The following is a 56519-nucleotide window of genomic DNA, read 5'->3' as shown; positions in this document are numbered from 1 at the left end:
GCAACGGAGGTTGCCCGGGCAGCATCCAACGCCGGGCTGGACGTTGCGGGCGTGTTCACTTTTCCCGGCCACAGCTACGCTCCGGGCATGCCGGCCGAGGCGGCGGCGCAGGAGCAGGAGGCACTGCAGCTCTCGGCGGAGGCCCTGGCGGCAAGCGGGTTCACGGCAAGGGTGCGTAGCGGAGGATCCACACCTACTGCGCTGCTCACCGGAAATTCCGCCGCCACGGAGGTCCGTCCGGGCGTCTACGTTTTCGGCGACGCCCAGCAGCTTGAGCTGGGACGCTGCGCCCCGGAGGATATTGCGCTCACGGTGGCAGCCACCGTGGTGAGCCACCATGCGGTGGAACCCGGCATGACGCCCCGCTTTATCGTCGACGCCGGCAGCAAGATCCTCGGCAGTGACAAGCCCGCCTGGGCCACCGGTTACGGGCGGCTGCTCGATCATCCGGAGGCGAGGATCACGGCCCTTTCGGAGCACCACGCCACCGTGGAGTGGCACAGCCCGGAAGGACCGCCGGCGCTGGGCGGACGGCTGCGCGTCATCCCCAACCACGTGTGCCTGGCCATGAACCTGGTGGACGATGTGGCCGTCGTCAGCAACGGAAGCCTGGTGGAGCGCTGGCGCGTGGCGGCCCGCGGCAGGAACACCTAACCCGCCAGCCGGCAGGGAAGTCTTTTTTCGCCAACTGTTGAAAAAAGATTGGTGCGGCATTAGCCTGAGTGGACTGTGTTCCACGACACAGTCCCGGGGGAAGTCAGATGGCCGTCCGTCGTCGTCAGGATCATCCATGCCAGCACATAGCCCGTCGCGGTCCGCCGGGCAGCAGCTCACGTCCCGCACCGCCACATCCTTTGACCACTGGAAGCACCTGGTGGCCGAGTCCTTCGTGCCCCTGGCCGCCAGCACCGCGGACGTGGACGGTTTCCGCGGACAGATGCGCTCCCGCGTGCTGGACCGCATGTCCATCGTGGAAGTCACTGCCACGTCGCACGAGGTGCACCGCACGCCGGCGCTGATTGCCCGGGCCGGCGAGCGCTACTTCAAGCTCAACCTCCAGCTGGAGGGCACCGGCCTGCTGATCCAGGACAACCGCGAGGCAGTCCTCCAGCGGGGCGACCTTGCCATCTACGACACCAACCGCCCCTACACCCTCACCTTTGAAGAGCAGGCGCGGATGATGGTGGTGATGTTCCCCTGCGACGCCCTGTCCCTGCCGCCGGACTACGTGGGGCAGCTCGCCGCCGTCCGCATGGACGCCACCGGCCTCAGCGGCATCGTGGGGCAATTCATCCGCCAGCTCTCGGAGAACCTGGAGGTCCTGAACGGTCCCAGCGGCTCCCGCCTGGCAACCAACGCCCTGGACCTGGTCTCCACCATGCTGCACGCCGAGATGGACATGACCCCGGACCGGATGAAACCGCAAGCGCTCCTGGCTGTATCCATCCGGGAATACATCGAGGCCAACTTATCGGATCCTACGCTGTCACCGGCCAGCATTGCCGCGGCGCACTTTATCTCCACAAGGCACCTGCACAACGTCTTCCACGAATCCGGCATCACAGTGGCCAACTGGATCCGAAGCCAGCGGCTGGAGGGCGCGCGCCGTGACCTGCGGGACCCGCTGCACGCGGGACAGCCGGTGGGCGCCATCGCCGCCCGGTGGGGAATCCTTGATGCCGCGCACTTCAGCCGGACCTTCCGGGATGCGTTCGGCGTCTCCCCCAGCGACTGGCGGCGCGGCGGCTAGGCTACACCGCGTCCGCTAGATCAGGCCCTGCGCCAGCATGGCCTCGGCCACTTTGACGAACCCGCCAATGTTGGCGCCCAGGACATAGTTGCCCGGCTCGCCGTACTCGTCGGCGGTGGCAGCGCACCGGTGGTGGATTCCCACCATGATGTCCGTCAGCCGCTCCTCCGTGTGCTCAAAGGACCATGAGTCCCGGCTGGCGTTCTGCTGCATCTCCAGCGCCGAGGTGGCCACACCGCCGGCGTTGGCGGCCTTGCCGGGGCCAAAGAGCACCCCTGCCTCCTGGAAGACTGCCACGGCGTCCCGGGTGGACGGCATGTTGGCCCCTTCACCCACCGCGAGGAGGCCGCCCCGCACCAGCCTCGCGGCAGCGCCGCCGTCGAGCTCGTTTTGCGTGGCGCAGGGCAGTGCCACGGTGGCATCGACGTCCCACACTGAACCGGCGTCAACATAGGAGACGCCGGGGCGGCGGACGGCGTAGTCCTTGAGCCGGCCGCGTTCCACTTCCTTGACCTCGCGCAGGAGCCCGACGTCGATCCCCGCCTCGTCCACGATGTAGCCGGAGGAGTCGGAGCAGGCCACCACAGTGGCGCCCAGGGACTGCGCCTTGGCGATGGCGTTGATGGCCACGTTGCCCGAGCCGGACACCACCACGCGCTGGCCGTCGAACGAGGTGCCGCGGGTCTTCAGCATTTCCTGCGTGAAGATCACGGTGCCGAAGCCCGTGGCCTCCGGGCGGACCAGCGAGCCGCCCCAGGAGATCCCCTTGCCGGTCAGCACGCCGGATTCATACCGGTTGGTAATGCGCTTGTACTGGCCAAAGAGGTAACCGATTTCGCGCCCGCCCACGCCGATGTCGCCTGCCGGTACGTCCGTGTACTCGCCAATGTGCCGGTACAGCTCGGTCATGAAGGACTGGCAGAACCGCATCACCTCGGCGTCACTGCGGCCGCGCGGGTCAAAGTCGGACCCGCCCTTGCCTCCGCCGATCGGCATCCCGGTGAGGGCATTCTTGAAGATCTGCTCGAAACCCAGGAACTTTACGATGCCCAGGTAGACGGACGGGTGGAACCGCAGCCCGCCCTTGTAGGGACCCAGCGCCGAGTTGAACTCCACCCGGAAGCCCCGGTTGATTTGCACCCGCCCCGCGTCATCGGTCCACGGCACGCGGAAGATGATCTGGCGCTCGGGTTCGCAGAGGCGCTCCAGGATGGCGGCGTCGAGGAATTCAGGGTGCCGGTCATGGACCGGGCCGAGGCTTTCAAAGACCTCCACCACCGCTTGGTGGAATTCCGCCTCGCCGGGATTCCGCGCCAGGACGGTGTCCCGAATGGCCTCCAGCCGTGCATCCATGAACTGCTTCCTTGCCTGTTCTCCCGGCGCGCCGGCGGTTTCGGCACTACAAAAGTTGATACTTCAACTTATACGATTATGACAGGCGGCCTGTAGCCAGCGGCGCGGATTCAGCCTAATATCCGGATTGTGACATTCCAATTCCGCCTTGTGAAAACATGCCCGACTTATGCGAACCGCCGGACGGCCTTCTGATGGCCGACATCTGCCTGCTGCTCTCCGGGGCAGCACTCCTGATCAACGGCCTGGGAACACTGGGGTTCCTTCCCCGCCGGGACGCCGGGGCCTTCAGCCTCCTGGTGGGCTGCACCCAACTGGCGCTCGGCATCGCCTGCCTGGCGGTAGGCGGCACTGCGCCGCTGACCGTCGCGGGGATGTTCCTGTTCGGCACCACCTACGCCTACGTGGGCCTGGATGTCCTGCTGGGCCTTGGATCCAAGGGCGTCGGTTGGTTCTGCGGCATGGTGGCCGCCGTCGGACTGGTCCTCGCCGCAGCCTGGCTGGGCACCGACTCGCTGCTGGCTGTCCTGTGGCTGTGCTGGTCCATACTGTGGGGCCTGCTTTTTGCCTCCGCGGCCCTGGGCCTCACGCGCCTGGATCCGCTGGCCGGCTGGAGCCTGGTGTTGTCCAGCCAGGTCACGGCAACGGTTCCGGCCCTCCTGGGCCTGACCGGGCTGTGGCCTGCCGGGGGCGGCGTGGCGGGCGCTGCGGCGGTGCTGCTCGCGGGGGTCTTCGTGCTGGCACACAGGCTGGCCCGCCGGGGAGCTCTTGCTCCCCCGCGGGCCAGTGAAAAGCTGGCTCCCGGCCCTGCCGGGCAGGCGCCCTAGAGGCGGCTGCTTCCCAGGTTCTCGGCTGCCTGCCGGCGCTGCACCTGCCCCTCGACCAGCACGCCCGCCACGTAGACGGCGGGGACGGCCACCAGCAGGGCCACCGCGGTTTCGGTGCTGCCGCCGATCAGCGCGGTGAAGTTGCTGACCACCAGGAACAGAATCCACGCCAGCAGGAGGGCGGCGAGCGCCGGAGCCACCAGGGTCTGCCACGGCTGGCCTGTGATGCGCTCCCGGCGGAAGAACCCGACGACGGCCACCGAGCAGAGGATGTACAGCACCAGCAGTGCCGCAACTGCCAGCCCGCTGAACCAGGAGAAGAGGCTCAGCACGGGGTCGAGGCCCAGGAGGGCGAAGGGGGCCACGAGCACGACGGCGGCGCCGGTCTGGATCCACGCTGCCACGGCCGGGGCGCGGTGCCGGTTGGTCCTGGCCACGGCTGCAGGCATGGAGCCATTCAGGGCCAGGGAGTGGAGGTACCGGTTGATGCCGTTGTGGAAGGCGATGATGCCGGCCAGCAGCGACGTGACCAGCAGGACGCCGGTCACCACACCGGCCCACGGGCCGAAGAGTTCCACCATGGGCCCCAGGACGAAGACGGTGGCGTCCCCTGATTCCAGTGCCGCCCCGGCAGCATCCATCACCTGGGAGGGGCCGTAGTAGCTGACCAGCATCCAGGAGATGAAGGAAAAGAAGACGGCGATGACGCCCACGGAAAGATAGGTGGCACGGGCAACGGTGCGGTGCGGATCCTTGGCTTCCGCCGAATAGATCGCCGTGGATTCGAAACCGAACATGGACGCCACGGCAAACATGATGGCCACGCCGGGAGCTCCGGCGCCGATTGCCGCCGGCGAGAAGGACGCCGCAAGCTCAAGGCCCTCCGGTCCCCCGCCGCGGAACAGCACGGTGAAGCCGAACAGCAGCAGCACCGCGACCTCCAGGCCCACCAGCAGGGCCAGGAGCCGGGCACCGAGTTCGATGTTCAGCGACCCGAGGACCTGGACGCCCGCCATGGTGGCCAGGGCCAGCAGCCACCACGGCACCTCAAGTCCCATGGAGGCCAGCAGCCCGGAGAACACGGCCCCGTAGAGCCCGTACATCGCGGCCTGGACGGTGTTGTAGGCCAGCAGCGCCAGCCAGGCGGCGCCGGCCCCGGTCCGCCTGCCGAACGCGGCGGTGATGTAGGCATAGAAGGCGCCGTTGGCCTGGATCCTGCGGCTCATGGCCACGAAGCCCACCGCGAAGATGACGATCACGATGCCCACGATGAGGTAGGCGCCCGGGGCACCGGCACCGTTGCCGAGCGCTGCGGCGAGCGGCGAGGCGCCCACGATGCCGGTCAGGGGCGCCTGCGCCGAAAGGACGAAGAAAAGGATGCCCAGCACGCCGATGCTGCCGGCTCGGAGGGCAGTGGAATGCTCCTTGGCCGGAGCGTCAGTGGTCCGGGACTCGGAATTGGAAATACTCATTGGATCCTCTTAGCGGTCATGAGTTGGGGGAATGGCTGTGGAGTTCAGCTTCGCAAAGGACGTCCGGAGCGCTTTGTCCTGCAGCGATCAGTTGTTGTCGGTCAGCGCAGCGCCGCGCGGAGCGGCCAGCAGGAAAGCGGCCCGGAGCGCCGCCTCCATGCCGCTTTCGATGGCGCCGTCAATGAAGCCGCCCCACCCGTTGGCGATGTCCGAGCCGGCGAAAAGCACATTGCCGTGCGGTGCCTGCAGCGCAGCCAGGGAGGTGGCGAGGAAGCCGGTGCGGTGCATGGGCCAGGTTTCGCCCGCGAGCGGGTCAGCCACCCAGTCGTGCGTCGCGACGTCGACGACCTCGAGTCCGGGGACCAGGCGTTCCAACTGCGCCTGGACGGACGCCGGGTGGCCGGCGTCGATCCTGGCGGCGTCCGGACCGAAGCCGACGGCGATTGTGTCGCCGTCGAGCGCGTACTCCACCTGGAAGAAATTCAGCGGACAGTCTGCGTTCCCCAGTGCCACAAAGGGCGGGTGTTCACCCCGCAGCCGAATCCAGACCTTGACGCCCTTCGAGACCTGGCCACGGGCTGCGCCGTCCGCCTTGGCGGCCGGCAGCGGCGGCTCGAATGCCACCGCGTGCAGGGCGTGCAGGGGGACGGTGACGACGGCGGCTTTGGCACTGATGGTGCGGCCGTCAGCACTGCGGACGGTGACGCAAGTGCCGCCGTCGGTGATGCCCGCCACCTGGAAGCCGTAGTGGATGGACGCGCCGGAGTCCTGCAGGATCGCTTCTGCGAGGGCAGCAGTGCCGCCGTCGATCTTGTAGGTGGCACAGGCCTCGAAGTTGACGGCCCAGTCACCGTTGGTGAGCGCAACCCAGCGCAGGGCCTGGGTGAGTGCGGCGTCCTCCAGCGGACCGTTGAAGTTCAAAGTCCAGAAGGATTCCAGGATGTCCCGGGCGGCCCCGGGCGGGAACTGCTCCCGGATCCGGTCCAGGACGGATACGTCGTCGATCTCTTTGAACGAGTCCTGCCCCAAGGGCTGGAAGGGTTGGGGGAAGTAGGTCCGGGCGTCCTTGACGAAGTGGCTGTTGTGGCGGCCAATCAACTCCAGCAAGGTGGCGGGTGAACCTTCGTGGCGGCCGCCGTCGGCCCACCAATAGGCTCGCTGGGGCTCAGGACTGGGCATTGTGCCGATCCCGTAGCGCTTCAATTCGGCCCAGACGTACGGCTGCGTCCAGTGGACCCAGGTGCCGCCGATCTCCAGGTCGCCGCCAAGGCGGCTGTCCAGCCACGTCCTGCCGCCAATGCGGTCCCGGGCTTCCACGATGTGCACGGCGAAGCCTCGCCGGGTGAGCTCCCGCGCCGCCGTGAGTCCTGCGAAGCCGGCACCCACCACAATGACGTCCACGTTTGCGTGCTCCATGGCCGTTCCTACGAGTAGACGAAGAATTCGACGGTGGGCGCCAGCACTGACCAGCGGGTCCTGGCGCCCTTGTTGAAGGAGGCTGAACTTCCGGCCGTGAGGTCGTAGGCCTCGCCGCCTTCCACCTCGATCCGCAGGTGCCCCTCAATGATGTGGATGGTTTCGTCGGCCTCCATCGCGAGGTCGAAGGGTTCCGGCGCTTCGACCGGATTGACGTGCCAGTACCCGCAGGCGAGGGCGGGGCGGTCCCCCTCGCCAAAACGGCGCACCCACTGGACCTGGCCCAGTTCGAAGGGCTCGCTCTTGGCGGGATCCAGGGTGGATGAGGTGGTGAAGGCAGGTGACAGTGACATGGGTGCTCCGGAAATGATGGGGCGGGCTCGCCGCCGGAAGAGTGGAAAAGGCGGTGCGCATGTGACTGGCATCACCGCTGGAGCAATCTAAGCAATTGCTTAGTTTTAAGTCAATAGCCCCGCTGGGCTACGGAAGAGCTCGCTAGAATCGACGGCATGGCCTCTTCACCCTCCCGCGCTGCCGCTTCCTCCAAATACGGCACCGGACGCGAGGCCCTGCTCCGCGCAGCGGTGCACGTGGTGGCGCACAAGGGCCTCCGGGGCATGACGTACCGGGCGGTGGCCGAGGAGGCAGGGGTCAACAACAGCCTGGTGGCCCACCACTTCGGATCCCGGGACGCGCTGATCGCGGCGGCCCTGGGCTGGGCTTCTGAGCAGTCCATTGCCGCCTCCCGTTTGCAGGAGGCTGCGCAGCAGGAGGACACCCTCACCGAGGCCCTGATGGCGCTGCTGCTCGCGGAGCCCGAACTGCAGGTTTTCCAGTACGAGATGATCCTGGAGGCGCGGCGGCGCCCTGAGCTGGCGGGGCCGGTATCCGAGCTCTATGAGAGCTACGTCAGCGCCCTGGCGGAAGGGCTGGAAGCGTTCGGGGTGGGTGGACCGGTGCGGGTGGTGGCCAGGGCGCTTTTCGCCGCCCTGGATGGCCTTGTCCTCCAGTTCCTGGCCGGCGTGGACCGGGAAGAGATCGCAGCCGCCCTGGAGGAAGTGCACCAGGTGATCATCCTCCGCCGGGACGGGCCGGCAGGGAGCGCCGGTTCTTAACGCAAATGCCCCTGTCGGACGCCAGTTGGCGTCCGACAGGGGCATTGAGCAGTTGTTGCGGCCGGGACCGTCCGGCTAGCGGAGCACCACGGTCCTGTTCCCCTGCAGGATGACCCGTCCTTCGCAGTGCCAGCGGACAGCGTTGGACAAGGCCTTGCATTCGGTGTCGCGGCCGGCGGCCACCAGGTCCTCCGGACCGTAGGTGTGGTCCACGTCCACCACCTGCTGGGAGATGATGGGTCCCTCGTCCAGCTCGGCGTTGACGTAGTGGGCGGTGGCGCCCACGGTCTTGACCCCGCGCGCGTAGGCCTGGTGGTACGGCTTGGCGCCCTTGAAGCTGGGCAGGAACGAGTGGTGGATGTTGATGGCCCTGCCATCCAGCTTGCGGGTCAGGTCGTCGCTGAGGACCTGCATGTAGCGGGCCAGCACCACCAGCTCGACGTCCAGTCCGTCCACCAGCTCCATCAGCCGGGCTTCGGCCTCGGGCTTGGTGTCAGCCGTGACCGGGATGTGGTGGAACGGGATGCCATGCCACTCCACCAGTGCCTGGTGGTCCCGGTGGTTGGACACCACGGCCACCACGTCCACCGGCAGCTCGCCGATCCGTGCCCGGAACAGCAGGTCGTTCAGGCAGTGGCCGAACTTGGACACCATGATCAGCACCCTGCGCTTGGAGCCTTGGCGTTCCAACTGCCACCGCATGCCAAACTTTTCGGCCACGGGGGCAAACGAGTCCCGCAGGACCTGCAGCGTGGAGTCGTCCCCCTCGGAGACGAAATGCACGCGCATGAAGAAGTGGCCCTCGGACCGCTCCCCGAACTGGTTGTTGTCGATGATGTCGCAGCCGTGTTCCAGCAGGAAGCCGGAGACGGCGTGGACGATGCCCGGCCCTTCGGGGCAGTCCAGGGTGAGGACATGCTCCACATTCGTGGGCGTCTTCGGGGCGGGGACGGAGGTTTCAGTAGCAGTCATGGCTCAGCACTCGATCACATTCACGGCAAGGCCTCCGCGGGAGGTCTCCTTGTACTTGGTTTTCATGTCAGCTCCTGTGTCACGCATTGTCTTGATGGCCTTGTCCAGCGAGACCTTGTGGCTGCCGTCCCCGTGCAGGGCCAGCCGGGCCGCGTTAATGGCCTTGACGCTGGCGATGGCGTTCCGCTCGATGCACGGGATCTGCACCAGGCCGCCCACGGGATCGCAGGTCAGGCCCAGGTTGTGCTCAATCCCCACCTCGGCGGCGTTTTCCACCTGGGCGGGCGTTCCGCCCAGCACCTCGCAAAGGCCGGCGGCGGCCATGGAGCAGGCCGAACCCACCTCGCCCTGGCAGCCTACCTCGGCGCCCGAAATGGAGGCGTTCGTCTTGAAGAGGATTCCGACGGCGGCCGCCGCCAGCAGGAAGCGGACCACGCCGTCGTCGTCGGCTCCCGGAACAAACTTCACGTAGTAGTGCAGCACGGCCGGCACGATCCCGGCGGCACCGTTGGTGGGGGCCGTAACGATCCGTCCGCCGGCGGCGTTCTCCTCGTTCACGGCGAGGGCGAACAGGTTCACCCACTCCATGGCGAGCAGCGGGTCTGCCGGGGCCTGGACGGGCGACGGCGTTGCTGCCGCGGCTTCCGCGCTGGCCGCGGAGGCCGTCAGGGTGCGGAACAGGGCGGGCGCGCGGCGGGGCACTTTCAGCCCGCCGGGCAGGATGCCCTCGGCGTTGCAGCCGTTCTGCACGCATTCGCGCATCACGGCCCACAGCCCCAGGAGCTTTTCCCGGAGCTCGGCCTCGGTCCGCCAGGTCAGCTCATTCGCGAGCATCACGTCGGAGATGGACATGTTTTCGCGGCTGCAGATCTCCAGCAGCTGGTCCGCGGTGCTGAACTGGTAGGGCAGGACGGTGTCATCCGCCACCACCTTGTCCGCGCCCTCTGCGTCGCCGTCGACTACGAAGCCGCCCCCAATTGAATAGAAGCTCCGCTCGCTAAGCACGGACCCGTTGTGGTCAAGGGCCCGGAATGTCATGCCGTTGGGGTGCGCCGGAAGGGACTTGCGCCGGTGCAGCACAACGTCCTCGTCCCAGTTGAAGTCCACCCGGTGGGTGCCGGCAACGTGGAGTTCAGCGTCCAGGGCGGCCGCCGCCACCTGGTCATCGGCCGTGAAGGTGTTCACGGTTTCCGGTTCCAGGCCCTGCAGCCCCAGGACAACGGCCTTGTCGGAGCCGTGCCCCCGCCCGGTGGCACCGAGCGAACCGAACAGTTCCGACTGGACGCGGACGGTGGAGCTGAGCTGCCCGTCAGCTTTCAATCCGTCGGCGAACTGCTTGGCCGCCCGCATCGGGCCCACCGTGTGTGACGACGAGGGCCCGATGCCAACGGAAAACAGGTCAAGGACGCTGAGCGCCATTAGGGGACCTCGGGCGACGCATACTCCCGCATGGCGTCCAGGAGCCACCGGCCCAGGAATTCGGCGAAGGACGCCCGGGGGAAGATCCGGAAGGAGTCCTCACCCGTCTTCCACAGGATCGTGGGGATGTTCGCGATCTCGGTGGAGTAGGCGGTCCCGGCCTTGAACTCCCGGGGGTGCAGGTCCAGCGAGCAGCCCTTCTCGAGGACGGCCCGTGCCCGGGGGCCGCTCAACTCGAAAGTGGTCCGGTTGGCGGAGAGGTCCACCACCTGGCCCTGGCCGTCGGCCAGGGCGTCCTGCAGGGCCTGGATCAGGTCGCCGCCCAGGGACTCGTGCGCCTCGGTGGGGGCAACCACCAGGAACTCGCCCGGTCCCAGCCAGAGGACCGAGATATCACCGTTGGCCACGACGCCGCCGCACTCGGCGGGCAGGCCGCCGGTGACCGAAGCGAGCCGCTGCCCGGCTTCGGAGCCGGCGTCAGCCCGGAGTCCCACCAGGGTGAGGAAGGGCCGCTCGGACAGTTCCACCGTGCCCGCCAGCGAGCCGGCCGCGAAGGCCTCACGCAGCTGCGCTGCCGGGCTGATGCGGACGGAGAGGTTCTTTTCCGCGGAGCTCTGGGCGGGGGATGCTGCTGTTTCAGCCATCTTTACGGGTCCCTTCGGAGTCAAAAAGCACTGTTTCTGCCACAACCACGTCCACCAGCTGGTCGCCGGCGGCGGCCACCAGGGTTTCGCCGATGCGGTTGCGGCCGTTCTTGATCAGGGCCAGGCCGAACGACCGGCCCAGTGCTGCGCTGTGGTAGCTGGAGGTGACGAAGCCCTCCATCGGCACGGGCCCGTAGGCCGGGTTGGTGGAGCGGCCCTTTTCCACCAACTGGGTGCCTTCGGGCAGCCGCAGCGTGCCGTCCACCGGCAGGACGCTGACCAGGTGCTTGCGGTCTTCGCGCTGCTGGTCCACCCGGGAGTAGGAGCGCTTGCCGATGAAGTCCTTGGCCTTGGAGACGATCCATTCCATGCCCGCGTCCTGCGGGGTGACGGTGCCGTCGGTGTCCTGCCCCACGATGGGGTAGCCCTTTTCGGCGCGCAGCACGTGCATGGTCTCGGTGCCGTACGGGGTGATGTTGAACTCGGCACCCGCAGCGGCCACCGCTTCCCAGGTGTTGAGCCCGTACCAGGTGGGAACGTTGATTTCGTAGGCCAGTTCACCGGAGAAAGAGATCCGGCAGACCCGGGCACGGACGCCGGAAGCGAGCGTGGTTTCCCGGAACGTCATGAACGGGAAAGCCTCGGTTTCCAGGCCACCGTTGGCAGCGAGTTCCGGTGCCAGCTTCGCGATCACGGCGCGGGACTTCGGCCCGACGACGGCGATGGTGCTCCACTGTTCGGTCACCGAGGTGCAGTGCACGTCCAGTTCCGGCCATTCGGTCTGCAGCCACTCCTCCAGCCAGTCCAGCACCTTGGCGGCACCGCCGGTGGTGGTGGTCATGAAGTAGCGGTCCTCGTCGAGGCGGAGCGTGACGCCGTCGTCGAAAATCATGCCGTCCGGCGTGCACATGACGCCGTACCGTGCCGAACCCGGGGCCAGCTTCTTGAACGCGTTGGTGTAGACGCGGTTCAGGAACTCGCCCGCGTCCTTGCCGCGGATCTCGATCTTGCCCAGGGTGGTGGCGTCCATGAAGCCCACGGACTCACGGACTGCGGCGCATTCGCGCAGCACGGCTGCGTCCATGTCCTCGCCGGCCTGCGGGTAGTACCAGGGCCGCTTCCACTGTCCCACGTCCTCGAACAGGGCGCCCTTGGCCACGTGCCACGGGTGGATGGACGTGATGCGGGCGGGATCGAAGAGTTCGCCGCGCTGGCGGCCGGCCAGTGCCGCGAAGGCCACCGGGGTGAACGGTGCGCGGTACGTGGTGGTGCCGATGTCGCCGATGCCGCGGGATGCTTCGCCGGCCGTGCGGAGTGCCGCGGCGATGACACCAATGGCGTTGACGCCGGAGGTCTTGCCTTGGTCGTTGGCGGTGCTGATCGAGGTGTAGCGCTTCACGTGTTCAACGGAGCGCATGCCGGCTCCGGTGGAGCGCAGGACGTCGGCCACGGACTGGTCGCGCTGGAAGTCCACGAAGTGGTGGTGCCAGTCGTCCGGGGTACCGTTCTCCCCCGGCACCAGCCACAGCTGGCGGGTGGGGGCGGCGGCCTTTGGCTCACCCAGCGGGGACGGCTCGACGGCGGAGCTGAAGCCGGCGGCGATGGCTGCGGACGCACCGGCGGAAATGCCTTCGGCGAGGCAGTCCTGGGTGGCGAAGGAGCCGCGGCCGGAGCCGATGGTCTGCTGGTTGGGGACCACGGTGCTGGGCACGAACGCGGCGAGGTCCTCGTCCCAGCGCAGCTTGCCCTGGCGCTGGGAGTGCAGGTGCACCAGCGGGCTCCAGCCGCCGGACACGGCCAGCAGGTCGCAGGCCAGCTGCTCGACGCCCGAGGTGAGTTCGCCGTCGTCGTTGAGGCTGCGGATGGTGACGCCGTTCAGGCGGCCGTCCGCGTCTGCCGAGGTGTTGGCAACGGCGCTGCCGATCAGCACCCGGGTACCTGCCTCGACGGCAGCGGCTGCCACCGGCGAAATCTGCGCCCGGGCGTCCACGACGGCGGCTACCTTGACGCCGGCAGCCTGGAGGTCGGCGGCCAGGGCGTAGGCGCTGTCATTGGTGGTGCTGATGACCACGCGCTGGCCGGCAGCCACCGCGAAGCGGTTCAGGTAGCTGCGGACGGCCGAGGCGAGCATGATGCCCGGGCGGTCGTTGTTCTCGAACACCAGCGGACGCTCGTGGGCGCCGGGGGCCAGCACAACCTGCTGGGCACGGATGTGCCAAATCCGCTGGCGGGACACGCCGGGAGCGGCGGGGCTGGAGAGGTGGTCGGTGCGGTTCTGCACGGCAATGACGTAGTTGGCGTCGTAGGCGCCGAACGCGGTGGTGCGGTTCAGGACGGTGGATTCGGCGCCGGAGACCAGTTCGGCCTCCACATCGGCAACCCATTCCAGTGCTGGTTTGCCCTCGATAGTCTCGGCAAGCTCCGGCGAAGTGGAGCCGGAGAGCAGCGAGCCGCCCAGCTCGGGCTGGTCGTCCAGCAGCATGACGCGGGCGCCGGTGCGGACGGCTTCGCGGGCGGCAGCCAAGCCGGCGGGGCCGCCGCCGATAACCAGGACGTCGGTGTGGACGTACTTCTTGTCGTACTCGGCGCGGTCCTCGTCCGGATCCAGCCGGCCCAGTCCGTTGAGCAGTTCGACCTTCAGGCCGTCCACCAGGGACACGGTGGTGGCGGGCAGCATGGACTCGGCCACGTGGCCCGGGAAGCGGGGAGCGATCTTGACCAGGGCGTTGGGTTCCTCCACGCCGGCGGCCAGGATGCCGCGGGGGCGGTCCTCGTAGAGCGAGCTGCCGACGGCGACGCGGCCGTTGGCGAGCAGTGCGGAGGCGAGCGTGTCCCCGGGGTGGCCGGTGTATTCCTCACCGTCGACGGTGAAACGCCAGGAGATGGTGCGGTCGATGCGGCCGCCGGTTGCGAGGCGGGTGTTCTGGGAAGTCACTGGGCTGCTCCTTCCGGGGCTGCAGGGGTGGCGGGGGAAATGCTTGTGCCGGAGATGTCGGGTGCGGCGGTCCCGGTGGTGGTGCTGTCGGCGGCGGTGCTGGCAGTACCGGATTCCGGGGTCTGCTTTCCGGCCAGGTCCGGCCGGGGCGTGCCCATGGGGTAGATGGCCTTGATGTCATAGCTCACGGTGTCGCGGAGCATGTTGAACCATTGGCGGCACCCGGTGCTGTGGACCCACCGCTCGGCGAAGGTGCCTTTGGTGTTTGCGCGGTAGAAGAGGTACCGGGACCACTCCACGTCGTTCAGTTCGTTCGGGTTTTCGGGGTAGGCCACGTGGGCCTGGCCGCCGTAGTGGAATTCGGTTTCATCCCGGGGGCCGCAGTTGGGGCATGAGATCAGCAGCATGTGCGTTGTCTTTCTGTGGTGGCGGCGGCTAGTGGGCCACGGCGGCGGCGCCGTGTTCGTCGATGAGGGCGCCGGTTTCGAAGCGCTCCAGCGAGAACGGTGCGTTCAGCTTGTGCGGGGCGCCGGTGGCGATGGTGTGGGCGAAGGTCATTCCGGCGGCCGGAGTTCCCTTGAACCCGCCGGTACCCCAGCCGCAGTTCACGAACATGTTCTCCACCGGGGTGGTGCCCACGATCGGCGACGCGTCCAGGGTGGTGTCCACGATGCCGCCCCAGGTCCGGAGCACGTGGGCCCGGGCGAAGATGGGGAAGAGCTCGACGGCGGCGGCCATCTGCTCCTCGATCACGTGGAAGGAGCCGCGCTGGCCGTAGCCGTTGTAGGAGTCGATACCGGCACCCATCACGAGTTCGCCCTTATGCGCCTGGGAGACGTAGACGTGTACGTGGTTGGACATGACCACCGTGGGGTGGACCGGCTCGTGGAGCTCGGACACCAGGGCCTGCAATGGGTGTGACTGGATGGGCAGCTCGAAGCCGGCCATCTCGGCCAGGACGGAGCTGTGGCCCGCGGCGCAGAGGCCAACCTTTTCGGTGTTGATGGTGCCGCGGTTGGTCTTGACGCCCACCACGCGGTCGCCATCCTTCAGGAAGCCGGTGACTTCACAGTTCTGGATGATGTCCACGCCCATCTCGTCGCACTTGCGGGCGAAGGCCCAGGCAACGTGGTCGTGCTTGGCGATGCCGGCGCGCGGCTGGTAGGTAGCGCCCATGACCGGGTAGCGGATGTTGTCGCTGACGTTCAGGATGGGGCACAGTTCCTTGACCTGCTGCGGGTCCAGCCATTCCGCGTCCACGCCGTTGAGCTTGTTGGCGCCAACCCGGCGCATGCTCTCGCGGACGTCACCCAGGGTATGGGCCAGGTTCATCACGCCGCGCTGGCTGAAGAGGAAGTCGTATTCGAGCTCCTCCGGCAGGATCTCCCAGAGCTTGAGCGCCTGCTCGTAGATGGCTGCGCTCTCGTCCCAGAGGTAGTTGGAACGGATGATGGTGGTGTTCCGGGCCATATTGCCACCGGCAAGCCAGCCCTTTTCCAGGACGGCAATGTTGGTCATGCCGTGGTTCTTGGCCAGGAAGTATGCGGTGGCCAGGCCGTGTCCGCCGCCGCCCACAACCACTGCGTCATAGGAGGATTTGGGCTCGGGGTTCCGCCAGAGGAAGTCCGGGTGCTCCGGAAGCTGGTGCGTGCTCACTGGGCGGCTCCAATCAGGTCTGCCTCGGCGGCGGCCAGGGCGGCGTCGTCGTTGAGGTGCGGGTAGAGGGGGAACTTGTCGGCAAGGGCGGTGACGCGGCCGCGGAGTTCGGCGGCGGTGTCCTCGGCGAGGGTGCCCGTGCCGGCTGCGGCAATCAGGGCCGTGGCGATGATGTCCGCAACTTCGGTGAACTCGGCGGCGCCGAAGCCGCGAGCAGCCAGGGCCGGCGTGCCGATGCGCAGTCCGGAGGAAACCATCGGCGGGCGGGGGTCGAACGGGACGGCGTTGCGGTTGACGGTGATGCCGATCCGGTGCAGCGCGTCCTCGCCCTGCTGGCCGTCGAGTTCGGAGTTGCGCAGGTCCACGAGGACCAGGTGGACATCGGTACCGCCGTTGACCACGGAGATGCCGGCGGCCCCGACGTCGGACTGCAGCAGGCGCTCGGCGATCAGTTTGGCACCGTGCAGGACGCGCTCCTGGCGTTCCTTGAATTCAGGGGCGGCGGCCAGCTTGAAGGCCACGGCCTTGGCGGCGATGACGTGCTCCAGGGGTCCGCCCTGCTGGCCTGGGAATACGGCGCTGTTGATCTTCTTGGCGTACTCCTCCTTGGCCATGATGACACCGCCGCGCGGTCCGCCCAGGGTCTTGTGGGTGGTGGTGGTGACGACGTCCGCGAAGGGGACGGGGTTGGGGTGCAGTCCTGCAGCCACCAAACCGGCGAAGTGGGCCATGTCCACCATCAGGTAGGCACCAACGAGGTCGGCGATGCGGCGGAACTCGGCGAAGTCCAGCTGGCGGGAGTAGGCGGACCAGCCGGCCACGATCAGCTTGGGCTTGTGTTCCAGGGCCAGTCGCTCCACTTCGGCCATGTCCACGCGGAGGTCGGATTCGCGGACGTGGTACGGGACCACGTTGTAGAGCTTGCCGGAGAAGTTGATCTTCATGCCGTGGGTCAGGTGGCCGCCGTGGGCCAGGGAGAGACCCAGGATGGTGTCGCCCGGGTTCAGCAGGGCGAACATGGCGGCGGCGTTGGCCTGCGCGCCGGAGTGGGGCTGCACATTGGCGAATTCCGCACCGAAAAGGGCCTTGACTCGGTCGATGGCGAGCTGCTCGATGACGTCCACGTGCTCGCAGCCACCGTAGTAGCGCTTCCCGGGGTAGCCCTCGGCGTACTTGTTGGTCAGGACCGACCCCTGGGCCTCCATGACGGCGGACGGAGCAAAGTTCTCCGAGGCGATCATCTCGAGGGTGGACTGCTGCCGCTCCAGCTCCTTTGCTACGGCGGCAGCTACATCGGCGTCGACCTGGGCCAGTGAGGCGTTCAGTACGTTCTGCATGGTTCTCCTTGAAAAGCCCTTGGGTTACTGATCCACAACTGATCTGTAACTGATATATTAGAACTAACGCAATAGTATGTTGCAGGTCACTAAGCAGTCAACAGCAACTTTTTGGAGAGCGCCTGATGAGCCTGATGCTGGAGAACCACCTGGAGATCGAAGGGGATCTCTCGCTGGCCGAGCGCGCCTACCGGCATCTCCGGGACCGGCTGATCATGTTGGACATCCGGCCGGGGGACGCCATCAACGACGGCAAGCTGGCCGCCGAGATGGGAATCGGACGGACTCCCGTCCGGGAAGCCCTCAAGCGGCTTGAGAGCGACCACCTGGTGATCTCCTATCCGCGGCGCGGAACCTTCGCCACCATTGTCGATATCACCGAACTCGCCGACGTTTCGGAACTCCGGGAATCGCTGGAGCCCCTGGCCGCGCGGCGCGCCGCCAAGCTGGCCACGCCTGCCCTTCGTGCGGAACTGCGCGATACCGCGGCGTCGATTGCGAAGATGGCCACCGCGGAGGATCCGTACGACCTCATGCGGTACGACATCACGGTGCACCGGCTGATCTACCGCGCGGCCGGAAACGCCCATCTTGAAGACGTCCTGATCCGCTACGACAATCTCGCCACCCGGATCTGGTGCATGGTTTTGGACAAGGTGCCGTCCGTGGCCGAGCACGTCTCCGAGCACGTGGAACTGTTGGAGGTAATTGCCGACGGCGATGCGGAGCGGGCGGGCAAGCTCGCCCTGGAGCACGTCACCAGCTTCGAGCAGGCAATCCGCAGCGTGCTCTAGGCGCAGCCGGGCTTACGAGCCCAGGGGCTGGAGCCGCTTCCGCAGGAGGCAGAATTCGTTGCCCTCCGGATCCTGCAGGACATGCCACGGCTCGCCGCCGGCCTGCCCCACGTCGGCCGGCCGGGCGCCGAGTGCGAGCAGCCGCTCCAGTTCGGCGGCCTGGTCCCGGTCCACAGGATTGACATCGATGTGGAGCGGCAGCCTTCCGGTCCGCGGATTGCTGCTGGGGCTCAGGATGATGGTGGGCTGCAGCCCCCCGAACCCGGCGGCGGGACCGATTTCGATTGCCCCGTCCTCACGGTCGAGCTCCACGTAGCCCAGGACGCCGCACCAGAACCGGGCGAGCCTCTCTGGGTCGTCGCAGTTGAGGACCAGTTCGCTGATGCGGCATGACATGGTGCCCAGTGTATTGGGTGTGACGTGGAATACTTCCGTAGAGGCAAGCCGGAACCGCCGGCGGACGCAGGAAGGGCAACGCGCTATGCAGGAGACCGTCAGGGTGGATGAAACGCCGCTGGAGCATGTGCTGGCAGCTCTGTCCCGTGAACGGGGCAACGGGCTGCTGCCGGACCCGGCCTTCGACCGCCGCCTGGACCGGACCCTGCCCCTGCTGGCGGATCTCTTCGGCTCCCTGTACAGCTCGCGGCCGGACTGGCAGGATCAGCTGGCAGCCCTCATTGTCCAGGCGGCAAGGTCCTGGCAGGAGCGCCCGGCCGGGCAGAAGGACCTGGACGCCGGGCGCGAAGACGACAGCGGCTGGTTCCAGTCCAACACCATGCTGGGCGGCGTCTGCTACGTGGACCGGTACGCGGAAAGCCTGGAGGGGGTCCGCGCCCGGATCCCGTACTTCAAGGAGCTGGGCCTGACCTACCTCCACCTCATGCCGCTGTTCCTGGCTCCGGAGCCGCACTCCGATGGCGGCTACGCGGTGTCCAGCTACCGGGAGGTCAACCCGAAGCTCGGAACCATGGAGCAGCTGCGGTCCCTGGCGTCAGACCTGCGGAGCAACGGGATCAGCCTGGTGGTTGACTTCATCTTCAACCACACCTCGGACGAGCACGAGTGGGCCCGCAAGGCAGCCGCCGGCGACCCCGAATACAGCGACTACTACTGGATCTTCCCGGACCGGACCATGCCGGACGCCTTCGAACAGAACGTGCGTGAAATCTTCCCGGAAAACCACCCTGGGTCCTTCATCCAGATGGCGGACGGCCGGTGGGTCTGGGCCACCTTCCACACCTACCAGTGGGACCTGAACTACTCCAACCCGGACGTTTTCCGCGCCATGGCCGGGGAAATGCTGTTCCTGGCGAACCAGGGCGTGGACATCCTCCGGATGGATGCCGTGGCCTTCATCTGGAAGCAGCTGGGAACCTCCTGCGAGAGCCGGCCCGAGGCGCACACCCTGCTGCGCGCCTTCAACGCGGTGTGCCGTCTGGCGGCGCCGTCGCTGCTCTTCAAATCCGAGGCCATCGTGCATCCAGACGAGGTGGCGCTCTACATCGACCCCGCCGAGTGCCAGATCTCCTACAACCCGCTGCAGATGGCGCTGATCTGGGAGTCCCTGGCCACGCGGGACACCTCGCTGCTGGCCCAGGCCCTGAAGCGGCGGCACAACATCCCGGCCGGAACGTCATGGGTCAACTACGTCCGCAGCCATGACGACATCGGCTGGACCTTCGCGGACGAGGATGCGGCGGAACTGGGCATCAACGGCTTCGACCACCGCCGCTTCCTGAACTCCTTCTACGTCAACCGGTTTCCTGGCAGCTTCGCCCGCGGCGTGCCCTTCCAGGACAACCCGCGCACCGGCGACTGCCGGATCTCGGGCACGACCGCGTCACTGTGCGGCATGGAGGTCAACCCCGCCGAGGCGGTGGAACGGATCCTCCTGGCCCACTCGATTGCCTTCAGCACCGGCGGCATCCCGCTGCTGTACCTGGGCGACGAGGTGGCGCAGCTCAATGACTACGACTATGCGCAGGAGCCGGGCCACGGTGGGGACAGCCGCTGGGTGCACCGGCCGCACTACCCCGCGGAACAATACGCCCGCCGAAACGACCCCTCCACTCCGGAAGGCGCCGTGCACGCCGGGCTGAAGCGGATGATCGAAGTCCGCGGAGCTGCCCCTGAGCTGGCCGGAACCACGCTGCTCGATTTCGAAACCCACAACCGAAGTGTCCTGGGGTACCAGCGGCCGGCAAGCGCGGCCGACGGCGGCCAGACGCGGATCCTTGCCCTCGCCAACTTCGGCGACTCTTCCCGGCAGCTGCCACCGGAGACCTTCGGCGGATTCCTGCCGGCCGCCGTCGACCTTCTCTCGGAAGCCACGCTCGACCTGGGCGAAGGCGTCACGCTGCTCCCCCGCCAGTATCTCTGGCTGCGCGTCACTCCCGCCTAGCACCGGCGCCCGTTTTCCCAACCGGGGGCGGGCCGTGAAACCATACGGATCATGCCCCAGAAGATCGCGTACCAGGGTGAGCCCGGCGCCAACTCCAATATTGCCTGCCAGCAGATGTTCCCGGACATGGAAAGCGTGCCGTGCGCCAGCTTTGAGGACGCCTTCGAGCTGGTGGCCAGCGGCGAGGCCGACCTGGCTATGATCCCCATCGAGAACTCCATCGCCGGCCGGGTGGCGGACATCCACATCCTGCTGCCGCAGTCCAACCTGCAGATCGTGGGCGAATACTTCCTGCCCATCCACTTCGACCTGCTGGGCATTCCGGGCAGCACCATCGAGGGGGCCACCGAGGTTCACAGCCACATCCACGCCCTTGGCCAGTGCCGGCGCCTGATCCGCGAGGCCAACCTGCGCCCGGTCATCGCCGGCGACACCGCAGGATCCGCCCGCGAGGTGGCCGAGTGGAATGATCCCCGCAAGCTGTCCCTGGCTCCCCCGCTGGCCGCGCAGATCTACGGCCTGGAGGTCCTTGCGTCCCGGGTGGAGGACGATCCCTCCAACACCACACGCTTCGTGGTCCTGGCACGGGAAAAGGAACTGCCGGCCCGGGACGAGCTTCCCGGACCGGCAGTCACCAGCTTTGTGTTCCGCGTGCGCAACGTCCCGTCTGCCCTGTATAAGGCTCTGGGCGGTTTCGCCACCAACGGCGTGAACATGACCCGGCTGGAGAGCTACATGGTGGGCAACGAATTCGCCGCCACCATGTTCATGGCCGACGTCGAAGGCCACCCCGAGGACCTGCCGCTGAAGCTGGCCCTCGAGGAACTGGACTTCTTCACCACCGAGGTGCGGATCCTGGGCGTCTACGCAGCCGCCGACTACCGCGCGGCGGCCGCCACGGCCTGACTCGGCTGCTGCCCCGGCTTCAGGAACTGCGCGAAGAACGCGCCCAGTTCGGCGGTGGCTGTCAGCGGCAGGACGTTGGCCACGTACTGGTCCGGGCGGACCACCACCACGGCACCGTTGCGGTCCAAGCCGCGGAGGTCGAAGATGTCCGCGTTCGGGTCCGTGCCGTACACCTTCTCGTAGTCGGTCAGCTTGAACGGGCCCACCTGCGGCTTGAACACCGCGGGAACCTGGTTGATATCGACGGCGGTGTGCCCCTGCTGGTAGATGACCTTCAGGTCGAACCAGGCATCCGGGTCCGCCCCTGCAGGGGTGGCAGCCAGCGGTGATTCCGGTGAATTGGCGAACCATGCGGCCAGCATGTCGGTGGCGGAACCGGTCCCTGGCTGCGCCGCATCGGCAAACACGTAGATCCGCCAGCGCCCGTCCGCGGTGGCGTGGTGGCCCAGGTGGATCGGGTTGGTGTCCGCCACCCGCACCACGGGGGCGGACTTGAAGCGTTTGCCCACGGGGAAGCCGGTGGCCAGGTCCTGGTGGTCGTCGGTCCCGACAATCAAGGACGGGGCGTACTGGGTCATGAACCCGGCCGGGAATTCGGCGGTGCGGACATAGAAGTCCTCCAGGTCCGAGGGGTGTTCGAACTCTTCGGGCTTCTTGGCCATCATGGATGACCATTCCTTGTCGAAGTCGATCAGGTTCTTCGCCACCACCTGGCGTTCCGCGGAGTAGGTGGCCAGCAGGCTTTCGGGGCTGCGGCCCTCCAGGACATGGCCCAGCTTCCACGCAATGTTGAAGCCGTCCTGCATGGACACGTTCATCCCCTGGCCGGCCTTGGCGCTGTGGGTGTGGCAGGCATCGCCGGTGATGAAGACGCGCGGGGTGCGGGTGCCGCGGTCCTGCGGCAGGACGTCGTCGAACCGGTCCGTGAGGCGGTGGCCCACCTCGTACACGCTGTGCCAGGCCACGTTGCGGACATCCAGGGTGTAGGGGTGGAGGATCTCGTTCGCCTTGCGGATGATGTCGTCGATGCTGGTGTTCCGCACCGCATGATGGGTGGCGGGGTCCACCTCTCCCAGGTCCACATACATGCGGAACAGGTGTCCGCCTTCGCGCGGGATGAGCAGGATGCTGCCTTTTTCGCCCTGGATTGCGCACTTGGTGCGGATATCCGGGAAATCAGTGACTGCAAGCGTGTCCATGACACCCCAGGCGTGATTGGCCTGGTCGCCGGCGAGGGTGCAGCCGATGGCCTGCCGCACCTTGCTGCGAGCGCCGTCGGCACCCACCACGTACTTGGCCCGGACAATGCGCTCCTGCCCCTCATTGGGCCCGGAAGTGTGGAGCAGGGTCACGGCGACAGGATATTCACCGCTGTCCGCGACCTCCAAGCCCTGGAATTCGTAGCCGTAGTCCGGCTTCAGGCGTGAGGGCGAGTTGGCGGCAAATTCCGCGAAATAGTCCAGGACGCGGGCCTGGTTGACGATGAGGTGCGGGAACTCGCTGATGCCCGTCTCGTCATCCACCGCCCGGGCGGAACGGATGATGTTGGCACGGTTGGCCGGGTCCGGCTTCCAGAAGGCCATCTCGGTAATCCGGTAGGCCTCGGCCGTGATCCTCTCGGCAAAGCCAAACGCCTGGAATGTCTCGACGCTGCGCGCCTGGATGCCGTCCGCCTGGCCGATGGCCAGCCGCCCGGGCCGGCGCTCGATGATGCGCGTGGTGACATTGGGGAACATCGAAAGCTGTGCGGCGGCGAGCATGCCGGCGGGGCCTGTGCCGACGATCAGCACATCCACTTCATTCGGAAGTTCTTCGGGGCGGTTGATGCCGACGCCGGCGGCCGGCTGGATGCGCGGGTCGCCGGATACGTAGCCGTGGTGGTGGAACTGCACGGTATTCCTCACTTCTTTGTGGCGGCTGAGCTGTTCTATATCAGAACAAGTGATTCGATAATGGAAAAGGTGGAACTTGGCATCCACTGTACGCCCGATGTGACGCGGGCGACAAGTGGCTCCACTCGCGCGGAAAATTCGCGGGAAAAGAGGGGTTGACGAACCATGGGCCGCGGGTAAATAGTGATCGTATACGATTTCGTACTTGATGAGGAGAAGCATTGGAGCAGGTCAACGAGGACACGCTGGCATCAGCCCGCAAGGTGATTGCGGTGCACATTAACTACCCCAGCCGTGCGGCCCAGCGCGGCCGCACCCCCGCCCAGCCCTCCTACTTCCTCAAGCCCTCCAGCTCCCTGGCCTTGACGGGCGGCCGGGTGGAGCGGCCGGCAGGCTGTGAACTGCTCGGCTACGAGGGCGAGATTGCCCTGGTCATCGGCAAGGCGGCCCGCCGCGTCAGTATCGAGGACGCATGGAGCCACGTTGCCGCCGTCACCGCCAGCAACGATCTGGGTGTGTACGACCTCCGCTGGGCGGACAAAGGGTCCAACCTCCGGTCCAAGGGCGGGGACGGCTTCACCCCGGTGGGCCCGGCACTGATCCCGGCAGACGCCGTCGACCCCGCGAGCCTGCGCATCCGCACCTGGCACAACGGCGAGCTGGTCCAGGATGACACGACGGAGGACCTGCTCTTCCCGTTCGCCCGCCTGGTGGCGGACCTGTCCCAGCTGCTTACCCTCGAAGAGGGCGACATCATCCTCACCGGCACCCCCGCCGGCGCCTCCGTCGCCAAGCCCGGCGATGTGCTCGAGGTGGAGGTTTCCGCCGGAAACCTCACCACAGGCCGGCTGGCCACCACCATTGTGGAAGGCACGACGCCGTTCGCGGACTTTGGTGCCGGGCCCAAGGTTGATGACCTGCAGCGCGAGGAAGCGTACGGTTCCCGCGAGGCCGCCGGGCTGGCACCTGCTGCGGAGGCCGCCGTCGTGCCTTCCCTCTCCCCTGCGCCTTCCCTCTCCCCTGAACTTAAGGCCAAGCTGGAGTCCGTGGCCACCGCCACCCTGTCCTCGCAGATGCGCAAGCGCGGCCTGAACAACGTCAGCATCGACGGGCTGCAGGCCACCCGCCCGGAGCGCAGGGTGGTGGGCCTGGCCCGGACCCTGCGCTACGTGCCCAACCGCGAGGACCTCTTCAAGACCCACGGCGGCGGTTTCAACGCGCAGAAGAAGGCCATCGACTCCGTCAACGAGGGCGAAATCCTGGTGATGGAGGCCCGCGGCGAGAAGGGCACCGGCACGGTGGGCGACATCCTGGCCCTCCGCGCCCAGGTCCGCGGGGCCGCAGCCATCATCACCGACGGCGGCGTCCGCGACTACACCGCCGTGGCGGGGCTGGACATGCCCACCTACTTCGCCAACCCGCACCCCGCAGTCCTCGGCCGGCGCCATATCCCCTGGGACACGGACATCACCATCGCCTGCGGCGGCGCCACGGTACAACCCGGCGACATCATCGTGGCCGACGCCGACGGCATCCTGGTCATCCCGCCGGCCATCGCCGAAGAACTCGTGGACGACTGTATCCAACAGGAGAAGGAAGAGGCCTTCATCTTCGAAATGGTCAAGGAGGGCAACAGCGTGGACGGCCTGTACCCGATGAACGCCGAATGGCAGAACAGGTACGCGGAGTGGGAACGAATGGGAAGCAGGAAAAGCTGATGACTGAAACGGCCGTCACCGACCTCCCCGCTGCCGCTCCCGGCAGCAAGTCCGAACAGGCGTACCAGGCCGTCAAGGCGCGGATCGTCGAGGGCACCTATACCCCCGGCTACCGGCTGGTGCTGGGCACCATCGCCAAGGACCTCGGCTTCAGTGTGGTCCCGGTCCGCGAAGCCATCCGCCGGCTGGAGGCCGAAGGCCTGGTGAAGTTCGAACGCAACGTCGGCGCCACCGTAGCCGGCATTGACCCCACCGAATACCTGTACACCATGCAGACACTCAGCATCGTGGAGGGTGCGGCCACCGCGTTGTCCGCCCCGCTCATCGATGCGGTGGCCATCGCCCGGGCCCGCGCGGTGAACGAGGAAATGCGCGAATGCCTGGAACACTTCAACCCCGTCCGTTTCACCCAACTGAACCAGGACTTCCACAGCGTCCTCTTTGAGCACTGCCCCAACCCGCACATCCTGGACCTGGTCCACCGCGGCTGGAACCGGCTGGCTGCACTGAGGTCCTCCACGTTCCGCTTCGTCCCCGGCCGTGCCCGCGAATCGGTGGAGGAGCACGAAGGGCTGCTGCAGCTCATCGAATCCGGCGCCGATCCGGACACCATCGAAAAAGCCGCCCGCCGGCACCGGGCGGCCACCCTGGACGCATACCTCGCCCAAGCAAAGCACCAGTAAGGACATCAACGATGACGACCTCCGTAGAAACCTCCCGGCACTACGTCCCCAAGGACCTGCCCGCCCATATCCAGCACTACATCAACGGCGAGTTCGTTGACTCCGTGGGCGGGAAGACCTTCGACGTCCTGGATCCTGTTTCCAACCGCAACTACGCCACCGCCGCGGCGGGCCAGAAAGAGGACATCGACCTGGCCGTTGCAGCCGCCCGCGAAGCTTTCGTGAACGGCCCGTGGCCGAAGATGAAGCCCCGCGAGCGGGCACGCGTCCTGAACCGGATCGCTGACGCCGTCGAGGCGCAGGAAGCACGCCTGGCTGAACTGGAAACTTTCGATACCGGCCTGCCGATCACCCAGGCCAAGGGCCAAGCCCTGCGCGCGGCCGAGAACTTCCGCTTCTTCGCGGATCTGATCGTGGCCCAGTTCGACGACGCCATGAAGGTCCCCGGCTCGCAGATCAACTACGTCAACCGCAAGCCGATCGGCGTGGCCGGCCTGATCACGCCGTGGAACACCCCGTTCATGCTGGAGTCCTGGAAGCTCGCCCCGGCCCTGGCCACCGGCAACACCGTGGTCCTGAAGCCGGCCGAGTTCACGCCGCTGTCCGCCTCGCTGTGGGCCACCATCTTTAAGGAAGCCGGCCTGCCCGACGGCGTTTTCAACCTGGTCAACGGCCTGGGCGAGGAAGCCGGCGACGCACTGGTCAAGCACCCGGACGTGCCCCTGATCTCCTTCACCGGTGAGACCACCACCGGCCAGACGATCTTCCGGAACGCGGCCGCCAACCTCAAGGGCCTCTCCATGGAGCTCGGCGGCAAGTCCCCGTGCGTCGTGTTCGCCGACGCGGACCTGGACGCCGCGATCGATTCGGCCCTCTTCGGGGTGTTCTCCCTCAACGGGGAACGCTGCACCGCCGGCTCCCGCATCCTGGTGGAGCGGGCCATCTACGACGAGTTCTGCGAGAAGTACGCCGCCCGGGCCAAGAACATTGTGGTGGGCGACCCGCACGATCCCAAGACCCAGGTGGGCGCCCTGGTCCACCCGGAGCACTACGAGAAGGTGGCCTCCTACGTGGAGATCGGCAAGTCCGAAGGCCGGCTCCTGGCCGGCGGCGGCCGCCCCGACCACCTGCCCGAAGGCAACTACATCGCACCCACCGTGTTCGCCGACGTCGCCCCCGACGCCCGGATCTTCCAGGAGGAGATCTTCGGACCGGTGGTGGCCATCACCCCGTTCGAGAACGACGACGAAGCCCTCGCCCTAGCCAACAACACCAAGTACGGCCTGGCCGCCTACATCTGGACCCAGAACCTGACCCGGGCCCACAACTTCTCCCAGAACGTCGAGGCCGGCATGGTGTGGCTGAACAGCCACAACGTCCGCGACCTCCGCACCCCGTTCGGCGGGGTCAAGGCCTCGGGCCTGGGCCACGAGGGCGGCTACCGCTCCATCGATTTCTACACCGACCAGCAGGCCGTGCACATCACGCTCGGCACCGTCCACACACCCAAGTTCGGCAGCATCGAAGACTCCGCCGCCAACGAAGGCTAGAACCTACTTCCCCACTCAAAGAAGAGAGCACATCATGACCAACTTCGTTCCCACCCCCACTGTCCCGGCACCGGACATCGTCCGCTGCGCCTACATGGAGATCGTGGTCACCGACCTCGCCAGGTCCCGTGAGTTCTACGTGGACGTCCTGGGCCTGCACGTCACCGAAGAGGACGACAACGCGATCTACCTGCGGTCCCTGGAGGAGTTCATCCACCACAACCTGGTCCTCCGCAAGGGGCCGGTGGCCGCCGTCGCAGCCTTCGCCTACCGGGTGAAGTCCCCAGCCGAGGTGGACGCCGCCGAGGCCTACTACAAGGAACTGGGCTGCCGGGTGGAACGCCGCAAGGAAGGCTTCACGAAGGGCGTGGGCGACTCCGTCCGCGTGGAGGACCCGCTGGGCTTCCCGTACGAGTTCTTCTACGACGTGGAACACGTGGAGCGCCTCACCCAGCGCTACGACCTCTACTCCGCCGGCGAACTGGTCCGCCTGGACCACTTCAACCAGGTCACCCCGGACGTCCCCCGCGGCCGCAAGTACCTGGAGGACCTGGGCTTCCGCGTCTCCGAGGACATCAAGGATTCCGACGGCGTCACGTACGCCGCGTGGATGCACCGCAAGCAGACCGTGCACGATACCGCCCTCACCGGCGGCAACGGCCCGCGCATGCACCACGTCGCGTTCGCCACGCATGAGAAACACAACATCATCCAGATCTGCGACAAGATGGGCGCCCTGCGCATCAGCGACCGGATCGAGCGCGGGCCCGGCCGGCACGGCGTCTCCAACGCGTTCTACCTCTACATCCTGGACCCGGACGGCCACCGCATCGAGATCTACACCCAGGACTACTACACCGGCGACCCCGACAACCCCACCATCACCTGGGACGTCCACGACAACCAGCGCCGCGACTGGTGGGGCAACCCGGTGGTCCCGTCCTGGTACACCGAGGCCTCCCTGGTCCTGGACCTGGAGGGCAACCCGCAGCCGGTCATTGAGCGCGAGGAAAAGTCCGAGATGGCCGTGACCGTCGGCGCCGACGGTTTCTCCTACACCCGCAAGGAGGGCTCGCCGGAAGGTGACCGGACGGGGTTCAAGCTGGGAGCGCAGGTCTAACCCATGCTGGAGCCGACGACGATTGAGGCCATCGCGGACGAGCTGGTGGAAGCCGGCCGGACCCGCACCCCTGTTCCCCTCCTGACGGCCCGGTACCCGGGCATGACCGTGGAGGATTCCTACGCCGTGCAGCAGTTGTGGCGGCGCCGCAACGAGGAAGCCGGCAGGACCCTGGTGGGGCGCAAGATCGGCCTCACGTCCAAGGCAATGCAGGCCGCCACCGGCATCACTGAACCGGACTACGGAGCCATCTTCGACGACATGGTGCTGGACACCGGCTGCTCGGTCCGGTGGGACCGCTACACGCACCCGCGGGTGGAGGTGGAGCTGGCGTTCGTCCTCAAGGACGGGCTCAAGGGCCCCGGCGTCACCATCTTCGATGTCCTGAAAGCCACCGACTACGTGGTCCCGGCCCTCGAGATCCTGGACTCCCGGATCGAGATGGAGGGCCGGACCATCGTGGACACCATCTCGGACAACGCCGCGATGGGCGCCATGGTGATCGGCGGGAACCCCGTGAAGCCTGACGCGGTGGACCTGCGCTGGGTCTCCGCCATCCTCTACAAGAACCAGACCGTGGAGGAAACCGGCGTGGCCGCCGGCGTCCTGGACCATCCGGCCAACGGCGTCCACTGGCTGGCCAACAAGATCGCAGCGCACGGCGATTCGCTCAAGGCCGGGGACATCATCCTGGCCGGGTCCTTTACCCGCCCCATGTGGGTCTACAAGGGCGACACCGTGCACGCCGACTATGGACCCCTGGGGAGTGTCACATGCCGCTTCGAATAGAAGACACCTTCCGCGACGCCCTTGCCGCGCAAAAAGGTGAAGCAGGCCGGCCGCCGGCCGGGATGTGGGTGTGCTCGGGCAGCCCGCTCATCGCGGAACTCTGCGCCGGGTCCGGCCTGGACTGGCTCCTGGTGGACGCCGAACACAGCCCCAACGGGCTCGAGTCCATCCTCGCCCAGCTCCAGGCCATCCACGGCTACCCCGTCCACGCCCTGGTCCGGCCGCCGGTGAACGACACCGTGGTGATCAAGCAGTACCTGGACCTGGGCGTGCAGAACCTGCTCATCCCCATGGTCAACTCCGTTGCCGAAGCCGAGGCCGCGGTGGCGGCCACCCGCTACCCGCCCGAAGGCGTCCGCGGCGTGGGTTCGGCCCTGGCCAGGGCCGCCCGCTGGAACCGGGTGCCGGACTACCTGGCCCGGGCCAACGAGACCATCAGCGTCACGGTCCAGATCGAGTCCACCGCCGCCGTGGACGCGGTCGAGGACATCCTGAAGGTGGACGGCGTGGATGCGGTCTTCATCGGCCCGTCCGACCTCGCCGCCTCGATGGGCCTGCTGGGACAGCAGGAACACCCGGAGGTGCGGGCCGCCGTCGAGCATTGCCTTGCGGCCGCGAAGACGGCCGGTAAGCCCGCGGGCGTGAACGCCTTCAACCCGGATACCGCCCGGCATTACCTGGACCACGGCGCGGATTTCATCCTGGTGGGTGCCGACGTTGCAATCCTCGCGCGCGGCTCCGAAGCCCTCGCCGCGCAGTACATCCCCAAAGCCGGCGACGACACCCGCGCCAGCTACTGACTTCTAAGGATTTCCCCCATGACAGTTACTTCTGCGCTGCCCCCTGCCGTCTCGCCGGAGCGTGAGGCCGCGCTGCTTGCGTCGGTGCCCACCGGCCTGTTGATCAACGGCGAGTGGGTGGACGCGTCCGACGGCGGCGCGTTCGACGTGCACGACCCCGCCACCGGGCAGGTTCTCGCCACCCTCGCCTCCGCCACGGGCGAGGACGCCGTTGCGGCTTTGGATGCGGCCGATGCCGCCCAGGCGTCCTGGGCCCGGACCGCACCCCGGGCCCGGGCGGAGATCCTGCGCCGGGCCTTCGACCTGGTCACCGAACGCGCCGAGGACTTCGCGCTGCTCATGACGCTGGAAATGGGCAAGCCCCTGGCGGAGGCCCGCGGCGAGGTCACCTACGGCGCCGAATTCCTGCGCTGGTTCTCCGAAGAAACCGTCCGTGACTACGGCCGCTACCTCACTTCTCCTGAGGGCAAGAACAAGATCCTGGTCCAGCACAAACCTGTCGGCCCCTGCCTTTTGATCACGCCGTGGAACTTCCCGCTGGCGATGGCCACCCGCAAGGTCGCCCCGGCTGTGGCCGCGGGATGCACCATGGTCCTCAAACCCGCCAAACTCACCCCGCTCACCGCACAGTACTTCGCGCAGACCATGCTCGACGCCGGCCTCCCGCCCGGGGTCCTCAATGTTGTTTCATCGTCGTCCGCTTCGGGGATTTCCGGGCCGCTGCTCAAGGACTCGCGGCTGCGGAAGGTCTCGTTTACAGGGTCCACCCCTGTTGGCAAACGGCTGCTGGCCGACGCAGCCCAGAATGTCCTCCGCACCTCGATGGAACTCGGCGGCAACGCACCGTTCATCGTCTTCGAGGATGCCGACCTCGATGCCGCCGTCGAAGGGGCGATGGCGGCGAAGATGCGGAACATGGGCGAAGCCTGCACCGCCGCCAACCGGTTCCTCGTCCACGAAACCGTCGCCGCCGAGTTCACGCGGAAGTTCGCGGCCGCGATGGGTGCCCTGGCTACGGGGCGCGGCACCGACCCCGCCACCCGGGTTGGTCCGCTCATCGACGCCGGCGCCCGCGACGACGTCCACGCTTTGGTGAGCGCCGCCGTCGACGCCGGAGCCGTCGCTGTCACCGGCGGAGCGCCCGTGGACGGGCCAGGCTACTTCTACCAGCCCACCGTCCTGGCCAACGTCCCCAACAACGCCGCAATCCTGGGCCAGGAAATCTTCGGCCCCGTCGCCCCCGTCACAACCTTCACCACCGAAGACGAAGCAATTCGCCTGGCCAACGCCTCCGAGTACGGGCTCGCCTCCTACCTCTACAGCAAGGATTTCAACCGGTTGCTCAGGGTGGCCGAGCAAATTGAGTTCGGCATGGTCGGGTTCAACGCGGGCGTCATCTCCAACGCCGCCGCACCCTTCGGCGGCGTCAAACAATCCGGCCTCGGCCGCGAAGGCGGAGCCGAAGGCATCGCCGAATACACCACCACCCAATACATCGGCGTCGCAGACCCCTACGCCGGCTGACGCCGAGTACACCGCTCCACCCGTTTCATGAGCCTCCCTGCCGTTGCGGCAGGGAGGCTCATGTGTTCCGAACACTTCTAGCGCATGCTCCCAGGATTCCTAGGTATGACGCGTGCTGGCGGCCGCGCTGATAAGTGCTGGGGGCCGCGACCTGGTGGCGCCGCATCTCGGACTGTAAGGCGGATCAAGGTGGGAGTCGATGCTCAGGGAGCTAAGAACCGGCGTGTAGCTCTCGGGCCGCCGATCCTTCAATGCGGGCGTGAGCTTCAGTTTCACGACGTCGTACTTTTTGAACTTGGCACCGGCTTCAAGGCATCGGAACCGGAGGGTGTTGAGACGGTGTCGCGCGAGGCGTCAATGGAGAGCGTCCAGGCGCAGTAGCCAGCTCATTCAGCGAGATTAGCCATAAAAAAGACTGGACTAGATGTTTTATTGTGCCGTAGAGTTGCCTGTAGGCAGAAAGTGGTGATCGGAATCACATCTGGACTGCTTGTTTTGTCGGACAGTTCGCGTATGGGTTCCTTCCGAATAACACTCCAACAACCATTCACCAGCAAGAAAGGCAGACACGACATGACACGAGAAGAAGCTTACGCACGATGCCCCTCAGATTCGTACGTCGAATTTTACGGCGGCCAGTGGCTCGTAGTCCCGCTTGTGCCCGTCGAGCAGCCCGACTTTTTCAGGTGTCTGCCTCGGCCGCCGCGCAATTAGAGGCAAGGAAACAAAACGGCGCAAAGGAGCACCGATGACCGCCACTATCAATGACTTGGCCGAGGGCTCGTTCGAGGACCTCCCCACGCCCCTAGCCTGCCCGGCAGCGGATTCCACTCCCCCGGTCTTGACTGTTTCGGTCAACGACGAGGCGGTGCTTGCGATTGCCCGTCGGTTGCACGACGGGGCATGCCTGTACGGGCGCCTATGCGAACTGCGCGACTTCCACGCCTTGGACAACTACGAAACCGATATCCGGGGCATGTTGGCTGCAATGGTGCAGTCCAGCGCTGAAGCTGATTGTCCGGAAATCATCCCCTGCCGCAGTACAGCTGAACGGCAATGGTTTCAGGGAAAATGGCGGTGCACTGCTTGCCGCGGTGACGTCCGCTTCAGCGGTGGGATCGGCTGGATTCACGTTCGTACTGCAGGGCACGGCTGAAATGTGAAAAAGTGTCGACATGGCTGCACTCATAGAGGATTACGCGTTGCTTTCGGATCTTCAGACCGGTCCTCTCGTCTCCCGGGAAGGCAGCGTGGACTGGCTTTGTTTCCCGCGCTTCGATTCACCGTCTGTGTTCAGCCGGCTTGTAGGTTCTGAGGAACACGGTCACTGGCTGTTAGCCCCCAGCGATTCAGGTGCTGTGGTTGTCGACCGGCATTACGTCGAATCAACGTTTGTGCTGCAAACGATGTGGGAAACTTCCGACGGACGAATCCTGGTGACGGATTTCATGCCCTTGGGAGACAGCAGTTCGTCCTTAGTCCGTCGTGTCACAGGTTTGGCCGGCAGCATGGAAATGCGGCAAGAACTCCGGATCCGGCCAGGATATTCCACTGTCCTACCGTGGATGAGCCGTGTTATCGACAGTGGGTCGACGGCATCGTTGGTTCTGTTGGCAATGGCAGGTCCGGATGCTTTCGCGCTGAGAGGCCCCCATCTGCCACAAGCCCATGCCCACGGACATGAAGGAACGTTCCTCATCTCCGAGGGCGAGACGGTGGATTTCGAACTAACCTGGTTCCCTTCGCACCGCCCCTTGCCTGCAGCGACGGACGTAGATGCTGCCCTCGAAGTGGCTACCGAGTATTGGAGCCGTTGGGGAAGCCACTGCAGACAAGACGGTGCCTATGGAGGCGCGGTTAAGCGTTCGTTGTTGGTACTTCGCGCCCTCACGCACATGGAAACCGGCGGCATCGTCGCAGCGCCCACGACGTCCCTCCCCGAGGATTTCGGGGGACCGCGGAACTGGGACTACCGATACTGCTGGTTGCGCGACGCAGCCCTGACATTGGAGTCGATGCTGACTCACGGCTATGAAACCGAGGCGCTTCAGTGGCGCAACTGGCTCCTTCGTGCCCTCGCCGGTGACCCTGAGCAAATGCAGATCATGTACGGGGTCGGGGGCGAGCGGGACCTTCCGGAACGCGAACTTACCCATCTTCCTGGCTATGCCGACTCTAAGCCAGTGCGCATTGGCAACGCCGCCGTATCGCAGTTCCAAGCGGATGTTGTTGGTGAAGTAATGGTGGCCTTGGAGAGACTGCGTATGGCCGGAGGAAAAGAAGACCATTTCTCCTGGGCACTTCAGCAGGCACTCTTGGGCTTCGTCGAAAAGCATATCGATGATAGGGACTTCGGGCTTTGGGAGATGCGCGGCGAAGCACAATACTTCACCCACTCCCGAGTCATGATGTGGGCCGCCTTCAACAGCGCGGTCCGGGCGGTACGGCTGCACGGGCTGACTGGCGATGTTGAGAAGTGGGAGCACCTTCGTGACCGGTTGCGTGAGGAGATCATGCGCGAGGGATTCAACAGGAGCATCGGCTCATTCACGCAAACCTACGGCGGAACTCAAACAGACGCGGCGTTACTGGTGATGCCCCAGGTCGGTTTCCTTCCGTACAACGACGACCACATGCTCGGCACGGTCGCACGATTGGAACAGGAACTCCTGACCGGCGACGGCCTTTTGCTCCGCTACCGGACAGAGAGCGGCGTTGATGGTTTGGAGCCGGGCGAACACCCTTTCCTCGCTTGCTCATTCTGGCTGGTGGAACAATACGCGCGCACAGGTCGGCACGGCGAGGCAAAGACCTTGATGGACAAACTCGTGGGGCTCGCAAACGAGCTCGGCCTCCTGAGCGAAGAGTACGCAAGCGATGAAGGTCGGATGGCCGGTAACTTTCCGCAGGCATTCTCACACTTGACCCTCGTCAGGGCAGCCGACGCCATGCACGGGGTGGACCGGCTCAGCTTGGCTGTCGAAGAACGGGGGTGAACACGATCTCCGGTTTAGCGGCCGGCGCCGTATCAGCGTGAGCCGCCCACCATGCGGCGCAGGCTGCCCTCCAGCTGTTGAGGTCATCTTCAGGGCCGTTGATGCTCAGCGCGGAACCCGACACCCTGGCCACTGCCCCGCCACAGGAGTAGGCGCCGTCCTCGGCTGTGACTCCTGGGTACTCCTCGTAGAGTTCGCGCAGGGAGCGGACCATGTAGCTTGGGCGCTCGTCTACGGGGGCAACGAGTGCCGTTTGGACTGAATCGACGCCCGTGAGGACGAGGACTGTAGCCATACCTGCGCGGTTTCCACCCAGAATGTCGGTGTCCAGTCGATCGCCAACAACCAAAGGGCGCTTGACGCTTGAGTGGCGCGCCGCCGTCTCAAACAGGGCTGCTTCTGGTTTTCCTGCCACCAAGGGCACTTTTCCGGTGGCGGCGGCAACCGCTGCCACCAGTGATCCGTTTCCGGGAGCGAACCCCCGCTCCTGCGGAAGGGTCATGTCCAGGTTCGTAGCTACCCATGTAGCGCCCGCCGTGATCGCGTAGGCAGCCTCTGCCAGGTCTTTCCAACCGAGTTCGGGGGAAAACCCCTGAATGACTGCGTCTGGCCGGTCATCCGAAGTGGGTACGACGATGAGTCCTTGTGACCGAACGGAGTCCGCAAGGACCCGACTGCCGACGACGAGTACAGACGCGCCGCGCTGAACCTCGCCAGCCAGCAGTTCTGCACCGGCCAAGGCAGATCCGAAGACCTGCTCAGCGGTGGCAGGTGCTCCTAGCTCGCGCAGATGGGCAGCAACCTCCTCGGGTGAGCGCGAGGCGTTATTGGTCACGTACGCCACGCTTATGCCCTCGCCGGCGAGCCTGTCGAGTGTTTCGGTGGCGCCGTCGATCGCCTGCGGTCCGGTATAGACGACGCCGTCCAGGTCCGCGAGCACCCCGTCAAAGCCGTCAATCAGCCGGTTGCCGTCTACCTCCCGCTCGCTGTCCGGCTTGGGCTGTCGTGTGGAGGCGGCGCCTTCATCCCGGTCAGCAGGAGACGGGCCAACCCGTGGCGCTGATCTTTGACGCTTCGCAGCACATGGCTCCAACTCGGCGAGCAGGGTGACCTCGGCCTCAATGAGGTTATTCCGCTGATGGCGGTCCATGGCTACAGCTTCTTTCCGGCCGAGCCGAGCTGCTTGGTGGCCTCCACCACGCGGGCTGCGAGCCCGGCTTCGGCGGAGGCGCCCCAGACGCGGGGGTCGTAGGTCTTCTTGTTGCCCACTTCGCCGTCCACCTTCAGGACACCGTCGTAGTTCTTGAACATGTGGTCGGCCACCGGACGGGTGTAGGCGTACTGGGTGTCGGTGTCGATGTTCATCTTGATGGTGCCGTAGGAGACCGCGTCCGCGATTTCCTGGTCCGAGGAGCCGGAGCCGCCGTGGAACACCAGGTCGAACGGGTTTTCCTTGCCGATCTTCGCGCCCACCTGGGCCTGGATGTCCTTAAGGATCTCCGGGCGGAGCTTGACGCCGCCGGGCTTGTAGACACCGTGGACGTTGCCGAAGGTCAGCGCGGTGATGTAGCGGCCGTGCTCGCCGGCACCCAGCGCCTCAACGGTGGCCAGGGCGTCCTCAACGGTGGTGTAGAGCTTTTCGTTGATCTCGTTCTCAACGCCGTCCTCTTCGCCGCCCACGGTGCCGATTTCAACCTCGAGGATCATCTTGGCGGCGGCGGTGCGCTCCAGCAGCTCGCGGGCGATGCGGAGGTTTTCCTGCAGCGTCTCGGCGGAGCCGTCCCACATGTGGGAGTTGAACAGCGGGTTGCGGCCGGCCTTGACCTCGGCCTCGGAGGCGGCCAGCAGCGGCAGGACGAAGCCGTCCAGCTTGTCCTTGGGGCAGTGGTCGGTGTGCAGCGCGATGTTCACGCCGTAGTTCTTTGCCACCTCGCGGGCGAAGGCTGCAAAGCCCAGGGAACCGGCCACCATGTCCTTGGTGGAGGCGCCGGACCAGTAGGCGGCACCGCCGGTGGAAACCTGGACGATGCCGTCGGACTCAGCCTCGGCGAAACCCCGCAGTGCGGCGTTCAGGGTCTGCGAAGAGGTCACGTTCACGGCCGGGTAAGCGAAGCCGCCTGCCTTCGCGCGGTCGATCATTTCGGAGTAGATCTCTGGGGTTGCTACGGGCATGCTGACTTCCTTGGTTGGGGGGTATTCGACCGCAGTTGGACGGAATGGGTCTTAGCTGGTGTACAGGGTGACGGGATCATCCCGAACAAATAGCCGGCGAGAGCCGGTGCCGTACTCGATGACCCATATCACCTGGCCGTTGTCTGCGCAGTCATCTACAAAGGCTGGGTAAAGGAATGAACCGTTGGACCACACTTGAACACAGTCCCCGTGCTGCAGGGTAGCCCACTCATGGACAGGCTCCTGGCCCGGGAACAAGCGCCTTCCCCCGGTTGCCTCCTTGAACATGTTCTATTCCTTCTTTTGCCGCCACGGCGGGTCAGCTGCGCCGTGCATCGCACGGCCGGCTCCAAAAGCCTCTGGACAAGACAGAACTAGCGAACGACTTCGTGCGTCATGCCGAATGGAACCTGGTCTGAGAGCGCGGCCGTATAGTGTCCCGGCCGGTTGCGAACGACCAAGATACCGTGATCGCCCGTAAGCATTGCCAGCTCCTGGAGCGTCTTGACGGCTTCATTGAGGCGCTCGTCCAGGACGCGGCGACTAGTGACGTGAATATCGATGGAGTCAAGGAAGGCGGTCATGGTCTTTCCTTTCTGTTTTCGCTGGGCGCGTTACCGCTGCGCCTGCCTTCGGCGAGGCTGCGGCATTCATCCCCAGGCTTTGCGTGTGAGTGGCATCACATATTGTGTTTGCTGTAGCAAACGTATCGCGCATAAATCATATAGTCCAGCTTTTTTTAGCAGTCGTTTCGATCCAGGAACGCGATTGCTCCCATTGCCGGAAGGCAGCGCGGTAGCTATTTTCGGAGCGGCGACGGCCAGCCGTGGGCCCCGCTCAAAAGGGTGGTTTAAACAATCCTTAATTGGGATTTCTCCTACTCGTTCCGGGCCGGACGATGGAGGCTTAGCCCATTCAGGAGGCAAAGTGACCGCACTGACCGCTGAACTGACCCAGATACAAACCGAGCGGCGACACCGTGCAGGCCCCAGCGAAGTCCAAGTGGTCTGTGTCCGAACTGCAGGGCGAGTGCGCAAACTGCGCACACCCCTCGGAACAGCATAGGAAACGCGATAAGGGAGAGTCTGTGTGGGAAAAGTAGAGTCTGATGATCCAGTCGTTCCCGAGGTTACTGCGATGCCGTCACCAGGCCGGCCGCTTGTTCTTCTTCGCCCCGGGGAATTTGTCCAGCTATCACAAATCCCGCCACCGCGAAACCGCGACCTCGAGATACAACAACTTATCCAAGACCTCGCGGTGCTCGCAGCAACGCGCGGCCCGCGTTCTACCGGCATGACCTCGCCCCGAAATTCCGAGTGAAGCTGTCGGTGGCGGTCGAAAAGCGAGCCATTGCGGGGGGAGTGACGTCGTCGCCTCCGCAGGCGGTTCGGCTGCTTTGACTTTCCCCAAGTTTGTGGAGCTGGAACGCCAGTCAAAGGCTGCATTCCGGACCTGGTGTACTTGGCTCAAAGCCAGGGAGCCCCGGATCTCGAATCGATGCCAAACCTCAGGCTCGCCGCGAGCCGGCTCGACGCGAATCCAGAACCGAGTCCCGTGCAGCCGCTGTCTCGGCGTCACATTTATCCATCCTTGCGGCAGCCGAAGGCCTGGTCGCGCTTTCCCCGGCTTCGGGCAAAACGCAACCAGGCACCTCGGCGATATGCACGATGATAACTAGGTACGAAAGACTAATATTTTACCAATGGTCCTGAATGAGCGACGGTGTGCGAGCATCGGCATTGCGGTGAGCAGTAGAATCCGCCTGCGGTTCCTAAACTGCCTTGTAGTCGTGAGTATTGCTTAGAGAATTGGAAGCTTTTCGAGATCTTCGACATCGTCTGAAGAGCGAGCAGGGGATGGTTCTTGTTTCGTCCGCCTTGATTCGTGCTGAGAGTAGAACCAGATGGGTATGTAGAGTGCCAGTACTATAAAGCCGAGCCAGGTTGGCGCCCAGCCAATTTCCAGGCTGTTGAGATAGACGACACCGATCAAGCACAAGGGCAGATTAAACAGTCCGAAGAGCATGGCGACACGTTTCCATCCCTTGGGTGCTTTGAAGGGCCTTTCCAGGTTTGCCAATGCCGGATGTTTTTTGGCCTTGACGTAGGCGAACAGGCTGATGCCGTTGGCACAGGTGTAACCGATCGCGGCAGCCGCAAGAATTGCCGTCATGGAGCCCATCGAAATGAGGACCATGTTGAACGCTGCGGTGACGAGCAAGGCGATGAACGGGGTTCCGTGGCGGTTCGTTTTGCCAAAGATCTTGGGAAGGTTGTTCTCCGTTGACATGGAGTGCAGAGCGCGCGAGGAACCCAGGTATGCGGTTTGGATGATGAGTATCATGGCCGCAATCAACACGATGATAGTGATGGTCGTGCCCGCCCCGCCAAATACCGCTTGGGCGACTGGAATTAGGGGGGAAATCGGCTCGGCGATGACGCCGTCAACGCCAAGCACACCGATTACTGCAGCTTGCACCAGGACATATGAGAAGAAGCAGATAATACCGCAGGCGAAGAGCGCTTTGGGAACATCTTTCGACGGGTTTTTGTATTCAGGGCCGTAAATGGCGGCCGTTTCCCAACCGCAGGCGCTCCACTGTGCAATCGCGAAGATGCCAAAGAGAATCAGGATGTGGTGCATATCCCAGGCCCAATCAGCCGGCATCCAACTGCCGGTGATGTTGTCCAGGTCAACATGGCCGGTGGCAAAAGGCGCGACGGTCAGGATTATGAGCGGTATCAGGGAAACTGCCGCAAGGATGTAACCCAGGATGGCGCCGTCCTTGAGACCGAACCAGTTGATCACGAACAGTCCGGCGAAAATTACCAAGCCCGAGATCAACGAGAGCTGATACTCGGTGAATGTCCCAGCCAGCACCGGAAACAGCCCATGCAGGTAGCCGCCGACCAGGATGGCGAAGATTGCCAGCACCGGATTCCAGGCAAACCAATAGCTCCAGGCGCTGAAGCCACCGATCAGCTTGCCCTTGTCATACTTGCCCTTGTAGTTCTCAGTGCGGAATATGTGCTGGGCATAGCCCGGAAGGCCTGAGGCCTTAGGGAAGGTTGTGGCCATTTCAGCATACGCGGCGTTTTGCATGAAGCCCTGAATGACTGATAGTCCCCAGACAAGGATTGCCGCGGCAGATAAATACAGTGGGATATAACCCAGCGACGGCAATATCAGCAGGGGCACGCCCAGTGAAATGGACAGCCCCTGCTTCCAGTCAATTGATCTTTTCAGGTGACTGGCTGTATCCAAGCTATTTTCACTCATAAAATTCTCCTTTGAATAGCGGTGAAAACTAAAGAATTCTGCTGGTAGTGGTGACGCGGGCACTTGCCTTTGCCAGGCACCTCTAAGTGATCAAAAGTGGGTGGCTGGGTATGAATCACCCGTGAGGCTGAAGGGGGTTCCCGATTGTGCAGCCACGAGGCGGAGATAGGGGTTGGCTGCCACTGTTTCTTAGTTCGCAGACACCCAAGGGTCACAGGTTGAACTGCTCCAGGTGAGCCTGGTGATTGCTCTTCCTGCCAAGCTTGATGGTTGCGTCGCCTTTGAGACGAACGCTTCGTCAGTTGTTCGACGATCTGTGTGCTACTCGGGTTTATATCTCGAAGTATCGGAAGGAGTGCGACTTCAGACCTTCGGGATTGGGTCCGTACATCGTGACCATGCGTGCGTAGACCGGGGCCCAGTATCGGCCGAGCTGGCCGGGATTAACGCGAGCTGAATCGCCCGGCTTCAGGATGACAGTCTTGCCCTCACTCTCCACGTGGAGCTCACCTTCCAGAACGAAGTTTGTCTCGCTATGCGGGTGGAAGTCTTCCCAACCGCATGACCTCAGTTCCCACTCCGAGAGTATGAAATCATCCCAGCTGCCTACTGGATCGGCATTGATGAATCTGCAGTGCAACCGTTGCCATTCGTCCTTCATAGGCTTCATGGACTTAATCGGCCAGAAGTCGATCTTTTCCCCTGCCGTAGGTGCCAAGGGCTGAGAGTTGCTGGTAGTAGCCATAGTTTTTGAACCCTTTCTTAAGGCGCGCGATCTGCCGTCCGAATGCTTCGGTGGATCCGGGGCCAGATTGCGTCATCGTGATGTGGGTCACGGCGATGTCCACTGTGACAGGGACATCCGTTCAAGTCAATCGTTCGAAAGGATAGGTGCCCAGGCTCGAATGCCGCATCAACGAAACGTGGAAAAAGCGAACATGAACGGTTGACTTGCACGCTTGTTCATGTCACCTTTTTCGTAGCGAGCAAACGTGACTGGCATCACAGCACTTAGCTCGGCAAGCGCCCAGGGGGCCACTCGCGAGGCTAGGGCATGTCGGCTTTTTTCGATCCCGAGAGCCCCTACAGGGGTACCAATTTGACCTTCAGGGCAATTCTGCACGGCATCACAGACCACCAGTTCTTCCCCCATTTCAAAGGAGAAATCATGGAAACCACCCTCATCGGAACGCTCAGCAAGGCCGGATCCATCCACAAGGTAGAAAGCGGCTATGTCGGCCTGCCGTCAATGAACGAACCTGGCACTGTAGCTGCCATCGGCGACTCCCTGCACAACCCGCAGGGCTCGGTCATGTGCGCCGGATTTTTTGAGCTGAAGGCTTCCGAGCCGCTGGTCTACACCTACACGTACGACGAAATGAAAGTCGTCATTAAGGGTGAGTTCATCCTCACCGATCAGCTGACGGGCGAGGTTACGCACGCAAAGGAGCGCGACGTTCTGTTCTTCCCCAAGGGCACAACAGTGAAGTTCGAGACCCCTGAGTATGCCCTGGGGTTCTTCGTCGGTGACCGCACTTTCGCTGCCTAGACCAACCAACGGGCGGTCAAGGCTGGCAGCACCGGCCTGATTCTTTAGCCGCCTTCGGACGTATCGGCCTGGCTTGGACCGGTCGAACCCGCATGACGTGGCCGGCGCAAGGACAGCCGGTGTCGATTCCGTTACCGGCGGGACCCGTAGCGCAACTTACACCGCCGCACATCGGCGACCTAAAACATCTTTGTAGAGGAGAACACCATGGTATTACGAGTCGGAATCATTGGCGCCGGCCCCAGCGGCCTGGCACAACTGCGGGCGTTTGAATCAGCGCGTCAGAAAGGCGCCTCGATCCCCGAGATCACATGCTTTGAGAAGCAGGGCGAGTGGGGCGGACAGTGGAATAACAGCTGGCGGATCGGGCTGGACGGTCAGGGCGAGCCGGTGCACTCCAGCATGTACCGGCACCTATGGTCGAATGGGCCCAAGGAGTGCCTGGAGTTCTCGGACTACTCCTTTGACGAGCACTTCGGCCGTCCGATCTCCTCCTTCCCGCCGCGCGAGGTCCTCTTCGACTACATCAAGGGCCGTGTGGAAAAGTCAGACGTTCGCAAGTACGTCAAATTCAATACGGTTGCCCGCCACACCAGCTACAACGGGGCCACGCAGGAATTCACGGTGACGGTTGAGGACCTCAAAACCAACCTCACGGAGACCCATGTTTTCGACAAGCTCGTAGTGGCCACCGGCCACTTCCACGTCCCCGCCGTCCCCGAGTTCAAGGGCATCGAAACCTTCCCGGGCGAGGTTCTGCACGCCCACGATTTCCGCGGCGCCGAGCGCTTTTACGGCAAGAAGCTGCTCATGATCGGAAGCAGCTATTCCGCAGAGGACATCGGCATGCAGTCTCACAAGATGGGCGCCGCATCCATCGCCCTCAGCTACCGCACGGCCCCGATGGGCTATCACTGGCCGGAGAACACGGTGGAGCGCCCGCTCGTCACCCATTTCCAGGGCCGCACAGCGTACTTTAGTGACGGTACACACGATGACTTTGACGCCGTCATCCTTTGCACCGGATACCAGCACAAGTACCCGTTCCTACCCGGCGAGCTGTCGCTGAGATCACCAAACGTGCTATACCCTGGCAACCTCTACAAGGGTGTGGTGTGGCTACAGAACAGCAACCTGTTCTACCTGGGCGCCCAGGACCAGTACTACACCTTCAACATGTTCGACGCGCAAGCATGGTTTGCCCGCGATGTGATGACCGGAAAGATCGACCTTCCATCCCTCACTGAGCGCAAGGCGGATATCCAGCTCTGGCTCGACCGCCAGGCCGCACTGTCCGATCACGACGCAGAAGCCGATTTTCAGACGGACTACCTGCGGGAACTCATTGAGGCAACAGACTACCCTCCCTTTGATCTGGACGCCGTCTGCCAGTTGTTCAAGGACTGGATGCAGCACAAGCACGATGACATCCTGGGGTACCGCGATATGCTCCACCGTTCAGTGGTCACCGGCACCATGGCGACGAAGCACCATACACGCTGGATCAATGCGATGGATGACTCGATGGAGCGCTACCTGCACGGAGCCTCCCAGGATCTGGACAACGTGGCACCTGACGATCTCACGGAGACCGTAGCCGCCACCTAACCAAGGTCACGTGGTGTCAGGCCGTCGGCTGGGCTTACCAGGCGGCGGCCTGCCACGTGTACGAGTCAGCCCTGCTACTTCTACCTCATGGCCTTCCCTAAAAGCTCTCGAAGTTCAGCAAGTTTTAGGCGCTAAGGGAAACGAACACAGGTTCGGGTCAAGCGTTCTAGACAGGAAATGAATTTTTCACTCGCCAGGCCATAGTCTTAAGAGGTGCCCCAGGAGGGCCGCCAAACGCGAGACTGGAGAGTGAATTATGCGGGTGTCCTCAAAAGATCGAAAAGAACAGCTGATTTCAGCAACCGTGGAACTTATGAGGCGCGAGGGTGTTCAGTCTGTAACCATGCGCGCCATTGCTAAAGAGGCCAATGCTCCCTTGGCCACTGCCAATTATTGCTTCAGCGGTAAGGAAGAGCTCATGGAGGCGGCCGCCGAGGCTTGGCTAAAAAACCTGAGCAGCTTTTCCGGGGACGTCCCCGCCCACCTAGGCCTTCGAAAAGCGGTGGAACAAGTGGCTCAAGGTTATTGGCGAGCACTGGAAGAAGAGCCGGGCAGCCTCCTTGCTGAGATCGAGCTCATTTTGTGGGCAACACGCGGCGCCGCCGTCAGCCCGCTGGCCGCGAAGATTTATCCTGCCTACGAAGTGGAGCTGGGAGGCATATTCTCATCGGCAGCCCAAAGCAATGGCGACGAGTGCCGTATTGGCATCCCTGAGCTCGTAAGGTCTTTCCTGATGATCTACGACGGGGCGGCCCTTCAATACCTGACCGATCCAACGGCGGCCGACCACCGCGCCTTGTTCTTCATGACGCTTGATGCACTGCTGACCAGGGCCGGCGTCTGAGGACAACTATGCCGCTAACCGCGGCAACGCGGGGAGTCAACGACCGAAAGGATCTCCTTGCTGGTCACCAACCGCTATGACAGTGCCACAGATGTTTCAGTCGGAGCGGAACGCCTCTTCGTTGCGTGCCGCCCGATCGAGGGCTTCAAGCACCCGGGCATTGTTGGCCGCGTCCGTGAGATCGTAGCGGAGCGGAGTACCGTTCAGGACGCTGTCAGAGAAGTGTTCGCTCATCCGTACGAAGTGATTTTCTCCCTTGATCTTGTGATAAACCGTGTCCTTTCCGAAGTGGTGTTCCTCCAGAACCGAATCCTCCTCAAGAAGGCCAAACGGATTATCGAGGTAGAGACGGCCCTCTGTTCCGGTCAGTTCCAGGAAGTTGCGTCGTTCGAGGTTTACTCCGGTATCGAACAGCGCTGTTACGCTGCCGGGGAAGCGCAGTATGCCCGCAATACTGGTGTCGATTCGACCCTCGTCGTTGGCGTCGCGGTAGTTGCCGAATGCGTTGACTCGGCTCGGTTCCTGGGCGGTAACCATCCGGCTGACGTTGACGCAGTAGCATCCCGTGTCGAAAAGTGCGCCGCCGCCGAGCTGGCTGTACCAGCGAATGTTGTCACCGCTGCCGGCGTCGAACGAATGCCCGACGTGAATAAAGGTCAGTTTGCCTACGGCATTGCCCGCGAGCAGTTCCTGCAGCTTTTCGAAACGCGGGTGAAAGCGGTACATGAAGCCTTCCAGGACTTTAAGCCCGGTCGCCTCGGCCTTATGTCTCACCTCATCGCATTCGGCGGCGCTGGTCACCAGTGGTTTTTCGCAGAGTACGTGCTTGCCTGCGTCCAAGGACTTCAATATCCACTCGAGGTGGAGTGCGTTCGGCAACGGAATATACACAGCGTCGATGTCCGGGGAAGCAAGAAGCGCGCCATAGGAGCTAAACGCCTGCGGGATGCCATGCCTGTCCGCGTATTCCCTGGCCTTTCCCTCGGTGCGGGAGGCGATGCCAACGACTTCCCCGTTCTTCGCCTCCTGCAGCGCCGGGATTGTCTTACGGACGATACGGGCGGTGCCGAGCACGCCCCAACGCAATTTATCGCTCATCTAAGTCTCCTCGACGAATGGTGGGCGTACGTGCGAGCGCAGTTACACCGGCGACCAGCCCGACCAGCCCTGCTGCAAGGCCGAGCCATCCTGCTGCCGATCCCGCATCAGTGGCAGCGGAGGTGCTGGACGCAGCCGCGGCCGGAACGTTGGGGTTGGGAGTGCTGTCCTGTGAGTGGCCATCCGTCTTTGCCGTGGTGGTGAAGGCGGGGGCCGGGTATTCTGGCTCGGCTTGGCCCTCGCTGGTTTCCTGTTCCCATTTCACGGTGTTCCCGTCGGTGTAGGTCTGGGACGCAGGCAGTATCAGTTCAGTACCGGCTTTGGGCAGCACGCCGACCGAGATGGAAAACGTTTGGTACTCGTGCGGACCGATCTGGTGAGCTTCATCCGCGGTCCAGATGACGGAGGTCGCCGCCTTGGTGACAGTTGCGCCGTTGACGGTGACGGGCTGCGGCAGTTCGCTGTTCACCACCTCTGCCTTCCACCCCACCACGGGCTTTACGGAGACGGAGGTGAATGGCGTCTCCGTGGGCAGGGAGATTTCGAGTTTGCTGGTTCTGGCCGTTTCGGATTCGTTTGGCACCCGGAAGGTCAGCTGGGTGTAGCTGCCCTCGGCGGTGCCGTCAGGGTCGACGCGGACGTGGGCGGAAGCTGTGCCTGTACTTAGGGCCACCAGCCCGGCAGCCAATGTTGTGGCGGCGATGGTGCTGAGGGTAGGGCGAGGTGATGTCTTCATTGCAGAATGCCTTTCGCGGAACTAAGAAACGGTGAGGTTACGACGTCGGTGCGCCACGGGGTGCGCACCGTCGGCGGCAAGGCGATGAAGTCAGGGAGTCGCACGAGCGGCTCAAGCCAGGTGGCCACAAGGCGCAACGCATCCTCGCCACGAGCCAGGAGCAGCGCTGTGACCAGAGTGGCAACGGCGTGGGCAGCGAACATCAGCCATCCGTTCGCTGCGTCAGCGGAAAGAAGCCCAGGTACCGAGAACCGGTGTGAGGAAAGCATCACTATCGGAACCAAGGTCACAACGAAGAGCGCAGCCATGACCTCCGGCCGGGGCGCCTGACCGCCACCAGCGAGGTGTCCGCCCGCACCGAGAATGAAAATCAGGGATCCCACCAGACCGGCGCGGAGCAGCCGGACGGACGTTTGTGTCGTCATATCTGCTCCTTCCCGGCATCCATGATCCCGTCATGTGTGGTCGCGGGAAACGCTGTATCAGGATGGTTTTTACCTACCGTTTTGGACGGCTTGCAGCCGGTGGTGCCTGCATCCGTTACAGGAACTCGGCTCGTCCTTCCAAGGGTGATGACGCCAGTGCATGCTCGCGGCGGGGTATGCGGCCGCCGCGGCTCGCCAGCCTTCCAGAGAGGACTGCGTGTTTAAATGCGTTGGCCATGCGCGCCGGATTCTGTGCCCGGGTGACAGCTGTAGCCAGCAGGACAGCGTCACACCCAAGTTCCATTGCAAAGGCCGCGTCCGAGGCGGTTCCGATGCCGGCGTCGAGCACGACGGGCACGGAAGCGCGGGACACAATCAGCTCGATGTTGTGCGGGTTCAGGATGCCCAGGCCTGTGCCGATGGGTGAGCCAAGGGGCATAACGGTGGAGGCTCCCAGATGCTCGAGCCGTAGGGCCAGGACCGGATCATCGTTGGTGTACGCGAATACCTTGAAGCCGCGGTTGACCAATTGCTCCGTGGCATCGACCAGTTCCACGGCATCGGGCAACAGGGTGTGCTCGTCAGCTATCACCTCGAGCTTGACCCAGTCGGTTTCCAATGCTTCGCGCGCCATTTCGGCGGTGAGCACCGCATCTTTTGCCGTGAAGCATCCTGCGGTGTTGGGCAGCACCCGGATCTTGTGGTCGAGCAGGAGTTGGAATAAGGAACCGGCTTCCGACGGCGAATAGCGCCGCATGGCGACGGTGGTCAGCTCGGTCCCAGAAGCAATGAGGGCGCTTCCGAGTCCGTCCAAGCTGGGGGCTCCGCCAGTGCCCATAATGAGCCGCGAAGTTATTTCGACTCCGTCGATGATCAACGGATCGCTGTCCAGGCACATTTCGGTGGTGATGGTCATCAGCTAACCTTTCGGGCCCCAGGAGAGGACGGGCTCCGTGGCTGCCTTGCGCGAGGCGAAGGAGCTCAGGACGCCGGTCTTTGCCAGTCCGCGGGTGGCGATCCAGGACAGGGCACCGGCGATGACCGCTCCGGAGATGGCGGTAAAGATGATGTAGGCCAGCTTGTCACCGCCGGAGTAGGCGATGTTCCAGCCCCACGGCGCGAAGGAATCGTTCAGGCCGCAGAAGAATGCTGCGGCGGCGCCTGCCAGCAGCGACACCGGCAGGTTGAACTTCTTGTAAAGCGCCGCGCCGGGCTTGCGGATGATCAGCATGCCCAGCACCGCAGGGATCATCCAGCCGCCGGCGATCAGGCCGGTGAGGGGCCGGTGTACGGCGTTCATCGGCCCGGATACCGCGGCCGCGCCCTGGGACCAGGCCCAGAATATCACGCCACCGGCGATGGCGATCAGGGCCGCCACCACGATGTCCACGACGCGCCAGGACTTGCTGGTGGTCTTCTTGATTGCTGCAGTGCTCATGAAAAAAATCCTCCTGGGAAACAGGAGGGGAAAGCACGGCAGACGGCTACTGCCGTTGCCGGACTTCGAGAACTCGACTCCCTTGCGCCGGTACTAACCGGATCAGGTTCGAGGGTCTGCGGCTGTCCGCACTCTCAGCGCCCACCTGCGGTTCCCGGTCATACGGGCCCGACGGCGGCGCTCCCCTGTCGTTGTATGAATGGCTACAAACTGTAAGGCCTGGCACGTGTCCAGGCCTTACAGTTTCCCTGGGTCAGGGCGTGAAAATGACGAAGAATTTTCTGATGCGCTCCTGGATTTCCCAGGTGCCCTTCCAACCGATGGGGAAGATAGCTGCGGTTCCGGCCTCTACGGTAGTCGGCTCTCCGCCATCCTCGGTAACCACCATGCGGCCTTCAAGGACGTAGATCGACTCGCCGCGCTCCAGAAACTCCCATCGTGAAAGGCCTGGGTCAGCTTCCCAGACTCCGGAGAGGATCCGGGAATCATCGCTGGTAAAGGGGATAGTGATCCGCGTCGGAATCTCGTCGCCCAGCACTTCGGCCAGGGGTGGACCGAGCGGTGCTTCGTCCAGCTTCCCCTGGAAGAGGGCGGTCGGCTCGAAAGTTATGCTCATGTGAATCTTCCTTTCTGGGTTGCTCCCCCGGGACGGGAGAGTCGGTGTTGGGATCCCCGACTGGTCTAAGCAGCGGGAGAACTTTCCGGGATGGCTTGCGGCAGGGTTGACGACAACCTTGGCCCGGGGTTTTGTTGGTGGGGGTTATTCGACGATCTCGCCCGTGGTTTCGAAGGTGGCGATTTTGCCGATGCGGCGCTCATGGCGTTCGGCATTAGTAAATGGTTCTGCCAGGAATGCTTTGACCAGTTCCGTGGCCTCTTCGACGCTGTGCTGCCTGCCTCCGACGGCGACCACGTTGGCATCGTTGTGTTGGCGGGCGAGCCTGGCTGTGTCGAGGTTCCACGCGAGGGCTGCCCGGACTCCCTTGACCTTGTTTGCGGCGATTTGCTCGCCGTTGCCTGAGCCGCCCAGTACGATTCCGAGCGCGTCCACGCCTGCCGCCCGGTCGGCCACGACGGCGGTGGCGGCGTTGATGCAGAATGCGGGGTAGTCGTCCTCGGCGTCGTAGGCGGCCGGTCCGTGGTCCACCATCTCGTAGCCGCTGGCTGCGAGCGAGGTGATCAGATGGGAGCTGAGCTCCATGCCGGCGTGGTCGGTTGCGATGTGAACGCGCATTATGGGTCCTTCAAGATTGGTAGCGGTGATGGGGCGGCCTGCTGCTATGCGAAGGCAAGCTGGCCGTTCGCGCGCAGTGACTCGATTGCCTCAGCAGGGGAATGTTTGCCGTACACGGCCGAGCCAGCGACAAAGACGTTGGCGCCGGCCTCGGCGGCACGGGTGATGGTTTCTTCCGTGATGCCGCCGTCCACCTGGATGGCTACGTTCACCCCTGAACCGTCGACGGCGGCGCGGGCCCGGCGGATTTTGGGCAGCATCACGTCCAAAAAGGCCTGGCCTCCAAAGCCCGGTTCAACGGTCATGATCAGCAGCATGTCCAGTTCGGAAAGCATGTCCAGGTACGGCTCCACCGGCGTGGCAGGGCGCAGGGCCATGCCGGCCTTCGAGCCCCGGGCGCGAAGCTCACGGGCAAGCTTGATCGGTGCAACCGATGCTTCAACATGGAAGGTGACCGAGGCAATACCGGCGTCAGCGAACTGGGGGGCCCAGGTGTCAGCATTGGAAATCATCAGATGGGCATCCAGCGGCACAGGACTGACCTTCTGGATCCTTTCCACGACAGGCAGGCCGATGGTCAGGTTCGGGACGAAGTGGTTGTCCATGACGTCCACGTGGACAGCATCGGCATTGCTGATGCGGGCAAGCTCTGCTTCGAGGTTGACGAAGTCGGCCGACAGGATGCTGGGATTGATACAGCAATTTAGGGGTGGCTTGGACATGGTGTCCGCCTTTCTGATCTGCGGCCACTGCGCGGGACCCCTATGGGTCCCGCGCAGGGCGCACTCAATGGTTCAGGATGCTTTCCGGGCGGTGGTCAGGATGCCTTCCGGGCGCTGGAGAGCGCGCCCTCAACATCGGCCAGCAGTTCCTTCCAGCTGGCCACGAACTTGTCCAGACCTTCGGATTCCAGGAGAGTGACGACGTCGTTGTAGGAGACGCCGAGGCACTCGATGGCGGTGAGCACACCTTGTGCTTCCTCGTATGTGCCGGTGATCGTGTCGCCGGTGATCACGCCGTGGTCGAAAGTGGCGTCCAGCGTTTTCTCGGGCATGGTGTTTACCACGTCGGCGGCGGCGAGTTCGGTGACGTAGAGGGTGTCCGGGTAAGCGGGGTCCTTCACACCGGTGGAGGCCCATAGCGGCCGCTGCCGGCGGGCGCCGGCTTGAGCCAGGACTGCCCAGCGTTCGGTGGCAAACAGCTCCTCGTAGACCTGGTAAGCCAAGCGGGCGTTGGCGACGCCTGCCTTGCCCTTGAGCGCCCTGGCTTCGTCGGTGCCGATGGCGTCGAGGCGCTTGTCGATCTCGGTATCCACACGCGAAACGAAGAAGGACGCCACCGAATGGATCTTCGAGAGGTCGTGGCCGTTCTCCTTGGCCTGTTTCAGGCCGGCCTGGAAGGCGTTGATGACGGCGCGGTAGCGCTCCAGCGAGAAGATCAGGGTCACATTGACGCTGATACCCTCGGCCAGAACGGAAGTGATGGCCTCAAGGCCCTCAAGGGTGGCCGGGATCTTGATCAGGACGTTGTCTTTGTCGACCTTCTTGAACAGTTGTTTGGCCTCGGCGATGGTGCCGGCGGTGTCCCAGGCGAGGCGGGGGTCTACCTCGATGGACACGCGGCCGTCAACGCCGTTCGTGGCGGCGGCGATAGGGGCGAAGAGGTCACAGGCGTCCGCGACATCGGTGGTGGTGATCTCGAAGATCGTCTCCTCCACGCTGCTGCCCCGGGCGGCAAGCCCGGCGATAGCGGCGTCGTAGTCGGTGCCCGAAGTGATCGCGGCCTGGAAGATGGACGGGTTGGTCGTCACGCCAACCACGTTCTTCTCTTCGATGAGCTTCTGCAGCCCGCCGCTGGAGAGCCGGCCTCGGGAAAGATCGTCCAGCCAGATCGATACTCCGGCGTCGGAGAGCTGTTGGGTGGGAGTAGTCATTGTCTTTTCTCCTGAAATCGGTTGTTAGGCCTGCAGGCCTGCGAGGGAGTCCTTAGCGGCGGCTGTGACTGCTTCCGCCGTGATGCCGAACTCCTGGAAGAGACGCTTGTAGTCAGCGGAGGCGCCGTAGTGCTCGAGGCTGATGGAACGGCCGGCATCACCGACGAATTCCTTCCAGCCCAGGGCCAGTCCTGCTTCGACGGAGACACGCGCCCTGACCGCGGACGGGAGGACCGACTCACGGTAGGCAGCGTCCTGCTTGTTGAACCACTCAACGCACGGCATGGAGATGACACGGGTGGCGATGCCTTCGGCCTGGAGTGCTTCGCGGGCCTGGACTGCCAGCTGCACTTCGGAGCCGGTGGCGATCAGGAGCACCTGGGCCGGAACGGTGGCACCGCCATTGGATGCCTCGGCCAGGACGTAGCCGCCCTTGGCCACACCGGCCGGGGAAGCGAAGGTGTCACCCTCGGCGGTCCCCTCGCCGCGGGCGAAAGTCGGAACGTTCTGGCGGGTCAGGACGATGCCGGCCGGGTTGCTGTGGTTTTCCAGCATGGTCTTCCACGCGATGCCAACCTCGTTGGCGTCGGCCGGTCGAACAACGTCCAGGCCCGGGATCGCACGCAGGGTGGAGAGCTGTTCCACCGGCTGGTGGGTGGGGCCATCCTCGCCCAGTCCAATGGAGTCGTGTGACCACACATAGATGGACCCGACGCCCATCAGGGCTCCAAGGCGGATGGCCGGCTTCTGGTAGTCACTGAAGATCAGGAACGTCCCTGAGAACGCGCGGGTCTTGCCGTGCAGGCTGATGCCATTCACGATCGAGGCGGCGGCGTGCTCGCGGATGCCGAAGTGCAGGACGCGGCCGTAGGGGTTGCCCTTCCACGCTTCCGTGGAGCGGGAAGCCGGGATGAACGACGGCGACCCCTCGATGGTGGTGTTGTTGGACTCGGCGAGGTCGGCCGAACCGCCCCAGAGTTCCGGCATGACCGGTCCGATGGCGTTCAGGACCTTGCCGGAGGCGGCGCGGGTGGAGACGTCCTTTCCTGCCTCGAAGACCGGCAGGGCGGCGTCGAGTCCGGCGGGCAGCCGGCGGGCTTCGACGCGCTCCAGCAGGGCGGCGCCCTCGGGGTTGGCGGACTGCCAGGCGGAGAAGGACTCTTCCCATTCGGAGCGGGCGGCTGCGCCGCGGTCCACAACCTTGCGGGCGTGGGCAAGGACGTCCTCATCCACCTCGAAGGACTTGGCGGGGTCGAAGCCCAGCACTTCCTTCAGAGCTGCAACTTCATCGGCGCCCAGGGCTGATCCGTGGATCTTGCCGGTGTTCTGCTTCTTGGGGGCGGGGTAGCCGATGATGGTGCGCAACGAGATGATGGACGGCCTGGAGGTCTCAGCCTTGGCCGCCAGCAGCGCGGAGTAGAGCTCTTGGACGTCTTCGACGTATTCGCCCGTCTCGGTCCAGTCAACGCGCTGGGTGTGCCAGCCGTAGGCTTCGTAACGCTTCAGGACATCCTCAGTGAAGGCGATGTCGGTATCGTCCTCAATGGAGATGTGGTTCTCGTCGTAGATGACGACGAGGTTGCCCAGTTCCTGGTGGCCGGCCAGGGAGGAAGCCTCCGAGGTCACGCCTTCCTGGATGTCGCCGTCGGAGGCAATGACCCAAATGGTGTGGTCGAACGGGCTCTCGCCGGCGGGAGCATCGGCGTCGAACAGGCCGCGCTGGCGGCGCTGGGAGTAGGCAAAGCCCACCGAGGATGCAAGGCCCTGGCCCAGCGGGCCGGTGGTGATCTCCACACCGGCAGTGTGCTTGTACTCCGGGTGGCCGGGGGTCAGTGCACCCCAGGTCCGAAGCGCCTGAAGGTCCTCCAGTTCCAGGCCGTAGCCTGACAGGAACAGCTGGCTGTAGAGGGTCAGCGAGGAGTGCCCCGGGGACAGGATGAACCGGTCACGGCCGATCCAGTCCGGATCGCGCGGATCGTGGCGCATCAGCTTCTGGAAAAGAAGATACGCAGCAGGAGCCAGGCTCATCGCGGTCCCCGGGTGTCCGTTGCCCACCTTCTCAACGGCGTCGGCTGCCAGGACGCGGAGTGTGTCCACCGCGCGCTGGTCCTGGGACGTCCAGTCCAGTACAGCAGTATCAGGACGCGGGGTGAGTACGGCATTTGCTGTCGGGTTCACTATTAATCCCCTTTGATTAGATGATTTGGCCTTGCGCGACCACACGAACTTTCGGTTAGATCAATCATCGCGAAACAAAGGGGTAGCAGTAATCCTGTTTTCTGGCAGTTTTTACTATACTTTAGGACTGGGTGGTGTGATCCACCTCTCCTCGACCAGCCACTAGGAAGATGACATGACCGTTACAGACCTGCCATGGCCACTGTTGCAGACCGTTGCTGCCCTGGCTGATGCCCCACTGGCCAAAATAGCGGAACGGCTCCGTAACGCCACCCTGCCTTACGTCAAGAGCAGTGCGCTGGTCATCTTCACCGAGGACTGTACTGGCAGGCCCCAGAAGAAGGCGGGTGCGGAGGACATCATTTCCCGTGTCAGCATCCCGGAATTGGACGAGCTTCGCGCCACCCTGTCCGACGAAACGCCTTGGTTTGGGGAAGCCGACCTGGCCGGCAAACCCCGGCAGGTGCTGGCTCATAAGCATGCCGCCAGCCAGGCCCTCCTCGTCCTCACCGATCCCTCCCCCACCGGTTCGGGAGATGACGCCAACCTGGACCTTGTGACGTTCCTATGGCGCATCGCGGCGCGGCGAATCCAGGAAAAAGTGGCGGATGCACCGCCGTCGTACTTGTTGGAGTCCCGGGCAGCATCAGCTGAACGCATCCGTGTGACGGCCGAACTGACCGATCTGCATTCGACCACTCTCGAAACCCTCATGGCAGCCCTGCGCTCGGCGTCCCTGGACGATGCAGCTGCCCGCACAACCGTCATAGAACTCACTGCCAAGGCCCTCCTCGGGTTAAGGACCCTTAGTGACCGGACAACAGACATAGCAGAAGAGCCCGTCGCCAAAGCCTTCGAACGGCTGCGGGAAGACTTGCGGCCGCTCACGGGCTTTAGCGGCATTGACGTCCAATTCATCGAACCACCCTTGAATGGCAGGGCCCTCCCCGGCGAGATCGCCCATGCTGCCCGTGCCATCGTCCGCGGACTTGTCCTGGCCATGATGGAACAAACAGACATCACCAGAATCCGGACACAGTGGGACTGCGATGGCGGAAACCTGCTGATCAACGTGCGAGACGACGGAGGCGGTGCACTCACCGCCGAAACGCCGAGCATCGTGGGCCTGCAACGCCGGGTCCAGGCGCTCTCCGGACAGCTGCGGATGGACGTCATGTCCGGTTGGGGGGCCGACATCTTCGTATCACTCCCCCTGGACCCGCCCGCCCGCCCCACCGGAGATGTAGCGGGATGGAATCTTGCTGCAAGGGAACTCGAGGTACTCCAGCACCTCGCCGCCGGACACCGCAACCGTACTATCGCCTCAACAATGGGCATCAGCGAGAACACGGTCAAGTTCCACGTGCGAAACCTGTTCAGGAAGCTCGACGTCGGGTCACGAACTGAAGCTATCGCCTTGGCCCACAGCCACGGACTCCGGTAACGCTGCTTTCTGACACCAGCAGAGGCGCGCCGGGCATTCCCGGCGCGCCTCACTTACTCACTCCTGGTGAATTTGCTCCCTACTGCGAAACCCTGGCCAGGGTTTCCTGCTCGGCGCCGATGGTGGTGTTGTCGCCGTGGCCGGTGCGGACCACAGTCTCGGGCGGCAGCACCAGGAGCCGCTCGCGGATGGAAGCCAGGATGGTGGGGTAGTCGCTGTAGGACCGGCCGGTGGCGCCGGGGCCGCCGTTGAACAGCGTGTCCCCGGTGAAGACCGTTCCTTCGCTTTCGAGATAGAAGCACGTGGAGCCAGGGGAATGGCCGGGCGTGTGAATTGCCAACAGGGCCGTTTCTGCCACCTCGAACACGTCTCCGTCTCCGTGGTAACGGTCCGGTTCGTAGTCCGGGTAGACCTGCTCCCAAAGCACCAGGTCCTCGGGGTTCAGGTAAATCGGGGCACCCACGGCGACGGCAACTTCCCGGGCGGCGCCGATGTGGTCGTTGTGCGCATGGGTCAGCAGGATGGCCAGGACCTTCCGGCCGCGGACCTGATTAATGATCGCGGCGGCGTCGTGCGGGGAGTCAATGATCACGCACTCCTCGTCGTTGCCCACGATCCAGACGTTGTTGTCCACGTCCCAGGTACCGCCGTCGAGCGAAAACGTCCCCGAGGTGACCACGTTCTCAATTCTGATGGTCATTAGATTGCACTCCTCTGCGTCAGGTCGACCACCGAACGCAGGACCTTGCCCTTATGCATCCGTTCGAAAGCCTCCTCCACTTGATCAATGCTGATGCGTTCGGTGACGAAGGCGTCCAGGTCCAGGTTGCCCTGCTTGTAATGCGAGACGAGCATCGGGAAGTCCCGGGAGGGCAGGCAGTCCCCGTACCAGGAGGACTTCAGCGACCCGCCCCTACCGAACACGTCCAGCAGCGGCAGCTCCAGCTGCATCTCCGGCGTCGGGACGCCCACCAGCACCACACGGCCGGCGAGGTCGCGGGCATAGAACGCCTGCTTGTACGTTTCGGGACGGCCGACGGCGTCAATCACCACGTCCGCCCCGTTGCCGCCGGTGAGGGCCCGGATCGCCTCCACCGCGTCCTCCTGCCGGGAGTTCACGCCATGCGTGGCGCCCAGGGACCTGGCCATTTCAATCTTGTTATCGTCGATGTCCACGGCGATGATCGTCGTCGCACCCGCGAGCCTGGCACCGGCGATCGCGGCGATACCCACGCCGCCGCAGCCAATCACGGCCACGGACTCGCCGCGCTTGACCTCACCGGTGTTGATGGCGGCACCAATGCCGGCCATCACACCGCAACCCAAAAGGCCCACCGCCGCGGCGTCGGCCTCCGGGTCCACCTTGGTGCACTGCCCCGCAGCCACCAGGGTCTTCTCCGCGAACGCACCGATGCCCAGCGCGGGCGAAAGTTCGGTGCCATCCTCCAGCGTCATCTTCTGGGAGGCGTTGTGCGTGTTGAAACAGTACTGCGGCTGGCCCTTGGCACACGCCCGGCACTGGCCGCAGACCGCACGCCAGTTCAGGATCACCCGGTCACCCGGGGCCACAGACGTCACATCGGGGCCCACCGCACTAACCACACCCGTGGCCTCATGGCCCAGCAGGTACGGGAAGTCGTTGCCGATGCCGCCCTGCTTGTAATGCAGGTCCGTGTGGCAGACACCGCAGGTGAGAATGTCCACCAGGGCCTCGCCCGGCCCCGGATCCGGCACCAGGATGGTCTCCAGCGTTACCGGCGCGTCCTTCTCCCGGGCAATGACAGCTTGAACTTTATGGACCATTGTTCTCGTGTTCCTTTCCTGGATCCGGCCGGACCCCGTGACTCGCCGGTGATATGGGTGGCCATAAGCCGGATGTGTTGTTGTGCCGCCACCGTTCTGTCCCGAGTGCCGTCGACCTGTACCGATCAAGCCGGGACCAGGCACGCCTCCCGCGGGTTCAGCACAGCACCGGAATCCTGCGAGGTTGCCATGAGGTTTGCCCGCCCCAGTTGGGCGACTGTTTCACCGAAGACGTGGTCCGGGTCCAGGCGGCGGAGTTCTTCGGCGAGGCAGTCGCGGAGGTTTGGGCGCGGGAGGGAGATGCGTTGGGCGGGTTGGCCCGGCTGCGTGAGTACAGCGACAGTTTGTCCGGGGCGGAGGAGTTGAATGTCGCCGTCGGGAAGTGTGAGGCGGACCCGGCGGAGGCCCGTTCCGGGGGTGCCCGGCAAGATAGTCACGGGCACGTTCAGCGCGGTGTTCAGCCAGGCTGCCATCAGCAGCGTGCTTGGGGAATCCGAGGCACCTTCGACTTCGGCGGCCAGTACCGCGGTTGAGCTGGCCTGGTCCAGGGCTGCGGCGAGTTGGATGCGCCAGTTGGTGAGGCGGGTCCAGGCGAGGTCGGTGTCGCCGGCTTTGTAGGTGGCGCGGATGTTTTCCAGCGCGGCCTGCGGGTCGGGTTCGTTCGCGGAGTCGGTGATCCGGCGGTGCGCGATGCGGCCGATGGAGGTCT

General features: G+C 64.5%; 51 protein-coding genes, 1 pseudogene and 1 riboswitch (1 of these 53 running past the window's edge). Of the genes and pseudogenes, 20 read left to right on the top strand and 32 right to left on the bottom strand.

Translation table 11 applies throughout. From position 1 onward, the window contains the following. Positions 1-654, top strand: the 3' portion of a protein-coding gene (locus tag AC5RTT_RS05890; protein WP_494144420.1) for an alanine racemase. 453 nt of this gene lie to the left of the window's left edge; only the last 654 of its 1107 coding nucleotides appear in the window; its start codon lies off the left edge, out of view; it ends in the stop codon at positions 652-654. 136 nt (positions 655-790) lie between these two features. Next, the gene (locus AC5RTT_RS05885; RefSeq protein ID WP_494144419.1) at positions 791-1750 is read left to right on the top strand and encodes an AraC-like ligand-binding domain-containing protein; all 960 of its coding nucleotides are present in this window, start codon (positions 791-793) and stop codon (positions 1748-1750) included. 15 nt (positions 1751-1765) lie between these two features. Here the strand turns inward: AC5RTT_RS05885 and gdhA are convergent, their stop codons facing one another. Then, positions 1766-3103, bottom strand: a complete 1338-nt coding sequence (gdhA, locus tag AC5RTT_RS05880; RefSeq protein ID WP_494144418.1) for an NADP-specific glutamate dehydrogenase — start codon at positions 3101-3103, stop codon at positions 1766-1768. Positions 3104-3297: 194 nt separating this feature from the next. On the opposite strand from gdhA, the gene AC5RTT_RS05875 reads away from it, so the two are divergent. Further along, a complete protein-coding gene (locus AC5RTT_RS05875) occupies positions 3298-3930 on the top strand; it encodes an AmiS/UreI family transporter (RefSeq protein ID WP_494144417.1) in 633 nt (210 codons plus the stop codon). Here AC5RTT_RS05875 and AC5RTT_RS05870 read toward each other — a convergent pair. From AC5RTT_RS05870 to AC5RTT_RS05860, 3 genes are all read right to left on the bottom strand, one after another. Beyond that, positions 3927-5402, bottom strand: a complete 1476-nt coding sequence (locus AC5RTT_RS05870) for an APC family permease (protein WP_494144416.1) — start codon at positions 5400-5402, stop codon at positions 3927-3929. The two genes, AC5RTT_RS05875 and AC5RTT_RS05870, sit on opposite strands and share 4 nt — an antisense overlap. Positions 5403-5489: 87 nt before the next feature. Next, positions 5490-6818 (bottom strand): flavin monoamine oxidase family protein, encoded by a 1329-nt coding sequence (locus AC5RTT_RS05865; protein ID WP_494144415.1) that lies wholly within the window; start codon positions 6816-6818, stop codon positions 5490-5492. 8 nt (positions 6819-6826) lie between these two features. Further along, positions 6827-7171, bottom strand: coding sequence for a cupin domain-containing protein (locus AC5RTT_RS05860; protein ID WP_494144414.1), 345 nt, complete (start codon positions 7169-7171; stop codon positions 6827-6829). 156 nt (positions 7172-7327) lie between these two features. On the opposite strand from AC5RTT_RS05860, the gene AC5RTT_RS05855 reads away from it, so the two are divergent. Further along, complete coding sequence (locus AC5RTT_RS05855) at positions 7328-7933, top strand: TetR/AcrR family transcriptional regulator (protein WP_494144413.1); 606 nt, start codon at positions 7328-7330, stop codon at positions 7931-7933. Positions 7934-8008: 75 nt separating this feature from the next. On the opposite strand, the gene purU is transcribed toward AC5RTT_RS05855, so the two are convergent. Genes purU through glyA form a run of 7 tightly spaced genes read right to left on the bottom strand, consistent with a single transcriptional unit; the run spans position 8009 to position 16896 of the window. Then, positions 8009-8905 carry a formyltetrahydrofolate deformylase gene (gene purU, locus AC5RTT_RS05850; protein ID WP_494144412.1) on the bottom strand — a complete coding sequence of 299 codons (897 nt, stop codon included), beginning with the start codon at positions 8903-8905 and terminating at the stop codon, positions 8009-8011. 3 nt (positions 8906-8908) lie between these two features. Continuing rightward, the gene (locus tag AC5RTT_RS05845) at positions 8909-10324 is read right to left on the bottom strand and encodes an L-serine ammonia-lyase (RefSeq protein ID WP_494053447.1); all 1416 of its coding nucleotides are present in this window, start codon (positions 10322-10324) and stop codon (positions 8909-8911) included. After that, entirely contained in the window at positions 10324-10968 is a 645-nt protein-coding gene (locus AC5RTT_RS05840) for a sarcosine oxidase subunit gamma (protein ID WP_494144411.1), read from the bottom strand. Before AC5RTT_RS05840 ends, AC5RTT_RS05845 begins: the two co-directional genes overlap by 1 nt. Further along, positions 10961-13903 (bottom strand): sarcosine oxidase subunit alpha family protein, encoded by a 2943-nt coding sequence (locus tag AC5RTT_RS05835; RefSeq protein ID WP_494144410.1) that lies wholly within the window; start codon positions 13901-13903, stop codon positions 10961-10963. The genes AC5RTT_RS05840 and AC5RTT_RS05835 overlap by 8 nt, the downstream gene beginning before the upstream one ends. Continuing rightward, positions 13900-14310 (bottom strand): sarcosine oxidase subunit delta, encoded by a 411-nt coding sequence (locus AC5RTT_RS05830; RefSeq protein WP_494144409.1) that lies wholly within the window; start codon positions 14308-14310, stop codon positions 13900-13902. The genes AC5RTT_RS05835 and AC5RTT_RS05830 overlap by 4 nt, the downstream gene beginning before the upstream one ends. A 28-nt stretch (positions 14311-14338) precedes the next feature. Next, on the bottom strand, positions 14339-15559 hold the full coding sequence (locus tag AC5RTT_RS05825) for a sarcosine oxidase subunit beta family protein (RefSeq protein ID WP_494144408.1): 1221 nt from the start codon (positions 15557-15559) through the stop codon (positions 14339-14341). Then, entirely contained in the window at positions 15556-16896 is a 1341-nt protein-coding gene (gene glyA, locus AC5RTT_RS05820) for a serine hydroxymethyltransferase (protein WP_494144407.1), read from the bottom strand. Before glyA ends, AC5RTT_RS05825 begins: the two co-directional genes overlap by 4 nt. A 125-nt stretch (positions 16897-17021) precedes the next feature. On the opposite strand from glyA, the gene AC5RTT_RS05815 reads away from it, so the two are divergent. Then, complete coding sequence (locus tag AC5RTT_RS05815) at positions 17022-17690, top strand: GntR family transcriptional regulator (RefSeq protein ID WP_494009753.1); 669 nt, start codon at positions 17022-17024, stop codon at positions 17688-17690. Between the two features lie 12 nt (positions 17691-17702). Here the strand turns inward: AC5RTT_RS05815 and AC5RTT_RS05810 are convergent, their stop codons facing one another. Continuing rightward, positions 17703-18086, bottom strand: a complete 384-nt coding sequence (locus AC5RTT_RS05810; RefSeq protein ID WP_494144406.1) for a VOC family protein — start codon at positions 18084-18086, stop codon at positions 17703-17705. Positions 18087-18171: 85 nt separating this feature from the next. On the opposite strand from AC5RTT_RS05810, the gene AC5RTT_RS05805 reads away from it, so the two are divergent. Together AC5RTT_RS05805 and AC5RTT_RS05800 are read left to right on the top strand one after the other, a co-directional pair. Next, the gene (locus AC5RTT_RS05805; RefSeq protein WP_494144405.1) at positions 18172-20091 is read left to right on the top strand and encodes an alpha-amylase family protein; all 1920 of its coding nucleotides are present in this window, start codon (positions 18172-18174) and stop codon (positions 20089-20091) included. 51 nt (positions 20092-20142) lie between these two features. Further along, on the top strand, positions 20143-20997 hold the full coding sequence (locus tag AC5RTT_RS05800; protein WP_494009798.1) for a prephenate dehydratase: 855 nt from the start codon (positions 20143-20145) through the stop codon (positions 20995-20997). On the opposite strand, the gene AC5RTT_RS05795 is transcribed toward AC5RTT_RS05800, so the two are convergent. Further along, positions 20970-22889, bottom strand: coding sequence for an FAD-binding monooxygenase (locus AC5RTT_RS05795; protein ID WP_494144404.1), 1920 nt, complete (start codon positions 22887-22889; stop codon positions 20970-20972). The two genes, AC5RTT_RS05800 and AC5RTT_RS05795, sit on opposite strands and share 28 nt — an antisense overlap. A gap of 221 nt (positions 22890-23110) precedes the next feature. Between AC5RTT_RS05795 and AC5RTT_RS05790 the strand changes: the two genes are divergently transcribed. From AC5RTT_RS05790 to AC5RTT_RS05760, 7 genes are read left to right on the top strand one after another with little or no spacing between them, the layout of a single operon-like run. Next, positions 23111-24607, top strand: coding sequence for a fumarylacetoacetate hydrolase family protein (locus tag AC5RTT_RS05790; protein WP_494144403.1), 1497 nt, complete (start codon positions 23111-23113; stop codon positions 24605-24607). Then, entirely contained in the window at positions 24607-25290 is a 684-nt protein-coding gene (locus AC5RTT_RS05785) for a GntR family transcriptional regulator (RefSeq protein WP_494144402.1), read from the top strand. Before AC5RTT_RS05790 ends, AC5RTT_RS05785 begins: the two co-directional genes overlap by 1 nt. 11 nt (positions 25291-25301) lie before the next feature. Continuing rightward, positions 25302-26840 carry a 5-carboxymethyl-2-hydroxymuconate semialdehyde dehydrogenase gene (gene hpaE, locus AC5RTT_RS05780; RefSeq protein WP_494144401.1) on the top strand — a complete coding sequence of 513 codons (1539 nt, stop codon included), beginning with the start codon at positions 25302-25304 and terminating at the stop codon, positions 26838-26840. A gap of 34 nt (positions 26841-26874) precedes the next feature. Continuing rightward, positions 26875-27960, top strand: coding sequence for a 3,4-dihydroxyphenylacetate 2,3-dioxygenase (gene hpaD / locus AC5RTT_RS05775; RefSeq protein WP_494144400.1), 1086 nt, complete (start codon positions 26875-26877; stop codon positions 27958-27960). A gap of 3 nt (positions 27961-27963) precedes the next feature. Next, a complete protein-coding gene (gene hpaH, locus AC5RTT_RS05770; protein WP_494144399.1) occupies positions 27964-28749 on the top strand; it encodes a 2-oxo-hept-4-ene-1,7-dioate hydratase in 786 nt (261 codons plus the stop codon). Beyond that, positions 28734-29549: an HpcH/HpaI aldolase family protein gene (locus tag AC5RTT_RS05765; protein ID WP_494144398.1), complete on the top strand. Its 816-nt coding sequence runs from the start codon at positions 28734-28736 to the stop codon at positions 29547-29549. The genes hpaH and AC5RTT_RS05765 overlap by 16 nt, the downstream gene beginning before the upstream one ends. Positions 29550-29567: 18 nt before the next feature. Beyond that, the gene (locus tag AC5RTT_RS05760; protein ID WP_494144397.1) at positions 29568-31073 is read left to right on the top strand and encodes an NAD-dependent succinate-semialdehyde dehydrogenase; all 1506 of its coding nucleotides are present in this window, start codon (positions 29568-29570) and stop codon (positions 31071-31073) included. Positions 31074-31172: 99 nt separating this feature from the next. Here the strand turns inward: AC5RTT_RS05760 and AC5RTT_RS05755 are convergent. Next, positions 31173-31403 (bottom strand): annotated as a pseudogene (locus AC5RTT_RS05755) (DUF8758 domain-containing protein); the annotation flags it as partial. A gap of 418 nt (positions 31404-31821) precedes the next feature. On the opposite strand from AC5RTT_RS05755, the gene AC5RTT_RS05750 reads away from it, so the two are divergent. Together AC5RTT_RS05750 and AC5RTT_RS05745 are read left to right on the top strand one after the other, a co-directional pair. Beyond that, positions 31822-32229 (top strand): hypothetical protein, encoded by a 408-nt coding sequence (locus AC5RTT_RS05750; protein WP_494144396.1) that lies wholly within the window; start codon positions 31822-31824, stop codon positions 32227-32229. 19 nt (positions 32230-32248) lie between these two features. Continuing rightward, positions 32249-34069, top strand: coding sequence for a glycoside hydrolase family 15 protein (locus AC5RTT_RS05745; RefSeq protein WP_494144395.1), 1821 nt, complete (start codon positions 32249-32251; stop codon positions 34067-34069). On the opposite strand, the gene AC5RTT_RS05740 is transcribed toward AC5RTT_RS05745, so the two are convergent. The 5 genes from AC5RTT_RS05740 to AC5RTT_RS05720 form a co-directional block, all read right to left on the bottom strand. Then, positions 34041-35219, bottom strand: coding sequence for an HAD-IIA family hydrolase (locus AC5RTT_RS05740; protein ID WP_494144394.1), 1179 nt, complete (start codon positions 35217-35219; stop codon positions 34041-34043). The genes AC5RTT_RS05745 and AC5RTT_RS05740 overlap by 29 nt on opposite strands. Positions 35220-35221: 2 nt before the next feature. Next, entirely contained in the window at positions 35222-36241 is a 1020-nt protein-coding gene (gene fbaA, locus AC5RTT_RS05735; RefSeq protein ID WP_494144393.1) for a class II fructose-bisphosphate aldolase, read from the bottom strand. A 374-nt stretch (positions 36242-36615) separates the two neighbouring features. Further along, a complete protein-coding gene (locus tag AC5RTT_RS05730; protein WP_494053427.1) occupies positions 36616-36825 on the bottom strand; it encodes a hypothetical protein in 210 nt (69 codons plus the stop codon). A 1216-nt stretch (positions 36826-38041) separates the two neighbouring features. Beyond that, positions 38042-39520 carry an APC family permease gene (locus tag AC5RTT_RS05725; RefSeq protein ID WP_494144392.1) on the bottom strand — a complete coding sequence of 493 codons (1479 nt, stop codon included), beginning with the start codon at positions 39518-39520 and terminating at the stop codon, positions 38042-38044. A gap of 331 nt (positions 39521-39851) precedes the next feature. After that, entirely contained in the window at positions 39852-40265 is a 414-nt protein-coding gene (locus AC5RTT_RS05720; protein ID WP_494144391.1) for a cupin domain-containing protein, read from the bottom strand. Positions 40266-40688: 423 nt separating this feature from the next. Between AC5RTT_RS05720 and AC5RTT_RS05715 the strand changes: the two genes are divergently transcribed. From AC5RTT_RS05715 to AC5RTT_RS05705, 3 genes are all read left to right on the top strand, one after another. Continuing rightward, positions 40689-41069, top strand: a complete 381-nt coding sequence (locus AC5RTT_RS05715; protein WP_494144390.1) for a cupin domain-containing protein — start codon at positions 40689-40691, stop codon at positions 41067-41069. 207 nt (positions 41070-41276) lie between these two features. Then, on the top strand, positions 41277-42677 hold the full coding sequence (locus AC5RTT_RS05710; protein ID WP_494144389.1) for a trimethylamine monooxygenase: 1401 nt from the start codon (positions 41277-41279) through the stop codon (positions 42675-42677). 256 nt (positions 42678-42933) lie between these two features. Beyond that, complete coding sequence (locus tag AC5RTT_RS05705; protein ID WP_494144388.1) at positions 42934-43521, top strand: TetR/AcrR family transcriptional regulator; 588 nt, start codon at positions 42934-42936, stop codon at positions 43519-43521. A gap of 96 nt (positions 43522-43617) precedes the next feature. Here AC5RTT_RS05705 and AC5RTT_RS05700 read toward each other — a convergent pair whose 3' ends face one another. From AC5RTT_RS05700 to tkt, 10 genes are all read right to left on the bottom strand, one after another. Further along, positions 43618-44619, bottom strand: coding sequence for a Gfo/Idh/MocA family protein (locus AC5RTT_RS05700; RefSeq protein WP_494144387.1), 1002 nt, complete (start codon positions 44617-44619; stop codon positions 43618-43620). After that, the gene (locus tag AC5RTT_RS05695; protein WP_494144386.1) at positions 44609-45355 is read right to left on the bottom strand and encodes a YcnI family copper-binding membrane protein; all 747 of its coding nucleotides are present in this window, start codon (positions 45353-45355) and stop codon (positions 44609-44611) included. Before AC5RTT_RS05695 ends, AC5RTT_RS05700 begins: the two co-directional genes overlap by 11 nt. After that, positions 45352-45780, bottom strand: coding sequence for a hypothetical protein (locus AC5RTT_RS05690; RefSeq protein ID WP_494144385.1), 429 nt, complete (start codon positions 45778-45780; stop codon positions 45352-45354). Before AC5RTT_RS05690 ends, AC5RTT_RS05695 begins: the two co-directional genes overlap by 4 nt. A gap of 115 nt (positions 45781-45895) precedes the next feature. Next, entirely contained in the window at positions 45896-46696 is an 801-nt protein-coding gene (locus AC5RTT_RS05685) for a thiazole synthase (RefSeq protein ID WP_494144384.1), read from the bottom strand. Positions 46697-46699: 3 nt separating this feature from the next. Beyond that, positions 46700-47218, bottom strand: a complete 519-nt coding sequence (locus AC5RTT_RS05680; RefSeq protein ID WP_494144383.1) for an ECF transporter S component — start codon at positions 47216-47218, stop codon at positions 46700-46702. 61 nt (positions 47219-47279) lie between these two features. Continuing rightward, positions 47280-47415, bottom strand: a riboswitch (TPP riboswitch). Positions 47416-47471: 56 nt separating this feature from the next. After that, positions 47472-47834, bottom strand: coding sequence for a cupin domain-containing protein (locus tag AC5RTT_RS05675; RefSeq protein ID WP_494053416.1), 363 nt, complete (start codon positions 47832-47834; stop codon positions 47472-47474). Positions 47835-47978: 144 nt separating this feature from the next. Then, positions 47979-48452 (bottom strand): ribose-5-phosphate isomerase, encoded by a 474-nt coding sequence (locus AC5RTT_RS05670; RefSeq protein ID WP_494144382.1) that lies wholly within the window; start codon positions 48450-48452, stop codon positions 47979-47981. Positions 48453-48496: 44 nt separating this feature from the next. Beyond that, on the bottom strand, positions 48497-49174 hold the full coding sequence (rpe, locus tag AC5RTT_RS05665) for a ribulose-phosphate 3-epimerase (protein WP_494144381.1): 678 nt from the start codon (positions 49172-49174) through the stop codon (positions 48497-48499). A gap of 95 nt (positions 49175-49269) precedes the next feature. Continuing rightward, positions 49270-50385, bottom strand: a complete 1116-nt coding sequence (gene tal / locus AC5RTT_RS05660) for a transaldolase (RefSeq protein WP_494144380.1) — start codon at positions 50383-50385, stop codon at positions 49270-49272. 24 nt (positions 50386-50409) lie between these two features. After that, entirely contained in the window at positions 50410-52563 is a 2154-nt protein-coding gene (gene tkt, locus AC5RTT_RS05655; RefSeq protein ID WP_494144379.1) for a transketolase, read from the bottom strand. Between the two features lie 175 nt (positions 52564-52738). Here tkt and AC5RTT_RS05650 point away from each other — a divergent pair, with 175 nt between their 5' ends. Further along, positions 52739-54007, top strand: coding sequence for a helix-turn-helix transcriptional regulator (locus AC5RTT_RS05650; RefSeq protein ID WP_494144378.1), 1269 nt, complete (start codon positions 52739-52741; stop codon positions 54005-54007). Between the two features lie 79 nt (positions 54008-54086). On the opposite strand, the gene AC5RTT_RS05645 is transcribed toward AC5RTT_RS05650, so the two are convergent. The 3 genes from AC5RTT_RS05645 to AC5RTT_RS05635 all read right to left on the bottom strand — a co-directional run. Then, a complete protein-coding gene (locus AC5RTT_RS05645; protein WP_494144377.1) occupies positions 54087-54707 on the bottom strand; it encodes an MBL fold metallo-hydrolase in 621 nt (206 codons plus the stop codon). Continuing rightward, the gene (locus tag AC5RTT_RS05640; RefSeq protein WP_494144376.1) at positions 54707-55810 is read right to left on the bottom strand and encodes an S-(hydroxymethyl)mycothiol dehydrogenase; all 1104 of its coding nucleotides are present in this window, start codon (positions 55808-55810) and stop codon (positions 54707-54709) included. The genes AC5RTT_RS05645 and AC5RTT_RS05640 overlap by 1 nt, the downstream gene beginning before the upstream one ends. 125 nt (positions 55811-55935) lie before the next feature. Continuing rightward, positions 55936-56519, bottom strand: a 584-nt coding sequence (locus tag AC5RTT_RS05635) for a glucose-6-phosphate dehydrogenase assembly protein OpcA (protein WP_494144375.1), incomplete at its 5' end; no start/stop codon positions are given.

This window comes from Arthrobacter sp. Y3221157, assembly GCF_059089865.1.
Note: the sequence above shows the minus strand (reverse complement) of the source record. Positions and strands in the feature narration are given on the sequence as shown.

Coding starts and splice junctions, on each gene's coding strand:
- AC5RTT_RS05675 (WP_494053416.1), bottom strand. CDS start 47,834: ATGAGCATAACTTTCGAGCCGACCGCCCTCTTCCAGGGGAAGCTGGAC.
- rpe (WP_494144381.1), bottom strand. CDS start 49,174: ATGTCCAAGCCACCCCTAAATTGCTGTATCAATCCCAGCATCCTGTCG.
- AC5RTT_RS05750 (WP_494144396.1), top strand. CDS start 31,822: ATGACCGCCACTATCAATGACTTGGCCGAGGGCTCGTTCGAGGACCTC.
- AC5RTT_RS05810 (WP_494144406.1), bottom strand. CDS start 18,086: ATGTCATGCCGCATCAGCGAACTGGTCCTCAACTGCGACGACCCAGAG.
- hpaH (WP_494144399.1), top strand. CDS start 27,964: ATGCTGGAGCCGACGACGATTGAGGCCATCGCGGACGAGCTGGTGGAA.
- AC5RTT_RS05715 (WP_494144390.1), top strand. CDS start 40,689: ATGGAAACCACCCTCATCGGAACGCTCAGCAAGGCCGGATCCATCCAC.
- AC5RTT_RS05730 (WP_494053427.1), bottom strand. CDS start 36,825: ATGACCGCCTTCCTTGACTCCATCGATATTCACGTCACTAGTCGCCGC.
- AC5RTT_RS05760 (WP_494144397.1), top strand. CDS start 29,568: ATGACAGTTACTTCTGCGCTGCCCCCTGCCGTCTCGCCGGAGCGTGAG.
- AC5RTT_RS05695 (WP_494144386.1), bottom strand. CDS start 45,355: ATGAAGACATCACCTCGCCCTACCCTCAGCACCATCGCCGCCACAACA.
- AC5RTT_RS05745 (WP_494144395.1), top strand. CDS start 32,249: ATGGCTGCACTCATAGAGGATTACGCGTTGCTTTCGGATCTTCAGACC.
- tal (WP_494144380.1), bottom strand. CDS start 50,385: ATGACTACTCCCACCCAACAGCTCTCCGACGCCGGAGTATCGATCTGG.
- AC5RTT_RS05765 (WP_494144398.1), top strand. CDS start 28,734: ATGCCGCTTCGAATAGAAGACACCTTCCGCGACGCCCTTGCCGCGCAA.
- AC5RTT_RS05690 (WP_494144385.1), bottom strand. CDS start 45,780: ATGACGACACAAACGTCCGTCCGGCTGCTCCGCGCCGGTCTGGTGGGA.
- fbaA (WP_494144393.1), bottom strand. CDS start 36,241: ATGCCCGTAGCAACCCCAGAGATCTACTCCGAAATGATCGACCGCGCG.
- AC5RTT_RS05815 (WP_494009753.1), top strand. CDS start 17,022: ATGAGCCTGATGCTGGAGAACCACCTGGAGATCGAAGGGGATCTCTCG.
- AC5RTT_RS05645 (WP_494144377.1), bottom strand. CDS start 54,707: ATGACCATCAGAATTGAGAACGTGGTCACCTCGGGGACGTTTTCGCTC.
- AC5RTT_RS05805 (WP_494144405.1), top strand. CDS start 18,172: ATGCAGGAGACCGTCAGGGTGGATGAAACGCCGCTGGAGCATGTGCTG.
- AC5RTT_RS05720 (WP_494144391.1), bottom strand. CDS start 40,265: ATGGCTACTACCAGCAACTCTCAGCCCTTGGCACCTACGGCAGGGGAA.
- gdhA (WP_494144418.1), bottom strand. CDS start 3,103: ATGGATGCACGGCTGGAGGCCATTCGGGACACCGTCCTGGCGCGGAAT.
- AC5RTT_RS05830 (WP_494144409.1), bottom strand. CDS start 14,310: ATGCTGCTGATCTCATGCCCCAACTGCGGCCCCCGGGATGAAACCGAA.
- AC5RTT_RS05670 (WP_494144382.1), bottom strand. CDS start 48,452: ATGCGCGTTCACATCGCAACCGACCACGCCGGCATGGAGCTCAGCTCC.
- AC5RTT_RS05740 (WP_494144394.1), bottom strand. CDS start 35,219: ATGGACCGCCATCAGCGGAATAACCTCATTGAGGCCGAGGTCACCCTG.
- AC5RTT_RS05710 (WP_494144389.1), top strand. CDS start 41,277: ATGGTATTACGAGTCGGAATCATTGGCGCCGGCCCCAGCGGCCTGGCA.
- AC5RTT_RS05855 (WP_494144413.1), top strand. CDS start 7,328: ATGGCCTCTTCACCCTCCCGCGCTGCCGCTTCCTCCAAATACGGCACC.
- hpaD (WP_494144400.1), top strand. CDS start 26,875: ATGACCAACTTCGTTCCCACCCCCACTGTCCCGGCACCGGACATCGTC.
- AC5RTT_RS05875 (WP_494144417.1), top strand. CDS start 3,298: ATGGCCGACATCTGCCTGCTGCTCTCCGGGGCAGCACTCCTGATCAAC.
- AC5RTT_RS05845 (WP_494053447.1), bottom strand. CDS start 10,324: ATGGCGCTCAGCGTCCTTGACCTGTTTTCCGTTGGCATCGGGCCCTCG.
- AC5RTT_RS05840 (WP_494144411.1), bottom strand. CDS start 10,968: ATGGCTGAAACAGCAGCATCCCCCGCCCAGAGCTCCGCGGAAAAGAAC.
- AC5RTT_RS05685 (WP_494144384.1), bottom strand. CDS start 46,696: ATGACCATCACCACCGAAATGTGCCTGGACAGCGATCCGTTGATCATC.
- AC5RTT_RS05865 (WP_494144415.1), bottom strand. CDS start 6,818: ATGGAGCACGCAAACGTGGACGTCATTGTGGTGGGTGCCGGCTTCGCA.
- AC5RTT_RS05870 (WP_494144416.1), bottom strand. CDS start 5,402: ATGAGTATTTCCAATTCCGAGTCCCGGACCACTGACGCTCCGGCCAAG.
- AC5RTT_RS05885 (WP_494144419.1), top strand. CDS start 791: ATGCCAGCACATAGCCCGTCGCGGTCCGCCGGGCAGCAGCTCACGTCC.
- AC5RTT_RS05725 (WP_494144392.1), bottom strand. CDS start 39,520: ATGAGTGAAAATAGCTTGGATACAGCCAGTCACCTGAAAAGATCAATT.
- AC5RTT_RS05650 (WP_494144378.1), top strand. CDS start 52,739: ATGACCGTTACAGACCTGCCATGGCCACTGTTGCAGACCGTTGCTGCC.
- purU (WP_494144412.1), bottom strand. CDS start 8,905: ATGACTGCTACTGAAACCTCCGTCCCCGCCCCGAAGACGCCCACGAAT.
- AC5RTT_RS05700 (WP_494144387.1), bottom strand. CDS start 44,619: ATGAGCGATAAATTGCGTTGGGGCGTGCTCGGCACCGCCCGTATCGTC.
- AC5RTT_RS05800 (WP_494009798.1), top strand. CDS start 20,143: ATGCCCCAGAAGATCGCGTACCAGGGTGAGCCCGGCGCCAACTCCAAT.
- hpaE (WP_494144401.1), top strand. CDS start 25,302: ATGACGACCTCCGTAGAAACCTCCCGGCACTACGTCCCCAAGGACCTG.
- AC5RTT_RS05680 (WP_494144383.1), bottom strand. CDS start 47,218: ATGAGCACTGCAGCAATCAAGAAGACCACCAGCAAGTCCTGGCGCGTC.
- AC5RTT_RS05705 (WP_494144388.1), top strand. CDS start 42,934: ATGCGGGTGTCCTCAAAAGATCGAAAAGAACAGCTGATTTCAGCAACC.
- AC5RTT_RS05640 (WP_494144376.1), bottom strand. CDS start 55,810: ATGGTCCATAAAGTTCAAGCTGTCATTGCCCGGGAGAAGGACGCGCCG.
- AC5RTT_RS05785 (WP_494144402.1), top strand. CDS start 24,607: ATGACTGAAACGGCCGTCACCGACCTCCCCGCTGCCGCTCCCGGCAGC.
- AC5RTT_RS05860 (WP_494144414.1), bottom strand. CDS start 7,171: ATGTCACTGTCACCTGCCTTCACCACCTCATCCACCCTGGATCCCGCC.
- glyA (WP_494144407.1), bottom strand. CDS start 16,896: ATGCAGAACGTACTGAACGCCTCACTGGCCCAGGTCGACGCCGATGTA.